The organism is Aminobacter ciceronei, from assembly GCF_014138625.1.
In the GTDB taxonomy this organism is placed as follows: domain Bacteria; phylum Pseudomonadota; class Alphaproteobacteria; order Rhizobiales; family Rhizobiaceae; genus Aminobacter; species Aminobacter ciceronei.
Genome location: NZ_JACJHY010000019.1, coordinates 101,750 through 145,363 on the forward strand (window position 1 = coordinate 101,750; position 43,614 = coordinate 145,363).

Here is a 43,614-nt window from a genome sequence, read left to right on the forward strand (position 1 = left end):
GTCTGGCCGCCTTCGCTGTTGCCAACGGCACCTGCCGTGTTCAGCGCATCTTCATGCACCGTGCCGAGGTTGACCGTCGCGGCATTGTTGACGGGACTATCATCCTCGATGGTCACCGACATATTGGCCGTTGCCGTGCCACCTTTCCCGTCGCTGACGGTGACAGGGATGACCAGCGTCAGCTCATCCTCGCTGCCGCTTATGGGATGGTTGATCGGTCCGGAGAGGACGACAGAATAGCTATCGCCCGTTGCGGTGATGGTTATGATCGGTAAGCCACTGGCCATACCAACCAACTGACTGGTGCCCTGTCCAATCCATTCGATTTTGTCATTGCCGGAGTATAAGTCTGCCATGCCTGCAGGCAACGACGGCACGCCAAACGTATATGACAACGGATCGCCATCCGCATCAGTCGCCGAAAACGGGCCCGTCGCAATGGCCTGATCGGTCGTGTCGCTACTTCCCGAGTCATCCTTGATGCCGTTCTGAAGTCCTTCTTCGGACACCCTTACCGCGAAATCGAGCATTTCCGGCGCACGATTGCGCCGCCCGCCCGGGAAGAGTTCGCGATACTCGTATTGCGGGAACTGCAATGCGGTTGGTGGCAGCAGAGCCGACAGGTCGAAGCCATTGCCGATACCACCAATAGGGGCCTCAAAATTGCCGCCGGAGCTGTTGGCCGAACCAGGTCCAACCGAGATCGATCCGTCAGGACCAAAAGCGACATCGACGCCGCCGGCTTCAAGCGCTGCGATCAGGGCAACTCGTGGAAGCTCGACGTCGCCGAGCATGAAGGTCGGCACGTTCGAGGCAGCGTCCTTGACGACGATTTCGGTGCCGTCGGCCTGCTCGAGGATCAGGTTCTTGCCGTCGACCTTGATGTTGTCGACCGAGACGTTGGCCGGCAGGTGGACAACGTTGGAGGCGTCGGCGGTATATTCGGCTGGTGTGGCCGGCGCGGCTGGGGTGGCATTGGGTTGGGCCGCCTGGATGGGCTGGCCGGAGCCGGCATCGACCGGAACAGGGTCGGCTTTTGCTGCCGGCTCGGTCGCCTGCGCGAGGAGCTGCACCTCCGACAATGGCACTGCCTGGTCGAGCAGCGGGTCGCTACCGGTTGCAGTTGCCGAAAGATTTCCCAGGTCAACGGAGGTTGCCATAGCCCATCCCCTAATTTCTTGCTGGCCGCAGCAGAGCAACGAGATTTGGGTGATTGCAACGGGGGCGTGCGCAAAGCTGCATATCCCATTATGCAGGCACGCAGGAAAACTTAACGGGTGGTTAATTTAGCGATGTGAGATGCGCCGGAGCACTGTTCCGAACAGACTTCGGCTAGGTGTCGTGAGTATCGCGCAAGGTGTCCTGTTGAAGCCAGGAGTCTTGGCTGCAACTATCCGTTGACGACAAAGGAAAGCAGCAGATCCGGCGACTTGACGGGGGCGCGGACGATGTTGAGCTGGCCGCGATAGCGCCGCTCGGCAGTGGCGAGGACGAAGCCGCTGGCGATGGGTATGCCGTAGTTGGCATCGAGCCTTGTGAAGATATCGGCGACGTTCAGGTCGAGGGACAGCCTGAGGTCGCGGCGGGCTTCTTCACCAAAGCCGACGGGTAAATGCCGCTTGACCAGGTTCTGGAAGGCCGGATTGAAGGTCAGGATCTTCTTTGTCGACGACAATGCGAAGGCCGGCGCCGGGCAGGCGCCCAGGATGGCGTTGATGGTCCTGAGCGAAGCGAGTTTGGCCAGTGCCGCACTTTGATCGGTCATCCAGCGCAGGCAGGCGACGCGGATGGCCGAGGTCAGGTTGCCGGTCTCGTTGTTGGACAGTTCGATCTGGTCGACCATTTCGCCGAGCGTCAGGTGCTTGTCTTCGGCGAGCTGTTTCAGCGTTGCCCAGAACACCCGTTCGAGCTTGATGCCGCGCCGCGTGCCCTGGCGCACGACAACGCGGAAATCCGAGGTCAGATCGTCGGCCGAGTAAATGTGGAGCGCGGGTCCACCGGGCGACACTCCGCTACCGTTCATGGAGCGCCTCGTCGCGCGCCTTGTTGATGGGTTTCAGCAGATAGGTCAGGATCGTCTTGCGCCCGGTGATGATCTCCACCGTGCTGATCATGCCGGGAATGATGGAATAGGACTTGCCGTCCCGTTCCAGCGCCGAGCGGTCAGTCGAGACCCGGACCTGATAGTAGGGTTCGCCGGTATTCTGATCGACCAGGCTGTCGGCGGTGATGTTCTGGACCTTGCCGTCGAGGCCGCCGAAGATCGAGAAATCATAGGCCGAGACCTTGATCAGAGCCTTCTGATCCGGACGGATGAAAGCGACGTCGCGCGGCGAGACGCGGGCTTCGACCAGCAAGGTCTCGGACGTCGGAACGATGCCTGCCACCACGGCGCCAGGCTGGACGAAGGCGCCCAGCGTGTTGACGTCGAGCGTGTTGACGATGCCGTCGACCGGCGAGCGGATGTCGGTGCGGGCGACACGGTCGCTGGCGCCGCGGATCGTCTCTTCGACGACCGAGAGTTCGGCTAGCGCCTGGGTCAGTTCGTCAAGCGCTTCCTGTTGCAACTGCAGGCCGAACTCGTCGACTTGCAGCTTGGCCTCGACGATCGCAGCACCGGTCCGCTTGATCGTCTCGTCGGCGAGATTGAGCTGTCCTCGCATCTCCGTCTGTTCGCGGTCGACGCGGATCTGTTCGGTCTTGGCCATCAAGTTGCGCTTGACCATGGAGGTGACGAGCTCGGCTTCCCTGTTACTGACGCCAAGGCTCTCCGTCAGGCGCTGGACATTGACCTTCGCCTCGTTCAGTTCCTTCTCGCGCTGGTCCAGCCGTGACTTCAGCACATTGAGCTTGGTTTCGAAATTTTGCCTGCGTGCCACCAGCAGCTTCTGCTCGTTCTCGCAAATCTCGGGGGCTGTCTTCACAAGGCTTTCGGGGCAAGCGAGCGGCTCGCCGATCCGGCCTTCCTGCTCCTGCTTGAGCCGGGCGATGCGTGCGCTGAGCGTGCGCGCCTTTGCCTGCTGTTCGCCTAGGCTCGAGGTGCTGACCGTGTTGTCGAGTCGAATGATGAGGTCGTTCTTCTTGACCACCTGGCCGATCTTCACGGCGATCTCCTGGACCACGCCGGCTTCGCTTGCCTGCACGATCTGGGTCTTGGAGGCCGGAATGACCTTGCCTTCGCCACGCGCGATCTCGTCGATCTCGGCGAACGAAGCCCATACCACAAACGCCGCAAACAGGGCTGCGATGATCAGCACCACAGCCGATGCAAATAAAGGCGGCCTGTCCTCCCTGGCTATCATTAGAACTCCATTATATTGAACAAAGCCAATATAATCACCCCTTGAGACGACAAAATCTTAGCCATTGGGCTTCTGCAATGCCTGAATGACTTTCTCCTTGGGGCCATCGGCGACGACACGCCCTTGTTCGACAACGATCAGGCGGTCGACGATTTCCAGCATACTGTAGCGGTGGGTCGATATGATCAGCGTGGTCTTGTCGTCGAAGGCGACCTTCAACTGCTTGATGAGCTGACGCTCGGAGGCCAGGTCCATCGATCCAGACGGTTCGTCGAGGAAGACGATCTTCGGCCTGGTCAGCAGAAGCCGTGCGATCGCCACCGCTTGTCGCTGGCCACCGGACAGATTGGTGCCGCGCTCGCCGACATTCATGTCGTAACCGCGCGGATGGCGCGAGACGAACTCGTCGACGCCGGCAGCTTTGGCAGCGAGGATGATGTCCTCGTCGGTTGCCTCCGGGCGCGCCATGAGCAGGTTTTCCTTGATCGTGCCCGAGAAGAGGTCGCCGGCCTGGGCGACGATGCCGACGGCGGCGCGAACCTCGGAAGGGTGATACTGGCGCACATCGATGCCATCGAGCAGTAGCTCGCCACTGGTGGGGAGGAACAGCCGCCCGACCAGCCGGCCGAAGGTCGTCTTGCCGGATCCGATACGGCCAATGATGCCAACGCGCTCGCCGGGATTGATCGAGAGGTTGACGCCTGTCAGAACCTCGGTCTCGGTCCCTGGATAGACAAAGCCGACATTGCGCAGCGTCAGGGCGCCGACCCGGATCGGGCGATTGACGAACCCGACCGTGTCGGGCCGGTCTTCAGGCTGTTGCATGATGGAATTCAACACCCGAAGCGACAGCATGGCTTGGCGAAAGCGGGCAATAGTCATGGCCAGTTGCCCGAGCGGCGCCACAGCGCGGCCCGAAAGCATGACCGCGGCGATAATGGCTCCAGTGGAAATCGATCCGTTGTCGAATGCGTAAGCACCAGCCACCACCAGCGCTACAGTCACCAATTGCTGGACGAACTGCGTCATGTTGGCTGCGGCTGCGGAAAGCTGCTTGATCTTTTCTGATGTATTGGCCGCGTTTTTGGAATGCTCGCGCCATTTCCGCAGCAGATAGGCTTCGGCACGCAGGGACTTGATCGTCTCGACCGTGGATATCGACTCGACCAGCAACGCCTGACGTTGCGAAGCCTCATTCATGGAAGCGGCAACACGCTTGCCGATGCGCTGCTGGGCAACAAGCCCGATGGCGACCGCGGCTACGAAGGCGACTATCGGAATAATCACCAGCCATCCTGATATGGCGTAGATCACCAACAGGAAGATGAAGACGAAGGCGGTGTCGATGAAGGTGCTGACGGTGTTGGAGGTGAAGAATTCGCGGACGAATTCGTATTGCGTAACGCGGTTGGCATACTCGCCGGTGGATGCCGGGCGAGCACTGAGCGAAGTGTTGAGCACTTTCTCGAATAGCATGTAGGAAATGCGCAGGTCGGCCTTGCGGCCGGCATGGTCGATAAGTGCCGCGCGTGCCGTCTTGAGCAAAAGGTCGAACAGGATTGCGGTCGACACACCGATCGCCAGGACCCAAAGCGATGAGATCGCCTTGTTGGGCAGGATGCGGTCATAGACGTTCATCGTGAAGATGGGCGACGCGATGGCGAGAAGGTTGATGAAGATCGCAGCCAAGGCAACGCGTGAATAGGACCGCCAGAACGTCCCGAGTGTTCCATAGAGCCAATGCGGCCGCTCGATCCTGGCCGCGTTGCCGAGGGTCATGTTCTCGGCGGTGTTGGCATAAGTGATGGAGAAGCCGACACCGCCTAAGATGGGAACGGCCGTCAGCTCAGTCCGCGATATCGATGTGCGGCCGTCTTCCTGCGGACCGGTCAGGAACTCCGCGCCGTCGCTTTGTTCGGCCAGTACCGCGATCGGCAGGCGATTGGGACGAAAGATGATGGCCGGCAGGTCGAATCGGCCGCGCATGAAGTCGCGATGCGCGAACTCGGTCGTTTCAAGGCCGATCCGTTCGGCAAGGTGCTTGATTTCCTGGACCTCGATCCGCTCTTCCGAGATCGGCACGCCGGCGAACAGCACGGTTTCGGCGCTCGGCCGGCCCAGGTACGCGGCCACAGCCGAAAAGCAGGACTTGAATGCTTCGACCGGGGTCTGGATATGCGCCTGCTGATTCATGACGGACGGGGTCTGCCGTCAGACGCCCTACTTCTTTCTGACTGGGGCCAAGAGATCAAAAGGCATGTCGTTTGCCTGCTGCGAAGGTGTCCGCGCATAAGTCTCAGTGTCGGCTGTCGCCGGCACGTTGAACTCTGTTCGGGCATAGGCGTCAGCCTGCTTTGCCGGTTGAAGGTTCATCGTCTGGAGCAACTGGCCGGTTGCTGCCAGTAGGCGATACTCGGCAAAGAGCGACGCAAATGCGGCGGTGTTGGAAAGCGTCGCTGTGTTGAAACGCGTATTCTGCGCGTCCAGCACGTCGAGCAGCGAGCGCTGGCCGACCTTGAACTGCTCTCGATAGGAGGTGACCAGCCTGTCGTTGGCGATGGACTGCTGGCGCAGCGTCTTGGCTAAGTCAGCCTGACGGAAGCGGCGGTCCCATGAAATCCGCACGGCCTCCTCGATCTCGCGCTGTACCTGGTGCAGGGCGAGCCGCTGTTCGCTGACGCGCCGGATCTGCTCCTGCTCGTTGGCCTTGTCGATGCCGCCGCGATAAAGGTTCCAGCGCAACACCAGCCGGGCCTGCAGATCGTTGGTTTCGTCCTCGGCGCCGTCAATGTCATTGCCGATCCGGGCGCGGCCTTCGGCGACGACCTCGGGGCCGTATTTGGCGCGGGCCGCATCGACGAGCGAGGCGGCAGCGTCGATGTCGCTATTGGCCATGTGGACGCGCGGATTGTTGCGGCGCGCAAGGCCGAGCGCATCATCGAGTGAGCGGGGCAGGGCCCTGGCTACGGAACCAGGCTTGGACGGGTTGGTTAGCGGCTTGCCGACGGTCTTGAAGAACCGGATCTTTGCCGCTTCGAGCTCTTCAGAGGCTTCCTGCACACGGGCCTTGGCGGCGTAGAGGCGCTCCTCGGCCTGCTGGCGGTCGGCGTCGGTGAGTGCGCCGCCTTGGATGCCCTCTCGAATGTCGCCGAGGATTGACTGATGGAAGCCGAGGTTCCGCTTGGCGTCGCCTACGATCTGCGCCTGCAGCAGGTATTCGAGGTAGTCCTGGACGACCGACAGGCCGATGAATTCGGAGCGTTCAAGGACGCGGAAGGATGCGCCGTCGACGCGCGATGCTTGGCGGGTCAGTTCGGCGCGGCGGGCGCCGTTGTCGAACAGCTTCTGGGTGACAACCACGCCGGCTTCCGACGGGTAAAGCTCATCATCTTCGATGCCGCTGAGGCGCCGTGACGGGTTGTCGAGGCGGCGCACACCGGTCGACGCTTCGAGGTCGACGCTTGGGAGATAGAGCCCCTTTGCCTGCCTGAGTTCGAATTCGATTGCTTCGCGGTTCTCGATGGCCTGGCCGATTTCCGGATTGGATTCGACGGCAACCGCCATTGCTTCCTTGAGCGTCAGCGCATTTGCACCCGTGCCCGACAGCATGGTCGCAGCAAGCATGACGGTCAGCCGTGCCGCCAGTTGTCCAAGGCGCTTAGGCATTAAGTATCTCCCCACTCCACCCCGACGCCGAAGCGTTCGGGAACCCGATCGTACCCAACTAGACGTAATTATCCAGCAGTGAACTAAAATCGACAGCGTTTTGATTGCTCTGGCGTAGTTTTCACTGGTTTTGCGCCATTTGACCTGAGCGCTGATGCAAAAATGCTACATCTCGTGGCACTAAAGTGTCGGGGTCGGGTTAAACGCTGAGGTTGCGAAGCTGGACACCACACATGGTCTCCTGACCTTCGTGCCGCTAGAAATTTCTCGGGCGGGAGCCGCTCTGTTGATTCGTGTAGAAATCTTCCGCATCGGGTCGTGGGTCGGCGTCTATCTATTGCGCCAATGGGCCTTCACCAGGTGCAATCGCAGCAAAATTGTTACCTGCAGACGCGATTTGCTCTGATCCGGCGCGTGCGCCGTGGATCCAGGCTCGATCGGTGCTGAACGAATAAAGCGGGACATAACTCTTCAGCGCCCCATCACGCAGAACCTGGTTGCTCAGATTGTCGAGGATGAAGGTTCCACTTTGGGTGGCAACCGACAGCACGGCGTGGAAGACGCCGCGGCTCGCATCTTGGAGAACCACCAGCGACATGCTTTGTGCCGGAACGCCGGCTTTGATCAGTGCCGACATCTTTAGAATGGCAAAATCTTCACAGTCGCCGGCACCGCGCGACAGTATTTCAGAGGGCTTCGCCCAGTAATCGAGATTGCCATAAACGCCCTGGTCCTTGCGATAGGCGATCATCGTGTTGACGGCACGGTTCACGACGGCAAGCTTGTCGAGAAATTTCCTGTCGCGGCTGTCCTCGGCAAGTCCGAAAAGTGCGGCGCCATTCTTGCCGCATGAAGTTTCGGTGCAGCCACTGATGTCGCGATAGACCTTGGCCCACCGGCCTGCCACCGGGAAGTTGCGCATCGGGATTGCGACCGAGCCGAAAACGCCCGGAATGATGGCTGCCGTTTTCATCGGGTCGACGCCGGCGGGCGTTGCCGGCGCATCAACTGCGGTGCGCGCCACGAGCCCGTAGCCGTCGAAGTCCGGTCCGAACTGGAAAGGCTGGGCCGTGGCGACAGTCATGGGTTCCGCCAGCATCAGGCCGCCAAGAAGCTGAGGCATCGGCATCTCGGACTTCACGGATGCTTCGGCGGTGCGATCCTGACTTGCCGCGGCGCCCTGCACTGCAACGGCGAGGAACACCGCCGCGGCAAAGCTTTTGGTCAGGTATCTTGCAAAAGTGGCTGCTGTTGCTTTCATTTCGCCCACCTATTTTGATGAACGATAGCAACGACATATCAAATTATCGGAAAGGAACTGGGATAATTGTCATATAATCTTGAAGCGATATTTTAGATCAAATTTTATCGAAGTTTTTCACTTGTCCCGTGAGTGACTGGCGCTCTGCGGCGATCCGTGGCCTTCTTGCGACAGGGCAGGCATTTTGGGCGAGTGGCCGCTCATCTGCACAGAGTGTGGTGTGACACGCATGGAACCGGTGCGTTCGGTGCTAATCAAGATCGGAGCTGCGACAGCCATCGGCGCCGTTGCGTTCATAGTCGGGTCGCTGCGAACCCTGCCACGGCAACCGATTTTCAGTGACGCCGTTCCGGCTCGGGCGGAGCATTCCCCGGTGCAGGCCCATGAAAAAGCGGGTGGCCAGCCGAGAATACATAAAGAGGTCGCCGCCTTGCGCTCGATCGCGCCCGAGATTGTTGCGCCACCTGATGTTGTCGGACTTGGATTGCAGCGCGTCGAGGCACGGCCTCCGCTCAGCGAGCTCGGGCTTGCCGCGCCTCCGAAGCCGGTCACGCCTGATGATTGGGAGGGAACGATACTGTATCGACCGGTCGTCACCTCGTCCGCTTCGTTCGAGGCCATGGGCTTCACAATCCTCGTCGCCGGAACGGAGCCTGTCGGGCTGGACCAGTCCTGTGACTTCCAAGGCGTGGCGTGGCGCTGCGGCGAGCGAGCCAGGCTCGCCTTCAGATACTGGCTGCGCGGTCGCGCACCGCTCTGCCAGGTGTTCCCGCCGGCCGAAAGGCAGCCGGTTGCGGCCGCATGCAGGCTCGGCAAGCAGGATCTCGGCGCCTGGCTGGTGTCAAACGGCTGGGCCTATGCGCGTCCGGGCGGCGGGTATGAGAAGGCCGAGGCCGTGGCGCGCAAGGCAAGAATGGGCGTGTTCGGGCCGCCAGATTGAAGCTGCCATGCCATTCAGACCGGTCGCTGAGGCTGCTATCAAGCCAAAATTGCGCGACTTTCGACCGGTTTCGTCAAACTGTTCGAAATCACACAAGGAATGTTTCATTCTCCACAGGTAGATCGATTCGAGCATTGGAGCGGAGGGATCTGGCGTGGACATTTCTGGTACGGGGAATATGGCTGGCAGTTCTGCGGCGGTGTTGCGCTATGCCGGTCTTGGCACGGCTGCTTGCGCCGTCGTTGCGTCGGGTGCCGCCGCACTCCTGTTTCAGGGCCAGGCTGACAGCATATTCTGGCGCGGCGTGATTGGCGCCGGCGTCGTTGCCGGTCTCGTCGCCGCACCGCTGCTGACGATCATTGCCAATGAGCGGCGCAAGTTTGCCGCTCTGAAATCCGAAGTCAGCCGCCTGTCATCTGTCGATGCGCTGACCTCGTGTCTGAACGGCAGCGTGTTCGCGAGTCTGATCGACGCCTTCCGCAACTCGCCTTCCAGCCGGCAGGGTGCCTTGCTGGTTGTCGATATTGACGACTTCAGGGCAATCAACGCCCGGTTCGGCCATGCCTGGGGCGACGAGGTGCTCAAGATCGTTGCCGGCGCAATCAAGTCGTCCGTCCGTGGCGGAGATCTCGTCGGCCGCATCGGTGGCGAGGAGTTCGGTGTCTTTCTGCCCGGCGCCAGCAAGGAAAATGCCGAGCGTGTTGCCGAGCGTATCCGCGGCTCGATCTCCGAGACGGTGCTAGAGCCGGGTGGCCGCAACTGCCCGCTGACGGTCAGCGTCGGCGCAGTCCTGTTCGACGATCAGTTCGAGTTCGACGAGATGTTCCGCAAGGCCGACGGTCGTCTCACCGAGGCCAAGGCTCGCGGTCGCAACCGCGTCGAATTCACCGACATGTCGGACGACAGCGACGACAGGCCCAGCCTGAACGCCTGACGCAGCCATGGCCTTCCTAGCCGATTGTTCAACATATAGTCGGCATTTTAACGGTTCTGGCAACAAATGCTGAAATGTCAGCATGCCCTAATGTGACCGCAACTTCTGGCGGGGTCGGGCATGCGCAATTTTTTCCGGTCGGAGCACGGCAATATCGCGGTGACTACGACTATCGCTATGGTGCCGATCATGACTGGCGTAGCCGGGCTTGTAGATTTCGTCAGCATTAGCAACAAAGCGGACAGACTTCAGAATTCACTCGATGTTTCTGCGCTTGCGATTGCAACCAAATACTACTCAGGGATGTCTGGCGACGACCTGAAAAGCCTCGGCCGAGACTTCTTCGATTCGAACCTCGCTCGGGTCCGCAATGACGCCAGCGAGCTCGTCTACAATGATCAGGTCACCGATTTCGACGCATCTGCGACAACCTCGGGCGATATCAGCCACATTGAGGTCACCTCGACGATCGAGCAGCCGGGCATGGTCGGGAACATCGAATGGCGAACCGCCAGGCGCGCTGTGGTCGAGGTGGCGCCGGGACAGCCGGCTTGCGTACTAGCACTTGATCCGACCGCATCGGCCTCGGTCAAGCTTCAAGGCTCAACCCATGTGGTGCTTGACGGTTGCGTTATTGCCTCGAACTCCAGCGCCAACGACTCGGTATCGAGAGGCGGATCGGCGCAGGTAGCAGCAGAGTGCGTGACCACTGTCGGCGGCACAAATGGGCTCACCGGCTACAACACCGACCTCGAATGTGGCATTCCGCGCGAGAACCAGTACGCGTCGCTCGACCCGCTCGCGAATGTCGTTCCGCCGTCCTATACGGCCTGCAAGTCAGTGCCTGGCGGCAAAACCAAGACTCTTTCGCCTGGTACATTCTGCGACAAGACAATCTCAGGCGATGTCACACTCGATCCGGGAACCTACATTCTAAGGGGCGGCCAGATAAAGCTCGGCGGCAACGGTTCGCTCACCGGCATTGGCGTGACGATTTTCCTGATGGAAGGCGCGGAATTCACCTCGAACGCAAACGAGATCATCAATTTGTCGCCGCCATCCGAAGGATCCTACGCAGGCATCACAATCTACCAAGAGCGGACCAACGCCAATGCCGTGGTGATCAATGGTGGATCGGGTTCGAATGTGACCGGGTTCATCTACGCGCCGGGTGCGCATGTCTTTTATGCCGGCAATTCTGAGATGTCGGGTTCAGGTCAATGTATTCGTATTGTCGGCAATACCGTCGAAATGACCGGCAATTCATCGGTCACTTCAAACTGCGAAGCCGAGCTTGGTGGTAAGAAGATGTATGCCGGCCGCATCATCAGGCTGGTGCGTTGATGGCATGCCATCAAGACATTTCAGACTGAAACACGAGTTGGCTGGCACGCATATCGCGGAATCTTAATGTGGCGTCGGGCTTGATTCGAATTCTGGACCGAGAGAGGGAGAAAATCAGGTGACCAATAGCAGGAAGCTTCTTGTCAGCGCGGCATCCGCGCTCGCCATCAGCGCATTGCCGATCAAGCTCGACATCGGATCAAGTGGCGGTTTTGCCCAAACGTCGGCCTTCGCCAAGAGCGAGAATGGCGGCGGCAACGGCGGTGGCGGTAATGGCGGAGGTGGGGATCGGGGTAATGGTGGTGGCAAGAGCAATGGCTCTTCCAACGGCAAGTCTGCATCGGCAGCCGGTAAGACCAAATCAAACGGCGGCGTCCAGACGGCCTCTGCCGGCAACTTGATGAAATCGATCTTCGGTGGCGGACAGACGAAAAAGTCGGCGGCTGCGAACAACAAGCGTACGACGCCGAAAACTGCAAAGACCAAGCAGCATCTCAAGACCCTGCCGGCCAACGTACTGCCGGCCTCCGTGGAGGTGCCAGGGGCAAAGCCTGTCAAGGAAAAGAACCTCAATGCGCGCTTGGCGGCTCTCAACTCGCTTAATCGCAACTACCACGCCTATCTGAATTCCCAGTCTCCGCGCATGGCGCTTGTCAGGGAGTATGTTCTGAATTCGGCCAAGGCTGAGTTGGCGGTTGAAGCGGCTGCGGCGGCAGCCGAAAAGGCAGCCCAACTGCAAGCTGCGTTGGACGCCGCCGCCGCTGCCATCGTGCCTTTTGACGGCAGTGCGCCGATCGTCGACCCGACTGCAGATGCCCTTCAGGCACGCCTCGATGCACTGAATGCCCTGGAGCCACCGGTTGATCCTACAGAACTGGCCGCATTTGAAGCCGAGAAGCAAGCGCTGTCCGACGCACTTGCGGCCGCAGATGATTTGGCCCAGGCGGAACAGGATCTCGCCGACGCCCAGGCGGCAGCCGATGCCGCTGCCGAAGGCACCAGCGAAGACGACCTCAAGGAGGCGTTGCTCGCGGCAGCCAATCCCAACCGCGTCGCCGAATATGGCGACGACTATTTGAATGATGAGGTCATGGATTGGGCCAAGGATGTCCTTGGCGTGGGCGACGCCTACGGCAAGATCGACGAGATCAAGGCGACCTTGCCGACCGAGACCGCGGACGTAACGGCGGTGGTCGATCCAGTGCCTGAGGTTGCGACAGAGCCGGCCGTTACACCGCTCGTTCTGCCGGCCAATTAAAGGCGTTCGGTCGGTCGTTTAGCCAGCCAGGATTCTAACCGCCGCTGGGCATCTGGCGGTGGTCAGGCTAAGGGGCAGTGGTTCGGCGCTGCTGCGGTCGTCGACATCCAGTACCGGTCAGGAAATAGCCAGGATCTCGAGCTCGTGCTGCCCCAACATGACGATGTCGCCTACGGTCTTGCCTATAAGTGCCAGGGCGACCGGCGAACCATGTGAAATGGAGGCTTGAGACGGGTTGGCCTCGTCCTCGCCGACGATTCGGAAGCTCTGGGTGCGGCCATCGTCACGTTCGAAGGTGACGGTGTGACCGAACGCAACCACTTCGTTCGAGGTTGGTGCCGGCATGAGCTGGGCCGTATGCACGCGTTCAGCAAAATAGCGCATGTCCCGAACCGGAACCGCCGACTGCCGTCGCCGCTCATTGACGTCTTCAATCAAATTCGCGGCCTCGAGCGCCTGCTGGGCACGGGCCAACTCGTCCTGCAGTATCTTAAGGCCCGCCGCCGTGACGAGGTTGACCCGCTCGGAGATCGGGCGCGGTGGCAGAACGGTTTCCGATGCCGCCTCGGCACTGTCTTCCTTGGCAAATGCGACGCTCACTTGGCCGGTACTCCGTCGAACTCTGTTCCCAAGTGGTAGCCCACAGCCAACAATAAAGCTGCAACAATCTGCTGGCGCAGCTTGAGCCGGTGCGGCCGGCGGCTGTTGATGGTCCCGGCTACGCCAAAAAAAGCTCGCGAGCGACATCGCATCGGTGCCATGAATTGTGGACATTCGTATTGACACAAATACAGATGTTCATTACCTCTGGGCGCAATTGAAGAGCGTGCCCGGGAGGACCCATCGGATGACCATCAACGTAGCCCCTGTCGGCTTGGCGCGGGATCTTGCCGAGCGAGGCAAGTCGGGCAAGCCGATCCGCATCGGCCTGATCGGCTCGGGCGAGATGGGCACCGACATCGTTGCGCGTGTGGCGCATATGCCCGGCATCGAGGTCGGCGCGATTTCCGAGCTCAACCTGCCCAACGCCCATCGCGCCGTCGACATCGCCTATCAGGAGAAGGGTCACGCCCGCGAAGTTGCCTCCGGTTCGGCGCTGAACGAAGCCATCGAGGCCGGCAAGGTCGCGGTCACCAACGATGCCGACCTGATCCTCAACAGCGGCCTGATCGACGTCGTCATCGATGCGACGGGCGTTCCTGCCGTCGGCGCCGAGATCGGCCTGCGCGCCATGGAGCATGGCAAGCATCTGGTGATGATGAATGTCGAGGCCGACGTCACCATCGGTGCCTATCTCAAGTCAGAGGCCGACAGGCTTGGCGTCACCTATTCGCTCGGCGCCGGCGACGAGCCGTCGTCCTGCATGGAGCTGATCGAATTCGTTTCGGCGATGGGCCACACCATCGTCGCCGCCGGCAAGGGAAAGAACAACCCGCTCAACATCGATGCGGTGCCGCACGACTATGCCGAGGAAGCAGCCCGCCGCAACATGAACGTGCGCATGCTTGTCGAGTTCGTCGACGGCTCGAAGACGATGGTCGAGATGGCGGCGATCGCCAACGCCACCGGTCTGGTGCCCGACAAGGCCGGCATGCACGGCCCGGCCGCGACCTTGCCCGAGCTCAACAAGGTTCTGGTCCCGGAACAGGACGGCGGTGTTCTCTCCAAGGTCGGCGTCGTCGACTATTCGATCGGCAAGGGGGTTGCCCCCGGCGTCTTCGTCATCGCCGACATGTCGCATCCGCGCATCCGCGAGCGCATGGAAGATCTGAAGATGGGCCATGGCCCGTATTTCACCTTCCATAGGCCCTATCACCTGACCTCGCTCGAGGTGCCGCTGACCTGTGCCCGTGTCGTGCTCTACGGCAAGGCCGACATGGTGCCGCTGGCCAAGCCGGTGGCCGATGTCTGCGCGGTGGCCAAGAAGGACCTTGCACCCGGCGATGCGCTCGATGCCATCGGCGAATACAGCTACCGCGCCTGGATCATGACGGCGGGCGAGGCGCGCGCCGCCAAAGCCATCCCTTGTGGCCTGCTGCAGGGCGGCACCGTCACCGCGCCGATCCGGAAGGGCGAGCTGATCACCACGGCCAATGCATCCGTTGCCCCGAATTCGAAGATCGCCGAGCTGCGTGCGAGGCAGGACAGGCTGGTCTATGGAGCGGAGGCATGACGGTGGCCCAGGCTAAGGCCAAGAACCTGCCGGCGGGTGCGAACCTGCCCTTCATCTACCGCGAATACAGCGCCGAGCGGCTGAAGCTGGCTCTGCACAAGATGTACCTCATCCGCCAGTTCGAAGAGGGCGCGGAAGAGTCCTACATGCGCGGCCTGATCCACGGCACGATGCACCTGTCCATCGGCCAGGAGGCGAGCGCCATGGGCATCTGCATGCCGCTCACCAATGACGACCAGATCACCTCGACCCACCGTGGCCATGGCCATTGCATCGCCAAGGGCGCCGAGGTTTCCAAGATGTTCGCCGAGTTCTTCGGCAAGACCACGGGTTATTGCCGCGGCCGCGGCGGCTCGATGCACATTGCCGACGTGACCACCGGCAATCTCGGCGCCAACGGCATCGTCGGCGGCGGCATTCCGATTGCCGTCGGTGCGGCACTTACTGCCAAGCGTCTGAAATCGGACCGAGTCGTCATCTCCTTCTTCGGTGACGGCGCCAACAATGAGGGTGCTTTCCACGAGGCGCTCAACATGGCTTCGCTGTGGAAGCTGCCGGTCATCTTCGTCTGCGAGAACAACGGTTACGGTATGTCGACCTCGATGGCCCGCTCGACGGCTGTCGCAAATGTCGCCGACCGTGCCGCCGCCTATTCGATGCCGGGCGTGATCGTCGACGGCAACGTGCTGTCCGAGGTCGCTGAAGCCAGCCATGAGGCCGTGCGCCGCGCGCGGCTAGGGGAGGGGCCGACGCTGATCGAGTCCAAGACCTATCGTTATCGCGGTCACTCCAAGAGCGACCGCAATCGCTACCGGACCAAAGAAGAGATCGAGGACTGGATGACCAACCGCGATCCGATCGTCCGCTACGAGAATGAACTGATGGAATTCGGCATCATCGACCAGGCAGGCATCGAGGCGATCCGCGAGGCGGTGCGCAAGGAGATTGCCGACGGCATCGAGTTCGCCAAGGCGAGCCCGTCGCCCGAGATCCGCAATCTCGAACGCTACGTCTACACGGAGACTGTGTAATGGATCAGGCCGTGCGTGAACTGAGCTATGCCCAGGCGATCCAGGAAGCCATGGCGATTGCGCTTGAGAGCGATGAACGCGTCTTTCTGATGGGCGAGGACATCGGCGTCTATGGCGGTGCCTTTCAGGTGACCGGCGACCTGGTCGAGCGTTTCGGCGCCGACCGCGTCATCGACACGCCGATCTCGGAACTCGGCGGTGCTGGTGTTGCCGTCGGTGCTGCGGTGACGGGCCTGCGTCCTATCTTCGAGTTCCAGTTCTCCGATTTCGCCACGCTCGCCATGGAGCAGATTGTCAACCAGGCCGCCAAGATGCGCTACATGCTTGGCGGCGCGGTTTCGGTGCCCGTGGTCATGCGTTTCCCGGCCGGTTCCGGCACGGGTGCTGCCGCCCAGCACAGCCAGAGCCTGGAAGCCTGGCTCGGCCATGTGCCCGGCCTGAAGGTGATCCAGCCGGCGACGCCGTACGACGTCAAGGGCATGCTGCTCGCAGCCGTTGCCGATCCCGACCCGGTGATGATCTTCGAGCACAAGCTGCTCTACAAGACCAAGGGCCCGGTGCCCGAAGGCTACTACACCGTGCCGATCGGCAAGGCCGAAATCCGCCGCGAGGGCCGCGACCTCACCATCGTCGCCACCTCGATCATGGTGCACAAGGCGCTGGAAGCTGCCAAGACGCTCGAGGCCGAAGGCATCGACGTCGAGGTCGTCGACCTGCGCACCATCAGGCCGATGGATAAGGAGACCGTCATCGAGAGCGTCAAGAAGACGTCGCGTCTGCTCTGCGTCTATGAAGGCGTGAAGACGCTCGGCGTCGGTGCCGAAGTCAGCGCCATGATCGCCGAGAGCGAGGCGTTCGACTTCCTCGACGCGCCGATCGTACGTCTCGGCGGCGCCGAGACGCCGATCCCCTACAATCCGGAACTGGAAAAGGCGACCGTGCCGCAGGTGCCCGACATCCTGGCCGCTGTGCGTAGCCTCGCTACGGGGAGCCGCTAGGCCATGCCGGTCGAAGTAATCCTGCCTAAGGTCGACATGGACATGGCGACCGGGCGCATCTCGCGCTGGTATGTCGACGAAGGTGCTGCGGTCAAGAAGGGCGACCTGCTGTTCGAGATCGAGACCGACAAGGCGGCGATGGAAATCGATGCCCCGGCTTCGGGCACCATCCGCGACATCACAGGCAAGGAAGGCATAGACATTGCGGTCGGCGAAGCCGTTGCCTGGATCTATGCCGAGGGGGAAGCAGGCAAGCCGGCCAAGGACGTGGTTGCCGAAGCCAAGCCGGTGCAGAATCTGGCTCCCGCTGCACCGGCTTCGGTCGCAACTGCTTCTGCTTTTTCGCCTGCGCTCGCCCCGGTGAAGGCCGTCGCCCCGTCCATGCCATTGAACGGCACCCGCGCCACGCCGCTCGCGCGCCGTCTCGCGGCGGAAGCCGGGCTCGCACTCGAAACCATCGCAGGATCAGGCCCCAAAGGCCGCGTCATGCGCAAGGACGTGGAAAGCGCCATGACGGCGCCGAAGCGCGAGGTGAAGGCCGCTCTTTGGCCCGATCAGATCATTTCCAGGCCGCCGGCATCCTCCCAGCCGCGGCCGGCGCCACAGCGGTCCGCTGGCGCGGCACCGCTGAACTTTGCCTGGCTGCGACAGGGTGAAGGGCGTCCGATCGTTCTGATCCACGGCTTCGGCGCGGACCTCAACAGCTGGCGGCCGATGCTGGCGGCCGGTCCGGTCGACGCGCCGCTGCTGGCGCTCGACCTGCCCGCGCATGGCGGCTCGCCACGCCACACACCTGCCGACCTCGACGCCATCGCTGCGGATGTCGAGGCGACGCTGGCGTCGCTTGACCTTGGCCCGATCCTGCTTGTCGGCCATTCCTTCGGTGGTGCCGTGGCGGCAACCGTCGCCGCGCGCGGCCATGCCGACGTCCGGGCCCTGGCGCTCATCGCCCCCGCTGGCCTTGGCCCGGAGATCAACGGCGCCTTCCTGCAGGGTTTCGTTCGGGCAAAGAGCGAGGCGAGCCTGATGCCCTGGCTCCGGCAACTTGTCGCCGCCGAGCAGGTGCTGTCGAAGCCCTTTGTCAACGCGACGCTGGCGCAGGCGGCGGACAGCGAACTGCGGACAGCGCAAGGCGAGATATCGGACCGCTTCTTTGCCGACGGCACACAGACCTTTGACATCAGGGGACTGCTGGCGGCCTTGCGCATCCCGGTGCGTGTCATCGTCGGCGCCAACGACCGGATCATCCCGGCAAGCCAGTCGCAGGGGTTGCCCGGCGAGGTTGCGCTGCATGTCTTCCCGGCTACCGGCCATATGCCGCAGGTCGAGCGTCGTGAGCAGGTGCTCAAGATCCTGCTGGAGATGGCGCGCGCCTAGCGCAGTTTCAAAATCCCCGCGCGACATGCGCGGGGATATTGCATTCCGGCGGGATCAGCTTTCAAAGTCGCCAAACGTATTCTGCAATCGGGTCAGCAGGTCGACACGTTCGCCGACCTCGTCGCCAAGCAGCACGATGATGTTGCTAAGCATCAGGTCCATCACCGCGATGATCGTTGCCGAGCCGTCCCAGAGCGGGCCGTGCGATCCGGGCACGACGAGGCAGATGTCTGAAACCTCCGGCCCCCAGGGGCAGAACTCGTCGGTCAAGAGCACGACCTTGACGCCCATGCGTCGCGCTTCCATGGCGAGCGGACGCGCCTTGGCGGCAAAGCGCCGGACGTCGTGCAGAAACAGCACGCGACCTTCGACCGAACCGTCGAGCAGTTCGGAATAGGTACCGTTGAGCCCGTCGACGAACTGCACCCGCGGCCGCGTGTAGGACAGCTGGCTGGCGAAATATTGGGCGATGCCGCGGACATTCTGGTAGGCGGCGACATAGACCTCGCTTGCCGAAACCAGCGCGTCGATCGTCTGCTGCCACTCCGGGGCGGCGGTCAGCTCATAGATCCGCCCGAGATTGTCGATCTGCTGCTGGATCAGTCCGGCAAGCAGCTTGCCTTCGCGGATGTCTTCCCGGAAGCGGTCGACCGGCCCCTTCACCTGCCAGGCAGGATTGGAGCTGCCGCGCCGCAGCTCATGCTTCAACTGGTCGAGGCCGTCGAAGCCCATGCGGCGGAGATAACGGCCGACGGTCATCGGCGATAGTTCGAGACGGGTGGCAATGGACCGCGCCGTCTCGAACGGGATTTCCGCCAGGTTGCGCTCGATGTAGTTGGCGATCAGCTTGTCGGATTTCGACCGTCTCAGCTGTACGCTTTGCACGAGCTTCAGGATTCGCTGCGCCATGTCCTCTCCGGCCAGCCGCCGCGAGGCGCGGGAGCTACTGGGCTGTCTTCACTTTGGTCCAGGCCCGGTCAAGCTGGCGCAGGCCAGGTCCCAAATCTTCGAAAATCTGCAGCCGCTGCATCGTTTCGGGCGAAGGATTGATCTCCTTGCTATTCTTGATGTTGTCGGGGGTCAATTGCCGCGCCGGGACGTTCGCGGTGCCGTTTGTCTGTTGCGAAACGTTGAGCGCGGCGACCTCCGGGCGGGTGTAGAACTGCATGAATTTGAGCGCGTTTTCCTTGTTGGGCGCCGACTTCAGGACGCAGATGTCCTCCTGGTACATGGTGGCACCTTCCTCAGGGATGACATAGCCGAGGTCGGCAGTGTTGCCGAACACGTCGACCATGGCGCCGACGAAGAAATGCCCCGCCGCGACGTCACCCGACTGCACCATGGGACGCGTGTCATAGGTGAAGGCGGCGACATCGGGCTTCATCGCGATGATCGTGTCGGCGGCCTGCTGCAGCTCGTTGGGGTCGGTTGAATTGACCTTGTGGCCGTTGAGGATGAGGCCGACGGCAAGCACCTCGCGCATGTCGTCGAGCAGGGTGAATTTGAGGCCCTTGGCCTCGACGGTGGCGATCAGGTCCTTCCAGCCGGTGATGTCCTTGCCGAGAATCTTGCGGTTGTAGAAGATGCCGACCGAGCCGAATGCATAGGGCAGGCAGTACTCGCCCTTTGGGTCGCTCTTGGCGCGCATGAAGGCCGGGTCGATGTTCTTGAAGCCCTCATAGGTGTTGATGTCGGTCTTCTCGAGCAGGTCGAGCTTGGCCATGATGTCTTGCATGTGCACCGAGGGGAAGACGATGTCGTAGCCGGTTGCGCCGCCCTGGATCTTCGCCAGCATCTCCTCATTCGAGGAGTAGGTCGACAGGTTGACCTTGATCTGGGTTTCGTCCTCGAATTTCTTCAGCACCGCCGGATTGATGTATTCGCCCCAGTTGTAGATGTTGAGCTCGGCAGCAGCGGCCGGCGCGACCGTCGTCATGGCGGCCACAATCGATAGTGCGGCGGCTTGCGCCAGCAGGCTCGGCCTGCTCGGCGGGGCGCCCGCGAGGGCATGGTTCATGATCCTCATCGAATTCTCCTCTGTTGGTTGTCTGCCCATTGCAGGCCGGCATCGCGTGCTCCGGCTACGGCTTCTGGTGGCCGTTGACTTGGATGATCAAATGGTATCCAAATCTCTCAATCGCACAAGTGTTATTTGAATAACAATTCGGGGAACGGCAGATGCGAGATTCCATCGTCCGGCTGGAGGGAGCGGCAAAGACCTTCCCCACGCCGGAAGGCCAAAGCGTGATCGCGCTCGACAAAATCGACCTCGATGTCGACCGCAACGAGTTTTTGACGCTGCTCGGCCCTTCTGGTTGCGGCAAGACGACCTTGCTGCAGGCGATCAGCGGTTTCGTCGAGCTCGATGCCGGCCGCATCCTGATCGACGGTGTCGACATGACGACACGTCCGCCCTATCGCCGGCCCGTCAACACCGTCTTCCAGAATTATGCTCTGTTTCCGCACATGACCGTCGGCGAGAACACCGGCTATGCGCTGGAGGTTGCGGGCGTCGCCAAATCCGACCGGATGAAGCAGGTCGCAGCCGCCCTCGACATGGTCGGCCTCGCCGGTATGGAGGGCCGCCGGCCACGCCAGCTGTCCGGCGGCCAGCAGCAGCGTGTTGCGCTCGCCCGCGCCATCATCGCCCGGCCCAAGCTTCTGCTTCTCGACGAGCCGCTGTCGGCACTGGACAAGAACCTGCGCCAGTCGATGCAGATCGAGCTGAAGACATTGCAGAGCGAACTCGGCATCTCGTTCATCTTCGTCACGCATGACCAGCAGGAAGCGCTGACAATGTCGGACCGCGTCGCCGTTCTGTCAGGCGGACGCATCCAGCAGCTCGATACCCCGCGCAACATTTATGATCGCCCGGCCAACAGTTTCGTCGCGACCTTCGTCGGCGCCAGCAACCTCTTCGACGGCCAACTGGACGATGGATGGCTGCTGACCGGTGACGGCATCGCGATCCGCCACCTGCCGTCGCTCGGGAAGGCGTCAGGCAAGGCCAAGGCCTTGATCAGGCCTGAGCAGTTCTTCATTGCGGGAGAGGGGCGCGACTATCCTTTCCTCGACGTCGAGGTCGAGCAGATCGTCTTCGTCGGCGCCTCGTTCGAGTTGTTCGGTCACACCGCCGAGGGCCGCAAGGTCGTTGCCGAGATTCCGGCCGGGCGCCGCAGTTTCATCGGCGAGGTCGAGCAGGCGAAGAAGGCGCGACTGTCCTACGACCCGTCCGCGGTCCATCTCATCAGGTGCGACGCCGATGGCATCTGAAATGTCTCTTGCCGGTCGTCGCCGCGTCCAGCTCGCGTTGTTGTTGGCACCGGTGACGCTGTTCTTTGCGGTCTTCTTCCTCGGGCCGCTGGCGATCATGATCGTCACCAGCTTGCTGGCGCCGGGCCTCTATGGCGGGGTCGAGTGGACCTACTATCCGCATAATTATGGCCGCATCCTCGGTTTCGCCGACCCGGCATTCGAGGTCTTCGACCCGGTCTACCTCTCGATCTTCCTGCGCTCGCTCAAGATCGCGGGCTTCACCGTCATCGCCACCATGGTCGTCTGTTATCCCGCAGCCTTCTGCATTGCGCGGCTGTCTGAGCGCTGGAGGAATTTCTGCCTCTTCCTGATCACACTGCCCTTCTTCACCAGCCTGATCGTGCGATTGTTCATCTGGGTGCTCATCCTGCGCCAGACTGGCATCGTCAACGAGGCGTTGCTCGCGACAGGCGTCATCACGCGACCGCTCGAGCTGATCTACACCGATGGCGCCATTGTGCTCGGCATGGTCTACATCTTCATTCCGTTCATGTTCATGCCGATCTATGCCAGCGTCGAAAAGCTCGACTGGACGCTGGTACGCGCGTCGCTCGACCTCGGCGCGGGCCCGGTCCGGACTTTTGTCCGCATCATCCTGCCGCTGACCGCGCCTGGCATTGCCGGTGGTGCCATCATCGTCTTCATCCCGGCGCTTGGGAACTTCGTCGTTCCCGCGGTTCTTGGTGGCGCCAAGGTGATGATGCTGGGAAATCTCATCGAGCAGCAGTTCCTGTCTGCCCGCAACTGGCCCTTCGGGTCGGCCTTGGCGATGATGGTGATGAGCGTGATGCTGGTGCTGCTCTTCATCCATGTCGTCGCGTCCGGTCGCCGCGGCGCTGACGCCACAAATTGAGGGGCTGCAGATGAAGATTACCCGCTTTCTCTTCCGCGGTGGGCTGATTGCCTACACCATGCTGTTCTTCGCCTTCATCTACATCCCCCTGGTGCTGATCGCCGTCTACTCGTTCAACTCCAATCCCGTGAACATGATGACGTGGAGCGGCTTCACCACCGAGTGGTACGCTCAGGTCCTCGGCTTCAAGACGACGATCTCGGAGAATGCCCTTTACATCGAATCGACCGACCAACTCGTCCAGGCGGTCTGGAACAGCCTGATCATCGCGACCTCCACCACCATAATCGCGACCGTGTTCGGGACCGCCATCGCCATTGCGCTCTACCGCTTCGCCTTCTTCGGCAAGCGCTTCTATCGCACTGTGATGTTCATGCCGATGCTGATGCCCGACATCGTGCTCGGCATCGCCTTGCTGATCTTCTTCGTCAATTCGGGGATCACGCTCGGCCTGAAAACGATCATCATCGGCCAGTGCACCTTCCTGATCTCCTATGTCTTCATCGTCGTGTCGGCGCGTCTTGCCGGCATGGACCGCACGCTCGAAAACGCCTCCGCCGATCTCGGCGCCAACGAGTGGGTGACATTCCGCAAGGTTGTGTTCCCGCAGTTGCTGCCAGGCATCATCGGCGGCGCGCTGCTTGCCTTCATCATTTCGATGGACGACCTGGTGATCACCTACTTCATCGCCGGCGTCGATGTGACGACGCTGCCGATGTTCATCTTCGCCATGCTTCGCCGCGGCATCAAACCCGAGATCAATGCGATTGCGGTGATGATGCTCACCTTCTCCTTCGTCGTGGCCTCGCTTGGCCTCTACCTGCGCTCCCGGCAGAAATGATCCTGATGACCAAACCGAAATCTCCCGCCACCAAAGCCCGGGCCCGCGACCTCGGCCTGCCGTTTCCGGGCCGGCCCGGCCCGTTTAATGCCATCACCGATGTCGAGGGCATTGGCGTCGGGTTCAGGACAATTTTCGAAGATGTACCGAGGCCCGGCCGCAAGCGCCCGGTGCGCACCGGCGTAACCGCTATCCTGCCGCATGCGGCCTCGCCGACGCCCGTCCCGGTTTATGCAGGTGTGCACCGCTTCAATGGCAACGGGGAGATGACCGGCACGCACTGGATCGAGGATGGCGGCTACTTCCTCGGTCCTGTCGTCATCACCAATACCCATGCCGTCGGCATGGCCCACCACGTGACCGTGAAATGGATGCTGGAGCGCTATGCCTCGACCTATGACACCGACAACTTCCTCTGGATCATGCCTGTCATTGCAGAGACCTATGACGGCGTGCTGAACGACATCAACGGCCTGCCATTGACCGAAGCGGACGTCAGGGCCGCCCTAGACAGCCTGTCATCGGGGCCGGTCCAGGAAGGCAACTGTGGCGGCGGCACCGGTATGGTCACCTACGGCTTCAAGGGTGGGACCGGCACGTCGTCGCGTATCGTCGAATTCGGCGGCCGCGAGCACAGGATCGGCACGCTCGTCCAGGCCAACCATGGCCAGCGTGACTGGCTGACGATCAGGGGCGTGCCCGTCGGCGAGCATATGCGCGACGGCACGCCCCAGAGCCAGCTCGCCGAACGCGGGTCGATCATCGTCGTCGTCGCCACCGACCTGCCGATGGCGCCACATCAGCTGCAGCGGCTGGCGCGCCGCGCCGCCATAGGCATCGGCCGTGGCGGCACACCAGGGGGCAACAATTCAGGCGACATCTTCCTGGCCTTCTCGACCGCCAACCCGCAACCCATGGCCCACCATGCGCCGGCCAGGCTGAACCTCGAAATCGTCAATGACGAGAAGCTGGATCCGGTCTATGCCGCGACCGTCGATAGCGTGGAGGAAGCCGTGGTCAATGCGATGCTGGCGGCCGAGGACGCCGGCGGCACCGCCTTCGATCGTTTCCGCATCCAGGCGATGCCGCATGACCAGCTGGTCGCGGTGATGCGCGACTATGCCCGCATCAAGTAACGGCAACAACGGGAAAGGTGGTTTGTCGTCAGACGAAGCCGCGCTTGAGCAGCTCGGCCGAGATCTCGTCCCAGCTGGCGCAGACGGCTGATGCGCCCGCCGCCATAAGCTCCGGGCCGTGGCCGTCATGGGTGTGGCCGCCGCCGACGTAGCCGATGGCCGTCATGCCGGCAGCGACAGCGCCCTGCACGCCGTAGCGCGAGTCCTCGATGACCACCGAGCGCTCGGGCGCAAAACCCATCTTCCCGGCGGCAAAGAGGAAGATGTCGGGCGCCGGTTTGCCGTTCTTGACCATCGACGAACTGAAGATCGATGGACCGAAATAATGGGCGAGGCCGGTGACTTCGAGGCTGTGGTTGATGCGCTCGACCGACGAGGACGAGGCGACGCAACGGGCGGTTTCGAGCTTCGACAGGAAGGCGGCGATATCGAGCGTCGAGGCCAGCTGCTCGGTGAACAGCGCCTTGGTCTCGCCCCAGATATCGTCGGTGGCGTCGTCGGGCAGCAAATGGCCGGTGAGCTGGTGGATCTTGGCGATGATGTCGGCCTGCTTCATGCCGACGCAATGCGAGATGACCTCTGCCTCGATCTCGAGGCCGTTTCTGGCATAGGCGCGCACATAGGCAAGGGCGGCCAGCGGTTCGCTGTCGACCAGCACGCCGTCGCAATCGAAAATCACCAGGCTGTCTTTGGGCAAGTCGAACTCCAGGAAGCTTTGCGGCGCACAGGCCGCCGTTTGTCGAAAGCAGGCTGCTGCGGTCGCGCAGCGTTGCAGCCGCGATGGTGGAAGATCTAATCCCGGCCGATCGCCTCGGGGCGTGGCGACGCCTGCAGCGCACGCTGCATGGCGCTGCGCTCTTCCGGCAGGTCGGGCGCGAGCCAGTTGGGCTCGGCGCCGAGGAAGCGGTCGAGATAGGCAACGGCATAGCTCGGCATCTCGGCCGTATTCTCCTTGTAGGACCACCAGGTCCTGAGGTCGTCGGCGCATGCGTCGAGGGCAGGGGCTTCGCCAAACTCCTGCTCGAACAGCACGGCAATCGAGCAGACGCAGAAGTTGGTGTAGACGAAGCCCTCCGGCCAGAACCTTACGATGTCGGGAATGGCCTGCGCCGGTGTCGATGCGTCGGGAGGCCGCGCATCGTCGATCCGCACCGGCGCCTGCCTGATCAGCTCCTTGAGGGCGAGGCCGGCGGCGTAGACGATGAAGTCGGCGCGGTCGAGCTGTGCATATGATTTTTGGGCGTTTACGATCTCGACCCAGTCGAGGAAGATGCGCGTCAGTTTCTTCTCGTCGATGTCGAAGCGGATGCCGTAGCGGGCGGTGATGGCACGCGCGCTGTTGCGGAAGGTCGTGCGGAACCAGCGCAATTGCCTGAGCCTGTGACGGAGGTCGGGCACCAGCGCAAGTTCGTTCTTGAAGATCAGGTCCATCGTCGCAGTGCTCCTGCCCTGTCCGAAGATACCATCGGCAGGCAAAATGCCAAATGCCGCTGTGGATCGGAACCATCGTGCGGGGTGTCCAAAGTTATACATATTGACATTCATAAAGACAAATGTTCTTTGATTGATATGTGAGCGGCTGAGCATGTCGCCGCTCCGGAGGACTTCGGGAGGAAGAGCCTTATGGCAATCTGGCAGTGGGGACTGCTGCTTCTGGGCGTCGTCTGGGCGCTGCAGTCGCTCGGCGTGTGGATCCAGATGCGGCACTACGCCGATGTCTTCAAGGGCATCACGGCGAAGTACCAGGATGGCTATGTCGGCGCCGGCAATTGCCGCGGCCGCCTGGGCAAGGGAACGATCGCGCTGATCGTGGTCACGCCGGACCTCAAGGTCCAGCGGCTGCTGACCATGACCGGGCGCTCCGTCTTCGCCAAATTCAAGCGTCATGAAAATCTGGAGGGAATTTCCCTCGATCAACTCCGGTCCAATCCCGCTGTACTGGGAGAGGGGGAAGCCGGTGTGGCGGAAGCCGTGAAGAAGGCTGTCGAACAAGTCGACCGCGCACGGCTCGAGCCAAAGGGGCCTGGCCTCGCCGGCCTCAAGCCAGTGGGTATGTAGGGGCGGCACCTTTCGGGCGCGGTCCCTAGGGTGAGGATATCAAGGAGGAGAAATGTCAGTCCTATCTATGTTGGCGCAGCACGCCGACATGGCCGTCCAGAACCTGCATGTCGCGGGTTCAATGGCCACGGATGCTGCAATTCACGGCAAGCTCGCCGTCAAGGGAGCGACGAATGATCTCGTCGTGCTCGCCCAGGCGAGCGGCGACCTGACCGTCGAGCAGTTCAAGGAAAAGCTCAACACCGTTGCTCAGGAGGAACAGCTCGGCTGGCTCACCAGCATCGGCAAATACTTTATCGGCATCTTCCAGAAGGGCGGTGAGGTCTTCGCCGGTTTCGTCACCGGCATCATCCCGACGCTCGTCGTGCTGATGACTGCCTTCTACGCGCTGACCGAGCTCGTCGGCGAGGAGAGGGTTCACGGCATCGCCCGTGGCGCCGGGCGCATCGCGTTGACCCGCTACACCGTTTTGCCGCTGATCTCGGTGTTCTTCCTGACCAACCCGATGGCCTACACCTTCGGCTCTTTCCTGGAAGAAAAGCACAAGCCCGCCTTCTATGACGCGGCCGTGTCCTACGTGCATCCACCCCTCGGCCTGTTCCCGCACATCAATCCGGGCGAATACTTCGTCTGGGGCGGCATCCTCGTGGCTCTGCTCGAGCTTGAGAAGAAGGGCGTTGTTCCCGGCGGCTATCACATCCAGGTGGCCATCTGGTACGCCATCGTCGGCCTCGTCGTCATCCTGCTCAAGGGCATGCTGACCGAGCGCATCACCGCCATCATGGCACGCCGCCAGGGCGTCGAGCTGTAAGGGCGGGGAGGGGCACATGGCCAAGTCTTACAAGGCAGTCAAGATTTCCCGCGGCAAGAGCGGCTGGGGCGGTCCCCTGGTCGTCCAGCCGACGGACCAGCGCAACAAGGTCGTCTCCGTCACCGGCGGCGGCATCCACCCTGTCGCTGCCCGCATCGCCGAGATGACCGGTGCTGAAGCCGTGGATGGCTTCAAGTCGCCGCCGGTCGAAGGCGAGATGGCGGTGGTGGTCGTCGATTGTGGCGGCACCGCGCGTTGCGGGGTGTATCCGCGCAAACGCATCCCCACCGTCAACCTCACCCCGGTGGGACAGGCGGGCCCGCTCGCCCAGTTCATCACCGAAGACATCTACGTGTCGGGCGTCAAGGAAAGCGACATCACCATGGCCGACGGTTCGGAAGCCGTGACATCGGCAGGCTCTGCCTCCAACGCGAACAACGCCTCGTTCGCGACGGCGACAAACACCACCGCCCCCGCAGCGTCCAACGACGGCGGGTTCATCAACTTCGTCGCCAGCATCGGCCGCGTCATGGGGCGTGTCGTCGGTATCTTCTTCAATGCCGGCCGCCGCACCATCGACCAGGTCGTCCGCAACGTGCTGCCGTTCATGGCGTTCGTGACGATGCTGATCGGCCTGATCCTCTATACCGGCATTGGCGACGTGCTCGCCCAGCCGATGGGACCGCTGGCCAACAACATCGTTGGCCTGCTGGTCATCTCGGCCATCTGCGGCCTGCCGTTCCTGTCGCCCATCCTCGGGCCAGGCGCGGTCATCGCCCAGGTCATCGGCGTGGCGATCATCGGCCCGCAGATCGCCAACGGCACGATCTCGCCGGCAATGGCGCTTCCGGCGCTGTTTGCCTACAACACCCAGGTCGGTTGCGACTTCGTGCCGGTCGGCCTGGCGCTCGGCGAGGCCAAGCCCAAGACCATCGAGATCGGCGTTCCCGCCGTTCTGATCAGCCGCCAGATCATGGGCCCGGTCTCGGTGCTCATCGCCTGGGCGGTCAGCCTGATCGTATTCTAAGATCCTTGCCCGGCGGCGCTTGTCGTCGCCGGGCATTTCATCGGCCGGCCAAGCCGGCAAAACAGGTACGCCCGGACAGCATTCCAGCCCGGGCCCAGAAAAAGGCCTCGATCATGTCGGTTCATCTCAAGACGCTCATAACGGCAATCGGACCGGAAGTGGCAGAGCTGGCCGAAGGCGGCGTGCTGATCCTGTTCGCCGACGGTGCTCCGCCTGAACTGGCCGAGGTGTCGGTGCTGCACAAGGCTGAAGTCGGGCCGAGCGACGCGGCCCCAGTCGTCGGCGCCGCCATTGCCATCGGCGAACTCGAGGGCACCATCACCGCCATGGGCGACAGTGCCTGGAACAAGGTGCGCGAGATCGGCCACGTGGTCATCAATTTCAACGGCGCCGATGCCGCCGAGCGGCCGGGCGAAATCTGCGCCTCGGTGGTCGAGGGCGAAGTGCTCGTCGGAGCTCTCAAGGCCGGCGCAGCCATTACCATCGGCCGCTGATTGCCGCGCGTTACGCCGCTATACTGACCTGGAACAAGAGACCTGCCTATGGAACGCTCGACGATCGTCAGAGTGCATGAAGGGTTGCATGCCCGGCCCGCCACCCGTTTCGTCAAGCTCGCCAAGAGCTTCGAAAGCGAGGTCGAGATCATCAAGGACGGCAAGTCGGCCAGCGCCAAGAGCGCGGTCAAGCTGATGCTGCTCGCCGTCAAGGAAAACGACGAAGTCACGATCCGCACCAAAGGTGCTGACGAGATCGAGGCAGTGGAAGCGCTGGTCGGCTATCTCGAGAACCCGCTCGCCGGTCTGGCGGAGGAACAGGCGCCGGGCGAGCCTGATGCCGCCGCCGCCGCGGGCGTGACGCTCAAGATCGAACCGACCAAGCCCGCGGCATTCGAGGAAGAGATATCAGGCGCCCTGAAGGGCGTGGCTGCCAGCGAGGGCTATGCCGTCGGCACCGCCTTCGCCCACTTCCCGCCCGAGATCAAGCCGGAGCGCCGCACGCTTTCGGTTGGCGACATCAACGCCGAACTCATTCGCTTCGCTGAGGCTGTCGAGGCCGTGCAGGCGCGCATGAACGCCTCGCTGGCATCGGACACGCTGTCGGCAAATGATCGTGGCATCATCGCCGCGCTGCGCGACATAGCCGCTGACGACGAGCTGCGCGACGAAGTGGTCGCCACCATCAACACCGGCAGCGACGCGGTCACCTCGGTCATCGGCGCCGCCGCCAAGATTGCGGCCCAGTTCGGCCAGGTCGACGATCCTTACCTCAACGCCCGCGCCGATGACGTTCAGGCGGTCGGTCGCCAGATTTGCCTGGCGCTCCTCGGCCAGGCCGACATCAGCCTCGACGAAATTCCCGAGAGGGCGATCCTGATCGCCGAGGACATCGGCGCCTGGGACCTGGCACGCGCACCGCTGAAGCGCATCGGCGGCATCGTATGCGGCCATGGCGGAGCTACATCCCACATCGCCATCATTGCCCGCGCCCATGGCATTCCGGCGGTTCTCGGCATGGGCGCGCAGGTGCATGACCTCGCCAAGGCACGCGAGATCGCGCTCGATGGCCATCGCGGTCATGTCGTGGCCGATCCCGAGGGCCCGGTGCTCGACCGCTTCCGCACCCGCATCGACGAGGCCGCACGCGTGCGTGAAGCGCTGAAGGCATTCCGCGATACCACCCCGCGCCGTGCCGACGGCACGATCATCGAAGTGGCCGCCAATATCGGCTCACTCGAAGAGATCGACGCCGCCCGCGAAGCAGGTGCGATGGGCGTCGGTCTGTTCCGTACCGAACTGCTGTTCATGCGTCACATGCACCTGCCTTCGGAAGACATGCAGGCCGAGACCTATGCGGCTCTTGCCAAGGCCTTCGCGCCTTATCCCGTTATCGTGCGCACGCTCGACATCGGCGGCGACAAACCGATTTCGGGTATCGAGTTCCCTCAGGAGGAGAACCCGTTCCTCGGCTGGCGCGGCATTCGCATGTGCCTCGACCGGCCCGACATCTTCAAGCCGCAGCTGCGAGCGCTGTTGCGCGCAGCCGTCCATGGCAACGTCAAGGTGATGCTGCCGATGGTCGCCGACGTGTCGGAAGTGCGCGCGACGCGTGCGCTGATCGAAACCTGCAAGGCCGAACTTGCTGCGGAGAAGGTAACCTTCGGCGAATTTCAGCTTGGCGTCATGATCGAGACGCCGGCTGCGGTTCTGATTGCGCCGGCGCTGGCGAAAGAAGTCGCCTTCTTCTCTATCGGCACCAACGACCTGACCCAATACATCATGGCCGCCGATCGACTGAACCCGACGGTCGCCAAGCTCAACGACGTGACCAATGTCGCTGTCATGTCGGCGATCGAGATGACGGCAAGGGCAGGGGTAGCGGCGGGCATCATGGTCGGCATGTGCGGCGAGGCCGCCGGGCGGCCGGACCTGATCCCAGAGTTCCTGCGCATGGGCTTGACCGAGCTCTCGATGAGCCCGGCCTCGATCCAGCGTGCCAAGAAGCGGATAGCCGAGCTCGGCGCCTAGCCGGCTCAGGGCAGATGCGCGAGCAGCACCCGGAAGATGGCGCCAAGCTCGTTGGCCGGGTTGGCACCGTCGAGTGCGCGCAAGATGCGCTCGCGGCGCGCGTCGACCGCCATGCCGGTGGCTTCCAGCAGGTCGGCGTCGCTCATGCCCGATGGCGACAACGTCAAGATGGCCGCGGCAAGCACCATGGGCGCAAGCGGCACGAGAGCAGGGACCATAGCCTCGTCGCCAGACCGGGGCTGGCAGGCAAGCAGTTCGACAAACGTTGCGGCGGCAACGGCGGCGACAGCTTCAAGCCGGCTCTCCGGGCTCGCGATGTGCATGGCGGTGAGCAAACCGCCATGCTTCTTGCGGACGGCCAGATGCGCCTGACTGAAACCTGCTTCGTGAAGCGGCAATCCATCGCCGACTGCCTTTCGCGGCATGGCCTTGAAAGCTGCATAAAGGTCGCGGCGGAACAAGCGCTCGCCCTCGACCGTGGCCGAGCGCCCGGTGGCGAAATAGGTGTCGAAGCCATGCAGCCGGGCGCTGTCACCGGTGCGCACCATCGGCAGAAGCGTGCGCGACACCGTCTCGGCGACGGTCAGCGTGTCATCGACAACGCTTGCAGCGCGACCCAGCAGGCGCTCGATTTCAGGTGGCGGGGCAAACGGCTCGGCCATTTGTGGCCGGCGCGGTCCGCCGGGATTGTCGTGGCGGCTGGAGCGGACGAGATGGCGCATGTCGCGGAGGCGATCCTTGATGTTGACGACAACATCTTCCGAAAGACTCCTCAGCATCTTGCGCATTCCCTGCTGCCGTGGCGGCTCCGTGACGAAGCCGCAGCCTCGGGGCATTGCAGCACTGTTTTGCGCGGGGTGCAAATCAATCGCGACACCTCGCCGCTTGACCTTGCCGCGGTTCCTTGAAAAGTGATGTGAACTGAAACGGGGGGAGCGGCGTGAGCAAAGGTGTCAAAGGGTCGGGTGGAAAATCGCGTACCGCCGAGACACCTCAGGATGTCGAGGGTTCCCCCACCGACAGCCGGGCTGACCGGCTGCGGGTTCGCGCCGCCTGGATGTACTTCATCGAACAGATGACCCAGAACGACATCGCCGAGGTTCTCGGCGTCGGCCGCGTCACCGTGGTGCGCATGCTGGCCGAGGCGCGCCTGCGCAACGAGATCAAGATCGCCATCGAAGGTGACCTGTCCGATATCGTCCGCCAGGAGCGGGCGCTGGAGCAGAAGTTCGGCGTCCAGCGGGCGATCGTCGCACCGCTCTCCGGGGAGGGCGCTGATCCGATCCCGACGATTGGAGCGGCAACCGGCGCTTATCTATCCGAAGCGATGAAGTCGGGCATGTCCGTCGGCGTCGGCTGGGGCCGCACGCTGACCGGCACCTTGCCCTACATCAGCGGCAAGCCACTCAATGATTTCCGCGTCATCTCGCTGCTCGGCGGCGTCGGCGTCGCACGCCGTACCAACCCGGCCGAATTCGCCTGGCGCTTCGCCCAGGCCTTCCAGGGCGACGGTTATCTCATTCCGGCGCCTGCCGTCGTCGACAGCATCGAGACCAAGCGTGCGCTGATCGAGCGCTGCGGCCTGTCCGAAGTCTTTGCGCTGGCCGATTCGCTTGATGCGGTGCTGGTCAGCGTCGGCGACATCGCTTCGGCCTCGACCTTTTATCGCGGCGGCTTCCTGACCGAGGCCGAGCGCGAAAAGCTGGCTGCCAAGGGCGCGGTCGGCGATCTTCTGTTCCATTTCTTCGACCGCGCCGGCAAGCTTGTCGACCATCCCATCAACCAGCTCGGCATGTCGGTCGATGTCGACCGCATCCTGCGTGCGCCGCTGCGCATCCTGACTTCGGGTGGCTCAGACAAGATCGACGCGCTGCTCGGCGCCATGAAGCTGGTCAAGCCGACGGTGCTGATCACCGATGAACACAGCGCAAGACGGATGATCGAAGCGCCCTGAGCTACAAATGCCTGCCGTGCTTGTCATCCCTTGGTGTGGCCTGCATGATCGCGAATGGCGGCTTGCTCGACGAGCCGCCGGACGAACCGGATAGCTTTGCCACAATTGGAGGTCCCATGCCTGATTTCAACCCGGAGAATGTCCGCTCCCTGGTCAGCAAGGTCATGAGGGCGTCGCCTTCCGACGTCAGGCTTATCGCGCAGCGCCTGCATGACCATGCTGTCGAAGAGCGTATGTCGCCCGAGGCGGCGAGGGCTTTTGTCACGGAACTCGGCTATGGCAGCCTGGAAGCCTTCTGTGCCGATATCGGCCTTCCCGGCCATATTGCCGAGCGTTGGGGCCGGTTCGGCGTCTCCGGTGAAATGCGCCAGGTCTTCACCTTGCTTGCCGCGCAGCGCCGGAAGATGGCCGAGGCCATCGCCGAATTCGAGGCCATGACCCATGTCGGCATCGAGGACTTTCTGCGCGAAAGAGGGCTGCTCTAAACCGCTGTCCGGAGGTCTCAGGACAGCTAGGTCAGCGCTGCGGCGCTGTCGCTGTCGGTAATCAGCACATTGGCGTTGACGGCTCCAAGGGCGGCGCGAATGGCCGGGATCTTGCGCTTGCCGCCGGCGGCAAGGACCAGGTTCGGCACGGCGCTGACGGCCTCGAGATCGATCGCCATGACCCTGTCATTGACCTCGTGGTCGACCATCTTGCCTTCGGCATCGATGAAGTAGCATAACATATTGGCAACCGCGCCCTTGGCCTTGAGCGGGGCGACGAAGGATTGCGGCACGATGCCGTGGCGGAAGATGGTGGCGTTTGCCGACATCTCTCCAACGGTCAGAAGAGCGACATCGGCCTTTGCCGCGCGTTTGCGCACGTCGAGCAGTTCCGGCTGGGCCCACAACAGGTCTCGCAGCTCGCGGCTGTGGGCGATGACCGGCGCGGTGATCTGGTAGCTGTCGACGCCAAGCGTCTCCGCAACCTTTGCCGCCACCGCCGACGGGTTGACCCATTGTGAGTGCGGCAGGCTGCCAACCAGGGCGACAACGCTCGCGTTCTTGAGCTGCCGGCGGTTGAGAAAGCCGATGCTGGAGTGAAGCGTCGCCCCGCCGCCGATCGCCAGCGTCATGCCGTCCTGCATCTGCTGGTCGAGATAAAGCGCCACCGAATGGCCGATCGCCCGTTCCAGATGTTCGTCGGCCGAAGGTGTCGGCACCACGATCGCGGCGTCGAGCCCCCAGCGCTTTTCCAACGCCCGCTCGAGCTCGACCTGCCTGGCGGTCTGGGCGTTGATCGTCGTTACCACCACGCCGTCGGCGGTGCAGGCGGCGAGAGTGCGCATCACCTTGACCCGGCTGACCTTCAGCTTGTCGGCGATCTGTTCCTGGGTCAGGCCCTCGACATAATAGAGCCATGCCGTCTTCACCGCGAGGTCGGACGAGACCATGGCGGCACCCGGCTCGACCGACATTTCCTGCTTCGTGCGCATTCCTTGTCCGGTCTCCCCCTCGGCGCCACAACGATTCTGGAGAATGGCTGTTCTGCAGTCTGGCGCAAGGGCCGGATGCCGGTTCCGAAGCCTGTTTTCATGCTCCAAATTTCGCAATGCAGCATGATCATTTGTATTTGACACGCAACAAATGATCATATCATAAATGTGTCAGCGTTCCGTCACCCAAGTGTCAAACGCGCTGTGTAGGGAGGTCGTGGCACGCGGATCTGAAGCCGACTTGCCATGTGTGGACACAACAGGAGGTTTCATGAAAACGACATTCGCCAGGCTGGCCGCAAGCCAGCTCGCCCTGGCCGTGGCGCTCTTCGCCGGCGCTGCCAGCGCTGAAACGTTGACCCTTTATACGTCGCAGCCGGAAGCTGATGCGACCAAGACCGTCGAGGCCTTCAAGAAGGTCCATCCGGACGTCGACGTGCAGGTCTACCGTTCGGGCACCAGCGATATCCTCGCCAAGCTCGCCGCCGAGTTTGCCGCAAACAGCCCGCAGCCGGACGTGCTGCTGATCGCCGATGCGGTCTCGATGGAACTGCTGAAGAAAGACTCTCGCCTGATGGCCTATGCCGAGGCCAAGCTCGATGGCTTCGCAGCGGACTCCTATGACGTCGACAAGACTTACTTCGGCTCCAAGCTGATCACGACCGGCATTGCCTACAACACCGCAGCTGCCGAGAAGCCCGAGCATTGGGCCGATCTTGCCAAGCCGGCTTACGCCGACGGCCTCGTTATGCCGAGCCCGCTCTATTCCGGCGCCGCCGCCTACCTGCTCTCCGGCTTTACCGGCAATGCCGACTATGGCTGGGACTATTTCGACAAGCTGAAGGCCAACAACACGATCTCGGTTCGCGGCAACGGTGCCGTGCTGAAGTCCGTGGCCAGCGGCGAGAAGCCCTATGGCATCCTGGTCGACTTCATGGCGATGAATGCCAAGGCCAAGGGCTCGCCGGTCGAGTTCGTTTTCCCGTCCGAGGGCGTACCTGCCGTCACTGAGCCGGTGGCCATTCTTTCGACGGCAAAGAACGTCGCGGGCGCCAAGCAGTTCGTCGACTTCATCCTGTCCGACGATGGCCAGAAGCTGGCACTCGAGCAGGGCTACCTGCCGGCCAAGCCTTCCGTCGGCCGGCCCGCCTGGCTGCCCGAAGGCGTCGAGGTCAAGGTCATGAACTTCGACGTCAAGGCGATCGTCGAGAAGATCGAAGCCGACAAGGCGAAGTTCTCCGGCCTGTTCGGCGGCTGATCGTCCGACCCGGAAGGCCGATCGGCCTTCCGGGTCCTTTCTCCAGATTTGAACTGGCCGATGTGCCAGTATCGCGCGGCATCCTTGTTAGCGAGTGCCGCCCTGCTTTCCGGAACCCGAAAATGTCTGTCAGGCTGAAACAAGGTCGCGGCCAGGAATGGGCCATGACGGTGGTGGTTGCCGCACTCATCGTGCTGCTGTCCATCCTGCCGATGCTGCGCCTGATCCAGGAGATCTTTGCTCCCGGCGGGACGCTGTCCACCGCAGCGATCAGCGCCGGACTGACCAATGCGACGACCTGGGTCGCCACCGGCAACACGCTCGTGGTTGGCTTCTTCGGCACAGCTCTCGCCGTGATCCTGGGCACCTCCGTCGCGCTGCTCGTCACCCTCACCGACGTCCGGGGACGCAGCGCCTTCGTGCTCTGCTACGTCATGCCGCTGATGATCGCCCCGCAGGTGACGGCACTCGCCTGGCTGCAATTGTTCGGCCCGGCCAGCCCGCTGCTCAAGATGCTCGGCATCGCGCCCCCGCTCGGCAGCCGCAATCCGCTCTATTCGCCGGAGGGCATCATCCTGCTGCTCGGCGTGCAGTATGGCCCGCTGGTCTTCCTGCTCGTGCGCGCCGGCCTGCGCAAGTTGCCGCGCGAGCTGGTCGAGGCCGCCCGCGCCAGCGGCGCCGGCTGGTTCACAGTGCTGCGCACCATCGTGCTGCCGTTGATGACGCCGTCGGTCGTTGCCGCCGCTGCACTTGCCTTCGTCTCCTGCGTCGGCAATTTCGGCATTCCCGCCTTTCTCGGCATCCCGGCCAACTATCTGGTGCTGCCGACGCTGATCTATCAGCGCCTCGCCGGCGGCGGCCCGGCCGTCCTCGGCGACGCCGCCTTCCTGTCGGTGCTGATCGGCCTCATCGCCATGGCGGGCATCCTCGCCCAGGAAATGATGAGCCGGCGCCGCGACTACCGTATCAGCTCGACATCGCTTGCTGCCGAACCCTACGAGCTTGGCAAGTGGCGGGTGCCGGTGCAGGTCGTGATGTGGTGCCTGATCGTGCTGATCCTGGTGCTGCCGCTGTTCGGCTTGCTGCTTTCGTCGCTGGTGCCCGGCTATGGCATCCCGCTCACCGCCGCCACCGCCACGCTCGACAATTATCGCTTCGTGCTGTTCGAATATGGCGCCGCCAGGCGCGCTTTCCTCAACAGTTTCGCACTGTCTCTCTCCGCAGCCGCCTTCGCCGTGCTGGTCGCCATCCCGGTCGCCTATCTCGTTGCCTGGAGCGGCAAGAAGTGGGTCAAGTATCTGAACCTCGCAGTCGAGTTGCCCTATGCCCTGCCGGGCGTGGTGCTGGCGATTGCGTCCTTGCTGATGTTCCTCAAGCCGATTCCGTTCACCGGCATCCAGATCTACAACACCGTCTGGATCATCCTTTACGCCTATCTCGCACGGTTCTTGGTCCTGGCGCTCAGGCCGACGATCTCCGGCTACCACCAGATCGACCGTGCGCTCGAGGAGGCGGCGCGGGTCGCAGGTGCCAGCCTGTTCACCCGCATGCGCACCATCATCTTCCCGCTCGTCGCACCGGCGGCCCTTGCCGGCGGTCTGCTCATCTTCATGACCGCACTCAGCGAGCTGACCGTCTCGGCGCTGCTGTGGTCATCAGGTTCCGAGACTATCGGTGTGCTGATGTTCTCTTTCGAGCAAGGCGGCGATTCCAACTACGCGTCGGCGATTTCGGCGATCACGGTGGCGATTACCTTCGTCCTTATGCTGCTGGCAAATCTGCTTGCCGCCCACCTACCTAGCGGAGTGCTCCCATGGCGGGATTGACCATCAACGGCGTTACCAAGACCTTCGGTGATTTCGACGCCGTCAAGGATGTCTCCATCGACGTCAGGGACGGCGAGTTCCTCGCTGTTCTCGGGCCGTCGGGTTGCGGCAAGACCACGCTTCTGCGGCTCGTCGCCGGTTTCGAGAACGTCACATCGGGCGACATCCGCATCGGCCGCGAAATCGTCTCGACCGCGCAAGGCTGTGTTCCGCCGGAAAAGCGGCGGGTCGGCATCGTCTTCCAGAATTACGCTTTGTGGCCGCACATGACGGTTGCCGAAAACATCGGCTATTCGCTGAAGGTCGCCAAGGTCGATGCAGAGACCCGCAAGCGCCGGGTCGAGGATGCCATGGCGCTGGTCGACCTCAAGGGTTTTGGCGACCGCCGCCCCGCCAATCTATCGGGTGGCCAGCGCCAGCGCGTCGCGCTCGCCCGCTGCCTGGTGGCGGCACCGTCGCTGGTGCTGTTCGACGAGCCGCTGGCCAATCTCGACGTCCACCTGCGCGCGGCCATGGAGGACGAGTTCGCCGCCTTCCACAAGCGCACCGGCACGACGATCGTCTACATTACCCACGACCAGGCCGAAGCGATGGCGTTGGCCGACCGCATCGCCGTCATGGACAATGGCCGCCTGGCCCAGCTCGCGGCTCCTCGCGATCTCTATCGTGAGCCGGCCAACGAGATGGTCGCGTCATTCATATCAGAAGGCATCGTCCTCCCGGCCAAGGTGCTGATCCCGGCCGAAGGCGGCCACGTCAAGGTCGATGTGCTCGGCCAGGAGGTCGTGGTCCGCTGCCGTCCTGACGAGATGCGACGCGCCGAAGCCAAAATTTGCTGCCGGGGGCCTGAAATCTCGGCGGCCGCCCCGGACGAGCCGGGCATCGACGGCACGGTCAGGCGCGCGGTCTACAAGGGCGGCGTGGCACGCATCGAATTCGCCCCCGATGCCGATCCTTCGGTCGTGCTGCACTTCGAACAACCCGATCCCAATCCCTTCGAGGCCGGCGCCAGGGCCCGTGTCCGCATCGCTTCCGGCTGGCTCATCCCGGGCGGTGCCTCGGCATGAGCATGCGCATCGACCTCTGCGGTGGTTTCGGTGAGAAGGGACGCACCAGTGTTGCCGTGTCAGGCGGCGACCGACGCATCCTGCTCGACGCCGGCATCAAAGTCGGCGCTTCCGGCGCGGAATACTACCCGGTGCTTCCTGCCGACGTCGGCGACATTGATGCAGTGCTGATTTCCCACGCCCACGAGGACCATGTCGGGGCGCTGAGCTGGTTGCTGGCGCAAGGCTATCGTGGTCGCATCCTGATGACGGCCGAGACGCGGGAGGAAGCTTCGGCAACGCTCGATGCCTATTCCGAGCCGGATGATTTCAAGCGCTTTCCGCTTCCCGAGGAACGGATAGAACTTTTTGAGCCCGGCGACAGCCTGATCATCGGCGGGTTGACGATAGCGACGGGCCGCTCCGGCCATGTCGTCGGCGGTGTCTGGTTCGCCGTCGATGACGGCAGCCGCAAGGTCGTCTATTCCGCCGACGTCGTGCCTGACAGCAGCGTGTTCGTCATGGATTCGATGCCGCGTTGCGACCTTCTTGTGTTCGATGCGTCCTATGGCGCCGATCCGGTCAGCGGTACGGCACGTGCGCAAGCCATCGCCGAATGGGTCGCGGCCCGGCCCGGCGGCTGCCTGCTGCCGACGCCGCTTTCCGGCCGCTCGCTGGAGCTGATGGCCATTCTCGATGGCCCCTTTGCCATCCATGCCAGCATGCGGGCATCGCTCGCCGTCCAGATCGAGGCGAGGGCGGCTCTTCATCCGACGATGGTCCCCCAGTTACGGCAGCGTCTGGCCAAAGCCATTGACTGGCATGACGGCGATGCCTTGCCGGCCTGCCCGTTGCTCGCCGATGACGGCATGGGCAAGGCCGGGCCGTCGGCGATGCTTCTGCCGCTGGCGGACGCTGCCGGCTATCCCATCCTGCTCTCTGGCCACCTGCCGGCCGCTTCGCCGGGCGATGTGCTGCATGCTGCGGGTCGCGCCGACTGGATACGCATGCCGACGCACCCGACATTGTCGGGAAGCCTGGCCATCTGGGAAGGCGCTGGACGCCCGACTGCTTTTGGCCATTCTTGCCCGCCGGGCATGCTCGCCGAGCTTGCGCCCCACATGCCGTCGCTGCGCACAGGCCTGCGCACCGGCGACAGCTACACTCTCGCTGCCTGAGGTCCGCCATGAGAATCCTGATCTGCAACGACGACGGCATCGCTTCGCCGGGCCTTGCCCGCCTGGCGGCAGCGGCAGAGACCATCAGCGACGATGTCTGGGTCGTGGCGCCTGAACGCAAACACACCGCCGCGGGGGCCTCGCTGACCATGGCCGAGCCGCTCACCATGCGTCGTACCGCCGAGCGCTGCTACTCGTGCTCGGGTCGCCCGGCAGACTGCGTCGTGACCGCCATGACCTGGCTGCTTGCCGGCGACGGCAGGCCCGACCTCGTGCTCGGCGGCATCAATGACGGCCGCAACGTCGCCGAGGATCTCGCCTACTCCGGTACGCTTGGCATTGCCCGCGAGGCGAGCTTCTGGGACGTGCCGGCGATCGGCTTCTCGCAGGTCAAGTCGCCGGAAATCCGTGCCGGCAATGACGCCTGGCTCGGCGGCCTGATCGCCGACCTCTGGCGCAGGCGGGCTGATTGGGTGCTGGAGGGCCATTGGCTCAGCATCAACCTGCCGTCGTCGCTGCCGGCCGATATCCGCCAGCCAAGCATCGGTCGCGACAAGATCGCCCGGCGCGCCGAGGTCGTCGAACAGGATGGCGACCGCACCGTGCTCGTGGTGCCCCGCGGCCGTGAAAGAACAACAGTCGAGGGTGATGAGAACAGCACCATCGACGCCGGCTACATCACCATCAACCGTATCAACTGGTTCGGCGAGACGCGCCTTGCCGAGGGGTTTCTGAGGGCGCAATAGGTCGACATCGAGGCGCGTGTGGTTCGTACCGAGGTCACAGTCTCCGTCGCGCCAACAGCAGAAACAGCGCCAACGCACCGCTCATCAGGCTCAGTGCCAATGGCAGGCCCTGATGTCCGATCAGTTGCATGGTGAGGCCGGTCGCGGGCGAGCCCGCGATGCCGCCAACGCCCCAGGCCAGTGCGAAGCCCGCATTGCCGGCGATCAGGGCCTGGCCGGCGAAGCGTTCGCCGAGCTGGATCAGCGCCATGGTGTAGATCCCGAACGATGCGCCGCCCCATAGAAACAGCATCGGCCAGATCAGCCACGCGTCGAAGACCAGCGGCAAAAGCAGGCAGCCGGCCAGGGACCCCAGCGCACAGAGCAGCATGGTCCGCGCCGCGCCAAACTGCTCGGCCAGCCGTCCGAGCAATATCTGCAGCAGGGCGTTTCCTGCGATGAAGCAGGTGATCAGCGAAGCGATCCTGCCCTCGGCGCTGCCAAGTGCTGCGCCATAAACCGCAAACAGGGAGATCAATGTCTGCTCGAAGGCTGCGGCGGTGAAAACCGCAAACAACAACAGCGGCGCAAGCGCGACGAAGCCGCCGATCGAAGCTGCGTCGCCGTTATGCGCCATCTTTGGCATGCGTTGTATGACAGCAAGCACGATTGTGCCGCAGACAAGGAATGCCACGATGCCGACCATGAAGGGCGGCCAGCCATCGGTGCCGACGAAGCCCAGGGATAGCGGGCCGATGGCGAAGCCGCCTGAGACGATCGACGAGTAGAGGCCCATGATGCGCCCACGGCGCGATGCCGGCGTGATCGCCAGCAGCCAGGTTTCGCTGATTACGTAAAGCGGATTGGCGAAGAAGCCGAGCAGGAAGCGCAGCGGCATCCAGGCCCAGACGTCCTGCATCAAGGCGATCGCCATCAGCGTCGTTGCCGCCAGCATCGAGCACAGGATCGCAAGCCGTCCCGCGCCGATGCGCTGCGTCAGCGCGGGTATGACAGGCGAAGAGACGATGAAGCCCAGCGGCGTCATCGCCGCCGACAGGCCGATCAGGCTCGGCTCTGTTCCTTGGCGTTCGAGGATGAAACTGAGCAGTGGATAGGTCAGCCCCTGTGCCACCGCAAACACCGTGACGGTGGCGATGACACCGGCCATCGCTTCCCATGGGACCTCTCGCCCCGATGTCGCGCTATCGGTCGTCATGCAGGCCTCGAAACGGGGCAAGCCACTCTCGGCTCCTCTGCAGGTGTTCGGGGTATTGGCGGTCAGGTGTCATCGGTCTTCTTCACGCCTGCCAGAAGTGCTTGGCGATCTCAGCCTCGACCTGTGGTGCCGTCAGGCCGATATCCTCGATCAAGTGGGAATCGGATTTCAATTTCTGCTCGAGTTCCCAGCGGAAGCGTATCCGCCAGCGCCAGTTGGCTATGGTGCCTGGCAGGACCGCCCATCTCGCTCGAGGGGAGGCAGATGTGTCCATGCAAATATCGTTCATGCCACCCTCCGTCTGGTGCTGGAGCTTCGACCTGGATGAGGATGACTTCTGCAGAAGACGAACGGCGTCGTCCTTAAGTCCCGCCAAATAGTTCCAAAAACTTCCAAACCGGCTATAGATGCGCTGCATGGGAGTGCGTTTCGCCTTTGGTCCGTTCTTGCTTGATCCGGATGCCGGAACGCTGCTCCGGAACGACGATCCCGTAGCCGTCAGCCATCGCGGGATGAAGCTGCTTGCAGCGCTGGTCGGGCGGTCGCGCGCGATCCTCGGCAAGGCCGAGTTGATGGACGCGGCCTGGCCCGGTACAACCGTTGAGGAGGGCAATCTCACCGTCCAGATCGCGCAGCTCAGGAAAATGCTCGGTCCTAAGGCCGACGGTGGCGAATGGATCTCCACGGTCCCGCGCGCCGGCTACCGCTTCCTGGGCAGGGTCGAGCAGCTTGGCGAAGCCGGGCGAAAACCCTTGCCGCTGCCCGACAGGCCGTCGATTGCCGTGTTGCCTTTCGTCAATGTCGGCGACGGTTCAGAGCAGGGGGCTTTCGCGGACGGCCTGACCGAAGACCTGATCACTGACCTGTCCAGGGTTCCAGGCCTGTTCGTCATCGCGCGCAACTCGTCCTTTGCCTACAAGGGGAGGGCGATGGATGTTCGCACGATCGCAAGCGAGCTCGGTGTGCGCTACCTGCTCGAGGGCAGTGCCCGGCGCGCTGCCGGGCGGGTGCGCATCAACGTCCAACTGGTCGATGCCGTGAGCGGCGATCATCTCTGGGCGGAGCGCTTCGACCGCAGCCTGGAAGATATCTTCGCCGTGCAGGACGAGGTCACGGGCAAGATCGTCGAGGCGTTGCTTGGCCGGTTGCGCACCCCGCCACCGCGCGTCCGGCCCAAAAACCTCGAGGCCTATGATCTGTGCGTCCGGGCACGCAAGCTGATGGACGATTCACCGCAAGCGGCGCGTGAAGCGCATCTGATGTTGTCGCGCGCGATCTCGCTCGATCCCGGTTACGCCGAGGCCCATCGCTGGCTCGCTATGAACCATTGGATGGGATGGGTGCACAGCGGCGGACCGGCGGAAGCCGGCCGCAAGGACGCTTTGGACCTGGCGCGCAAGGCAGTGGCGCTCGATCCCGGCGACGCCGGCTGCTGCTGGGTGCTGGCATATCTGCTGGCCTACGACAAAAGCTTCGCCGAGGCCGATGCGGAGTTCGCCAGGGCGATCGAGCTCGACCCGAACGAAGCCGACACCTGGGCTGCACTCTCCGACATCGCGATCCTTGCAGGACGGATCGAAGATGGCCTCGCTCACATCCACAAGGCGTTCCGGCTCAACCCGTTTCCGGCAGGCTGGTATTATCTGGTGCTTGGCCAGGCGCAGTATGCGGCCCGGGACTACGAGGCTGCCGCCGAGACGCTGCTCAAGGACGAGACCTATCGCACGAGCTCGCGCCGTTTCCTGGCGGCAAGCTTGGCCCAACTGGGCAGGCTCGACGAGGCACGTGCGGAAGCCGAACTGTTTCTTGTCGGCAACCCCGACTACACCACCCGCCACTGGGCCGCGACTGAGCCGTTCCGCGACGCCGCCACGCTTGCGCATTTCGTCGACGGTTTCTGCAAGGCGGGGCTTCCCGAGTGAGGCGCAAGTAGTTACCTGTCGCAATGTCGTCTGGCAAGTTCCATAAGATAGATTACGCGGCAATTGCTTGTAGCGCCATTTTAGAGATGCGACACATGAGCCGGTTAGAGATGCGACAGTCGTCGCCTCTTGGGATGCTGGTCAAATGTCAGCGTTTGGAAG

At 62.9% G+C, this 43,614-nt stretch carries 40 protein-coding genes; 25 read left to right on the forward strand and 15 right to left on the reverse strand.

The features are described from left to right. The 6 genes from HNQ95_RS19490 to HNQ95_RS19515 all read right to left on the reverse strand — a co-directional run. Positions 1-1,160: hypothetical protein (locus tag HNQ95_RS19490; RefSeq protein ID WP_210289167.1), on the reverse strand; the 1,160-nt coding region annotated here is incomplete at its 3' end. A 230-nt stretch (positions 1,161-1,390) separates the two neighbouring features. After that, positions 1,391-2,023 (reverse strand): ribbon-helix-helix domain-containing protein, encoded by a 633-nt coding sequence (locus HNQ95_RS19495; RefSeq protein ID WP_182575048.1) that lies wholly within the window; start codon positions 2,021-2,023, stop codon positions 1,391-1,393. Next, the gene (locus tag HNQ95_RS19500) at positions 2,013-3,302 is read right to left on the reverse strand and encodes an HlyD family type I secretion periplasmic adaptor subunit (protein ID WP_182575047.1); all 1,290 of its coding nucleotides are present in this window, start codon (positions 3,300-3,302) and stop codon (positions 2,013-2,015) included. Before HNQ95_RS19500 ends, HNQ95_RS19495 begins: the two co-directional genes overlap by 11 nt. A 57-nt stretch (positions 3,303-3,359) precedes the next feature. Continuing rightward, the gene (locus tag HNQ95_RS19505) at positions 3,360-5,495 is read right to left on the reverse strand and encodes a type I secretion system permease/ATPase (protein ID WP_067968188.1); all 2,136 of its coding nucleotides are present in this window, start codon (positions 5,493-5,495) and stop codon (positions 3,360-3,362) included. A gap of 27 nt (positions 5,496-5,522) precedes the next feature. Continuing rightward, on the reverse strand, positions 5,523-6,968 hold the full coding sequence (locus HNQ95_RS19510) for a TolC family outer membrane protein (protein WP_154384383.1): 1,446 nt from the start codon (positions 6,966-6,968) through the stop codon (positions 5,523-5,525). 334 nt (positions 6,969-7,302) lie between these two features. Continuing rightward, positions 7,303-8,229, reverse strand: coding sequence for a transglutaminase-like cysteine peptidase (locus HNQ95_RS19515; protein ID WP_157097247.1), 927 nt, complete (start codon positions 8,227-8,229; stop codon positions 7,303-7,305). Between the two features lie 373 nt (positions 8,230-8,602). Between HNQ95_RS19515 and HNQ95_RS19520 the strand changes: the two genes are divergently transcribed. From HNQ95_RS19520 to HNQ95_RS19535, 4 genes are all read left to right on the forward strand, one after another. Further along, positions 8,603-9,169, forward strand: a complete 567-nt coding sequence (locus tag HNQ95_RS19520) for a thermonuclease family protein (RefSeq protein ID WP_246340890.1) — start codon at positions 8,603-8,605, stop codon at positions 9,167-9,169. Between the two features lie 178 nt (positions 9,170-9,347). Further along, positions 9,348-10,103 (forward strand): GGDEF domain-containing protein, encoded by a 756-nt coding sequence (locus HNQ95_RS19525; RefSeq protein ID WP_067968194.1) that lies wholly within the window; start codon positions 9,348-9,350, stop codon positions 10,101-10,103. A gap of 120 nt (positions 10,104-10,223) precedes the next feature. After that, a complete protein-coding gene (locus HNQ95_RS19530) occupies positions 10,224-11,447 on the forward strand; it encodes a TadE/TadG family type IV pilus assembly protein (RefSeq protein ID WP_067968196.1) in 1,224 nt (407 codons plus the stop codon). Between the two features lie 118 nt (positions 11,448-11,565). After that, complete coding sequence (locus HNQ95_RS19535) at positions 11,566-12,705, forward strand: hypothetical protein (protein ID WP_182575046.1); 1,140 nt, start codon at positions 11,566-11,568, stop codon at positions 12,703-12,705. A gap of 117 nt (positions 12,706-12,822) precedes the next feature. Here the strand turns inward: HNQ95_RS19535 and greA are convergent, their stop codons facing one another. Further along, positions 12,823-13,305 (reverse strand): transcription elongation factor GreA, encoded by a 483-nt coding sequence (greA, locus tag HNQ95_RS19540; protein ID WP_067968203.1) that lies wholly within the window; start codon positions 13,303-13,305, stop codon positions 12,823-12,825. A gap of 247 nt (positions 13,306-13,552) precedes the next feature. On the opposite strand from greA, the gene HNQ95_RS19545 reads away from it, so the two are divergent. The 4 genes from HNQ95_RS19545 to HNQ95_RS19560 are packed head-to-tail and all read left to right on the forward strand — an operon-like array spanning position 13,553 to position 18,284. Then, on the forward strand, positions 13,553-14,878 hold the full coding sequence (locus HNQ95_RS19545; protein ID WP_182575045.1) for an NAD(P)H-dependent oxidoreductase: 1,326 nt from the start codon (positions 13,553-13,555) through the stop codon (positions 14,876-14,878). After that, positions 14,875-15,909, forward strand: coding sequence for a thiamine pyrophosphate-dependent dehydrogenase E1 component subunit alpha (locus HNQ95_RS19550; RefSeq protein ID WP_182575044.1), 1,035 nt, complete (start codon positions 14,875-14,877; stop codon positions 15,907-15,909). The genes HNQ95_RS19545 and HNQ95_RS19550 overlap by 4 nt, the downstream gene beginning before the upstream one ends. Then, complete coding sequence (locus tag HNQ95_RS19555) at positions 15,909-16,907, forward strand: alpha-ketoacid dehydrogenase subunit beta (protein ID WP_154384390.1); 999 nt, start codon at positions 15,909-15,911, stop codon at positions 16,905-16,907. Before HNQ95_RS19550 ends, HNQ95_RS19555 begins: the two co-directional genes overlap by 1 nt. 3 nt (positions 16,908-16,910) lie before the next feature. Next, positions 16,911-18,284 carry an acetoin dehydrogenase dihydrolipoyllysine-residue acetyltransferase subunit gene (locus HNQ95_RS19560; RefSeq protein ID WP_182575043.1) on the forward strand — a complete coding sequence of 458 codons (1,374 nt, stop codon included), beginning with the start codon at positions 16,911-16,913 and terminating at the stop codon, positions 18,282-18,284. A gap of 54 nt (positions 18,285-18,338) precedes the next feature. On the opposite strand, the gene HNQ95_RS19565 is transcribed toward HNQ95_RS19560, so the two are convergent. Next, entirely contained in the window at positions 18,339-19,193 is an 855-nt protein-coding gene (locus HNQ95_RS19565) for a MurR/RpiR family transcriptional regulator (RefSeq protein WP_154384392.1), read from the reverse strand. A 34-nt stretch (positions 19,194-19,227) separates the two neighbouring features. Beyond that, on the reverse strand, positions 19,228-20,310 hold the full coding sequence (locus HNQ95_RS19570; protein WP_246340889.1) for a polyamine ABC transporter substrate-binding protein: 1,083 nt from the start codon (positions 20,308-20,310) through the stop codon (positions 19,228-19,230). A 152-nt stretch (positions 20,311-20,462) separates the two neighbouring features. Here HNQ95_RS19570 and HNQ95_RS19575 point away from each other — a divergent pair, with 152 nt between their 5' ends. The 4 genes from HNQ95_RS19575 to HNQ95_RS19590 are packed head-to-tail and all read left to right on the forward strand — an operon-like array spanning position 20,463 to position 24,429. Next, positions 20,463-21,557 (forward strand): ABC transporter ATP-binding protein, encoded by a 1,095-nt coding sequence (locus HNQ95_RS19575; protein WP_182575042.1) that lies wholly within the window; start codon positions 20,463-20,465, stop codon positions 21,555-21,557. Further along, entirely contained in the window at positions 21,547-22,452 is a 906-nt protein-coding gene (locus tag HNQ95_RS19580; protein WP_246340888.1) for an ABC transporter permease, read from the forward strand. The genes HNQ95_RS19575 and HNQ95_RS19580 overlap by 11 nt, the downstream gene beginning before the upstream one ends. Positions 22,453-22,462: 10 nt before the next feature. Continuing rightward, positions 22,463-23,293 (forward strand): ABC transporter permease, encoded by an 831-nt coding sequence (locus tag HNQ95_RS19585; RefSeq protein WP_067968227.1) that lies wholly within the window; start codon positions 22,463-22,465, stop codon positions 23,291-23,293. Positions 23,294-23,298: 5 nt separating this feature from the next. Next, positions 23,299-24,429, forward strand: a complete 1,131-nt coding sequence (locus HNQ95_RS19590; protein ID WP_182575041.1) for a DmpA family aminopeptidase — start codon at positions 23,299-23,301, stop codon at positions 24,427-24,429. Positions 24,430-24,457: 28 nt separating this feature from the next. Here HNQ95_RS19590 and HNQ95_RS19595 read toward each other — a convergent pair whose 3' ends face one another. Beyond that, positions 24,458-25,126, reverse strand: coding sequence for an HAD family hydrolase (locus HNQ95_RS19595; protein ID WP_182575040.1), 669 nt, complete (start codon positions 25,124-25,126; stop codon positions 24,458-24,460). Between the two features lie 95 nt (positions 25,127-25,221). Then, complete coding sequence (locus HNQ95_RS19600; RefSeq protein WP_182575039.1) at positions 25,222-25,860, reverse strand: hypothetical protein; 639 nt, start codon at positions 25,858-25,860, stop codon at positions 25,222-25,224. 192 nt (positions 25,861-26,052) lie between these two features. Here HNQ95_RS19600 and HNQ95_RS19605 point away from each other — a divergent pair, with 192 nt between their 5' ends. The 5 genes from HNQ95_RS19605 to ptsP all read left to right on the forward strand — a co-directional run bounded on the left by HNQ95_RS19605 (position 26,053) and on the right by ptsP (position 30,850). After that, positions 26,053-26,487, forward strand: coding sequence for a transcriptional regulator GutM (locus HNQ95_RS19605; protein WP_067968240.1), 435 nt, complete (start codon positions 26,053-26,055; stop codon positions 26,485-26,487). Between the two features lie 52 nt (positions 26,488-26,539). After that, positions 26,540-27,298, forward strand: a complete 759-nt coding sequence (gene srlA, locus HNQ95_RS19610) for a PTS glucitol/sorbitol transporter subunit IIC (RefSeq protein WP_154384397.1) — start codon at positions 26,540-26,542, stop codon at positions 27,296-27,298. A 16-nt stretch (positions 27,299-27,314) separates the two neighbouring features. Beyond that, on the forward strand, positions 27,315-28,325 hold the full coding sequence (gene srlE / locus HNQ95_RS19615; protein WP_182575038.1) for a PTS glucitol/sorbitol transporter subunit IIB: 1,011 nt from the start codon (positions 27,315-27,317) through the stop codon (positions 28,323-28,325). Between the two features lie 113 nt (positions 28,326-28,438). Then, complete coding sequence (locus tag HNQ95_RS19620; protein WP_067968250.1) at positions 28,439-28,819, forward strand: PTS glucitol/sorbitol transporter subunit IIA; 381 nt, start codon at positions 28,439-28,441, stop codon at positions 28,817-28,819. Positions 28,820-28,867: 48 nt separating this feature from the next. After that, positions 28,868-30,850 carry a phosphoenolpyruvate--protein phosphotransferase gene (ptsP, locus tag HNQ95_RS19625; protein WP_182575037.1) on the forward strand — a complete coding sequence of 661 codons (1,983 nt, stop codon included), beginning with the start codon at positions 28,868-28,870 and terminating at the stop codon, positions 30,848-30,850. Positions 30,851-30,855: 5 nt separating this feature from the next. Here the strand turns inward: ptsP and HNQ95_RS19630 are convergent, their stop codons facing one another. Beyond that, on the reverse strand, positions 30,856-31,629 hold the full coding sequence (locus HNQ95_RS19630; protein ID WP_157097249.1) for a hypothetical protein: 774 nt from the start codon (positions 31,627-31,629) through the stop codon (positions 30,856-30,858). A gap of 161 nt (positions 31,630-31,790) precedes the next feature. Between HNQ95_RS19630 and HNQ95_RS19635 the strand changes: the two genes are divergently transcribed. Further along, positions 31,791-32,804, forward strand: coding sequence for a sugar-binding transcriptional regulator (locus HNQ95_RS19635; protein WP_312870952.1), 1,014 nt, complete (start codon positions 31,791-31,793; stop codon positions 32,802-32,804). A gap of 116 nt (positions 32,805-32,920) precedes the next feature. Continuing rightward, complete coding sequence (locus HNQ95_RS19640; protein ID WP_067968536.1) at positions 32,921-33,289, forward strand: hypothetical protein; 369 nt, start codon at positions 32,921-32,923, stop codon at positions 33,287-33,289. A gap of 26 nt (positions 33,290-33,315) precedes the next feature. Here HNQ95_RS19640 and HNQ95_RS19645 read toward each other — a convergent pair whose 3' ends face one another. Continuing rightward, positions 33,316-34,281: a sugar-binding transcriptional regulator gene (locus HNQ95_RS19645; RefSeq protein WP_067968263.1), complete on the reverse strand. Its 966-nt coding sequence runs from the start codon at positions 34,279-34,281 to the stop codon at positions 33,316-33,318. Positions 34,282-34,552: 271 nt separating this feature from the next. Here HNQ95_RS19645 and HNQ95_RS19650 point away from each other — a divergent pair, with 271 nt between their 5' ends. From HNQ95_RS19650 to HNQ95_RS19670, 5 genes are all read left to right on the forward strand, one after another. Continuing rightward, the gene (locus tag HNQ95_RS19650) at positions 34,553-35,539 is read left to right on the forward strand and encodes an ABC transporter substrate-binding protein (RefSeq protein ID WP_067968265.1); all 987 of its coding nucleotides are present in this window, start codon (positions 34,553-34,555) and stop codon (positions 35,537-35,539) included. A 122-nt stretch (positions 35,540-35,661) separates the two neighbouring features. Continuing rightward, positions 35,662-37,365 (forward strand): ABC transporter permease, encoded by a 1,704-nt coding sequence (locus tag HNQ95_RS19655; protein ID WP_154384403.1) that lies wholly within the window; start codon positions 35,662-35,664, stop codon positions 37,363-37,365. After that, positions 37,353-38,432 carry an ABC transporter ATP-binding protein gene (locus HNQ95_RS19660; RefSeq protein ID WP_067968271.1) on the forward strand — a complete coding sequence of 360 codons (1,080 nt, stop codon included), beginning with the start codon at positions 37,353-37,355 and terminating at the stop codon, positions 38,430-38,432. The genes HNQ95_RS19655 and HNQ95_RS19660 overlap by 13 nt, the downstream gene beginning before the upstream one ends. Continuing rightward, positions 38,429-39,589 carry an MBL fold metallo-hydrolase gene (locus HNQ95_RS19665; RefSeq protein WP_376769264.1) on the forward strand — a complete coding sequence of 387 codons (1,161 nt, stop codon included), beginning with the start codon at positions 38,429-38,431 and terminating at the stop codon, positions 39,587-39,589. Before HNQ95_RS19660 ends, HNQ95_RS19665 begins: the two co-directional genes overlap by 4 nt. A gap of 8 nt (positions 39,590-39,597) precedes the next feature. Further along, a complete protein-coding gene (locus HNQ95_RS19670; protein ID WP_067968279.1) occupies positions 39,598-40,335 on the forward strand; it encodes a 5'/3'-nucleotidase SurE in 738 nt (245 codons plus the stop codon). A 34-nt stretch (positions 40,336-40,369) separates the two neighbouring features. On the opposite strand, the gene HNQ95_RS19675 is transcribed toward HNQ95_RS19670, so the two are convergent. Together HNQ95_RS19675 and HNQ95_RS34220 are read right to left on the reverse strand one after the other, a co-directional pair. Next, positions 40,370-41,530 carry an MFS transporter gene (locus tag HNQ95_RS19675; protein WP_067968282.1) on the reverse strand — a complete coding sequence of 387 codons (1,161 nt, stop codon included), beginning with the start codon at positions 41,528-41,530 and terminating at the stop codon, positions 40,370-40,372. Between the two features lie 82 nt (positions 41,531-41,612). Beyond that, a complete protein-coding gene (locus tag HNQ95_RS34220; RefSeq protein ID WP_376769265.1) occupies positions 41,613-41,948 on the reverse strand; it encodes a DUF1127 domain-containing protein in 336 nt (111 codons plus the stop codon). On the opposite strand from HNQ95_RS34220, the gene HNQ95_RS19685 reads away from it, so the two are divergent. Further along, on the forward strand, positions 41,938-43,452 hold the full coding sequence (locus HNQ95_RS19685) for a winged helix-turn-helix domain-containing tetratricopeptide repeat protein (RefSeq protein WP_182575036.1): 1,515 nt from the start codon (positions 41,938-41,940) through the stop codon (positions 43,450-43,452). The two genes, HNQ95_RS34220 and HNQ95_RS19685, sit on opposite strands and share 11 nt — an antisense overlap. The last annotated feature ends 162 nt before the right edge of the window (positions 43,453-43,614 follow it).

What these genes read in the sequence shown, in the direction of transcription:
- HNQ95_RS19585 (WP_067968227.1), top strand. Translation starts at nt 22,463, where the DNA reads ATGAAGATTACCCGCTTTCTCTTCCGCGGTGGGCTGATTGCCTACACC.
- HNQ95_RS19555 (WP_154384390.1), top strand. Translation starts at nt 15,909, where the DNA reads ATGGATCAGGCCGTGCGTGAACTGAGCTATGCCCAGGCGATCCAGGAA.
- HNQ95_RS19675 (WP_067968282.1), bottom strand. Translation starts at nt 41,530, where the DNA reads ATGACGACCGATAGCGCGACATCGGGGCGAGAGGTCCCATGGGAAGCG.
- HNQ95_RS19530 (WP_067968196.1), top strand. Translation starts at nt 10,224, where the DNA reads ATGCGCAATTTTTTCCGGTCGGAGCACGGCAATATCGCGGTGACTACG.
- HNQ95_RS19565 (WP_154384392.1), bottom strand. Translation starts at nt 19,193, where the DNA reads ATGGCGCAGCGAATCCTGAAGCTCGTGCAAAGCGTACAGCTGAGACGG.
- HNQ95_RS19500 (WP_182575047.1), bottom strand. Translation starts at nt 3,302, where the DNA reads ATGATAGCCAGGGAGGACAGGCCGCCTTTATTTGCATCGGCTGTGGTG.
- HNQ95_RS19605 (WP_067968240.1), top strand. Translation starts at nt 26,053, where the DNA reads ATGGCAATCTGGCAGTGGGGACTGCTGCTTCTGGGCGTCGTCTGGGCG.
- srlA (WP_154384397.1), top strand. Translation starts at nt 26,540, where the DNA reads ATGTCAGTCCTATCTATGTTGGCGCAGCACGCCGACATGGCCGTCCAG.
- HNQ95_RS19655 (WP_154384403.1), top strand. Translation starts at nt 35,662, where the DNA reads ATGTCTGTCAGGCTGAAACAAGGTCGCGGCCAGGAATGGGCCATGACG.
- HNQ95_RS19660 (WP_067968271.1), top strand. Translation starts at nt 37,353, where the DNA reads ATGGCGGGATTGACCATCAACGGCGTTACCAAGACCTTCGGTGATTTC.
- HNQ95_RS19685 (WP_182575036.1), top strand. Translation starts at nt 41,938, where the DNA reads ATGCGCTGCATGGGAGTGCGTTTCGCCTTTGGTCCGTTCTTGCTTGAT.
- HNQ95_RS19620 (WP_067968250.1), top strand. Translation starts at nt 28,439, where the DNA reads ATGTCGGTTCATCTCAAGACGCTCATAACGGCAATCGGACCGGAAGTG.
- HNQ95_RS19640 (WP_067968536.1), top strand. Translation starts at nt 32,921, where the DNA reads ATGCCTGATTTCAACCCGGAGAATGTCCGCTCCCTGGTCAGCAAGGTC.
- HNQ95_RS19525 (WP_067968194.1), top strand. Translation starts at nt 9,348, where the DNA reads ATGGCTGGCAGTTCTGCGGCGGTGTTGCGCTATGCCGGTCTTGGCACG.
- HNQ95_RS19550 (WP_182575044.1), top strand. Translation starts at nt 14,875, where the DNA reads ATGACGGTGGCCCAGGCTAAGGCCAAGAACCTGCCGGCGGGTGCGAAC.
- HNQ95_RS19650 (WP_067968265.1), top strand. Translation starts at nt 34,553, where the DNA reads ATGAAAACGACATTCGCCAGGCTGGCCGCAAGCCAGCTCGCCCTGGCC.
- HNQ95_RS19515 (WP_157097247.1), bottom strand. Translation starts at nt 8,229, where the DNA reads ATGAAAGCAACAGCAGCCACTTTTGCAAGATACCTGACCAAAAGCTTT.
- HNQ95_RS19570 (WP_246340889.1), bottom strand. Translation starts at nt 20,310, where the DNA reads ATGAGGATCATGAACCATGCCCTCGCGGGCGCCCCGCCGAGCAGGCCG.
- HNQ95_RS19590 (WP_182575041.1), top strand. Translation starts at nt 23,299, where the DNA reads ATGACCAAACCGAAATCTCCCGCCACCAAAGCCCGGGCCCGCGACCTC.
- HNQ95_RS34220 (WP_376769265.1), bottom strand. Translation starts at nt 41,948, where the DNA reads ATGCAGCGCATCTATAGCCGGTTTGGAAGTTTTTGGAACTATTTGGCG.
- HNQ95_RS19670 (WP_067968279.1), top strand. Translation starts at nt 39,598, where the DNA reads ATGAGAATCCTGATCTGCAACGACGACGGCATCGCTTCGCCGGGCCTT.
- HNQ95_RS19545 (WP_182575045.1), top strand. Translation starts at nt 13,553, where the DNA reads ATGACCATCAACGTAGCCCCTGTCGGCTTGGCGCGGGATCTTGCCGAG.
- HNQ95_RS19645 (WP_067968263.1), bottom strand. Translation starts at nt 34,281, where the DNA reads ATGCGCACGAAGCAGGAAATGTCGGTCGAGCCGGGTGCCGCCATGGTC.
- srlE (WP_182575038.1), top strand. Translation starts at nt 27,315, where the DNA reads ATGGCCAAGTCTTACAAGGCAGTCAAGATTTCCCGCGGCAAGAGCGGC.
- HNQ95_RS19495 (WP_182575048.1), bottom strand. Translation starts at nt 2,023, where the DNA reads ATGAACGGTAGCGGAGTGTCGCCCGGTGGACCCGCGCTCCACATTTAC.
- HNQ95_RS19665 (WP_376769264.1), top strand. Translation starts at nt 38,429, where the DNA reads ATGAGCATGCGCATCGACCTCTGCGGTGGTTTCGGTGAGAAGGGACGC.
- HNQ95_RS19510 (WP_154384383.1), bottom strand. Translation starts at nt 6,968, where the DNA reads ATGCCTAAGCGCCTTGGACAACTGGCGGCACGGCTGACCGTCATGCTT.
- HNQ95_RS19560 (WP_182575043.1), top strand. Translation starts at nt 16,911, where the DNA reads ATGCCGGTCGAAGTAATCCTGCCTAAGGTCGACATGGACATGGCGACC.
- HNQ95_RS19630 (WP_157097249.1), bottom strand. Translation starts at nt 31,629, where the DNA reads ATGCTGAGGAGTCTTTCGGAAGATGTTGTCGTCAACATCAAGGATCGC.
- HNQ95_RS19600 (WP_182575039.1), bottom strand. Translation starts at nt 25,860, where the DNA reads ATGGACCTGATCTTCAAGAACGAACTTGCGCTGGTGCCCGACCTCCGT.
- ptsP (WP_182575037.1), top strand. Translation starts at nt 28,868, where the DNA reads ATGGAACGCTCGACGATCGTCAGAGTGCATGAAGGGTTGCATGCCCGG.
- HNQ95_RS19505 (WP_067968188.1), bottom strand. Translation starts at nt 5,495, where the DNA reads ATGAATCAGCAGGCGCATATCCAGACCCCGGTCGAAGCATTCAAGTCC.
- HNQ95_RS19575 (WP_182575042.1), top strand. Translation starts at nt 20,463, where the DNA reads ATGCGAGATTCCATCGTCCGGCTGGAGGGAGCGGCAAAGACCTTCCCC.
- HNQ95_RS19580 (WP_246340888.1), top strand. Translation starts at nt 21,547, where the DNA reads ATGGCATCTGAAATGTCTCTTGCCGGTCGTCGCCGCGTCCAGCTCGCG.